Below are 57,671 nucleotides of genomic sequence, written 5' to 3'. Positions count from 1 at the left end.
GGCTATATGATGACCGGGGGTCATCTTGGCGCACTCTATCAACCAGCTGAATTTGTCATCATTGGCGGAGCGGGGATCGGGGCCTTTATCGTGGGTAATAACGGTAAGGCTATAAAGGCGACGGTAAAAGCGTTGCCATTACTGTTTCGCCGCTCGAAATACACCAAAAGCATGTATATGGATTTGATGGCGCTGCTTTATCGCTTGATGGCGAAGTCGCGCCAACAAGGGATGTTTTCCCTTGAGCGTGATATCGAAAATCCAAAAGAAAGTGAAATCTTCGCCAGTTACCCGCGTATTTTAGCCGACACCCTGATGCTGGAATTTATTATTGATTACCTGCGCTTAATTATTAGCGGGAATATGAATTCGTTCGAAATTGAAGCGCTGATGGATGAAGAAATTGAAACCCACGAAAGTGAGGCGGAAATACCGGCTAACAGTCTGGCAATAATGGGGGATTCACTTCCGGCATTCGGTATCGTGGCGGCGGTAATGGGCGTGGTCCATGCGCTGGCATCCGCTGACAGACCCGCTGCTGAACTCGGATCTTTAATTGCGCACGCGATGGTCGGCACATTCCTCGGTATTTTGCTGGCATACGGTTTTATTTCCCCGCTGGCGACCGTTTTACGCCAGAAAAGCGCGGAAACCACCAAGATGCTGCAGTGCGTAAAAGTGACGCTGCTCTCGAGTCTTAATGGTTATGCTCCGCCAATTGCCGTCGAATTTGGCCGTAAAACGTTGTATTCCAGCGAACGTCCATCGTTTATCGAACTGGAAGAACATGTTCGCGCTGTTCGCTCGCCAAATGGGCAGCCGCAGCGTGCAACGGAAGAAGAAGTATGAAGAACAACGCGCGCCCCATTGTTGTCGTAAAACGCCGCAAGCATAAGGGCCACGGCGGCGGCGCGCACGGCTCGTGGAAAATTGCTTATGCCGACTTCATGACCGCAATGATGGCCTTTTTTCTGGTGATGTGGCTGATTTCCATCTCCAGCCCTAAAGAATTGGCGCAAATTGCCGACTACTTCCGTACACCGCTTTCCGCCGCGATTACCGGCGGCCAGCGAATTGCGGATAGCTCCAGCCCCATTCCTGGCGGCGGTGATGATGTCACCCAGCAGCAGGGCGAAGTGAAACGACAGCCGAACATTGAAGATCTGAGAAAGAAGATGGAAACCAGTCGTCTTAAACGCCTGGGCGACAAGTTAGATCAGCTCATTGATGCCGATCCTAAACTGCGCGCGCTCCGTCCGCATCTGCAAATCGATCTGGTGCAAGAAGGGCTGCGAATACAAATCATCGACAGCCAGAACCGCCCGATGTTTAAAAACGGCAGCGCTGAAGTGGAACCTTACATGCGCGATATTTTGCGCAGTATTGCGCCGTTACTAAATGATTTTCCGAACAAAATTAGCTTATCAGGCCACACCGACGATTTGCCTTACGCCATGGGTGAGCGCGGATACAGCAACTGGGAACTTTCCGCTGACCGGGCGAATGCCTCGCGGCGCGAATTGATGTCGGGCGGGCTTATCGACGGCAAAGTGCTGCGCGTTGTGGGTATGTCCTCAACGATGCGCCTGACCAATCGCGGGCCGGGTGACGCCATCAACCGTCGTATTAGTTTGCTGGTACTGAACAAACAAGCTGAAGAGGCCATCGTGCACGAAAACGCAGAAAGCGATAACCGGCCTATCAGCATTCTCCAACAACCTGCCGCCGTGGAACCGGCGCAGAACACATTACCGCCACAATCCGGTACGAGGTGATAGCGTGAGTATGGATATCAGCGATTTTTACCAGACATTTTTTGACGAGGCCGACGAGTTGCTGGCCGATATGGAACAGCACCTGCTGAATCTGCTGCCAGAAGCGCCGGACTCAGAACTGCTGAACGCCATTTTTCGCGCCGCGCACTCGATTAAAGGGGGCGCGGGGACGTTTGGCTTCTCCGTTTTGCAGGAAACCACGCATTTAATGGAAAACCTGCTCGACGACGCACGGCGTGGAGAGATGCAACTCAGCACCGATATCATCAACCTGTTTTTGGAAACCAAAGATATTATGCAGGAACAGTTGGACGCGTATAAAAACTCACAGGAACCGGATGCTGAGAGTTTCGATTATATCTGCAAAGCGTTACGCCAACTGGCTCTGGAAGCCAAAGGTGAAACGCCTGCGCCGCCTGCAAAACTGACGGTCGTAGAGAAAGATACTCTTGAAGCGCCGCCTGCAAGTGACGGGAAACTGCGTATTGCCATTACGGGGCTGAAAGCGAGCGAACTCGATTTGCTGCTCGAAGAACTGGGTAATCTTGGCACATTAAGCGATGTGGAGAAGGGTGCGAATTCTGTCACCGCCACTATGGAAACCACCGTCAGTGCTGATGACATCAGCGCGGTGCTCTGCTTTGTTATCGAGCCCGAGCAAATTGAGTTTCTGCCGCTGCCCGCTGCGTCTGCCGTTGAAGAAATGGACGTCATTGAAGAACCGGTGGCGTTAGCCGTTAACGCGCCTCAGCCGGTGGCAATGCCTGCTGCACCTCGTGTTGAACGAGAACCGAAACCTACGCGTGTTAACGAGTCGAGCAGTATTCGTGTGGCGGTTGAAAAGGTTGATCAACTGATAAACCTGGTGGGTGAGCTGGTGATTACCCAGTCGATGTTGGCGCAACGTTCTAACGAACTTGACCCGGTTGAACACGGTGAATTGATTACCAGCATGGGTCAGTTACAACGTAACGCCCGTGATTTGCAAGAGTCGGTGATGTCTATCCGTATGATGCCAATGGAATATGTCTTCAGCCGCTTCCCGCGTCTGGTGCGTGATTTGGCCGGAAAACTGGATAAACAAGTGGAGTTGACCCTGCAAGGCAGCTCCACCGAACTGGATAAAAGTTTAATTGAACGCATTATCGATCCGTTGACTCACCTGGTGCGTAACAGCCTGGATCACGGTATCGAAACGCCTGAAAAACGCCTCGCCGCTGGGAAATCGGCGGTCGGCAATTTGATTCTTTCCGCTGAACACCAGGGCGGGAACATCTGCATTGAAGTGTCCGACGACGGTGCTGGCCTTAACCGCGAACGTATCCTTGCCAAAGCGCTGTCGCAAGGCATGCCGGTGCATGAAAACATGTCTGACGACGAAGTGGGCATGCTGATTTTCGCCCCTGGATTCTCGACGGCAGAGCAGGTGACGGACGTGTCCGGGCGCGGCGTGGGTATGGATGTAGTGAAGCGTAACATCCAGGAAATGGGGGGCCACGTTGAGATCAAATCTCAGGCGAATGTCGGCACCACTATCCGCATTATGCTGCCGCTCACCCTTGCGATCCTCGACGGCATGTCAGTCAAAGTGTGCGACGAAGTGTTCATTTTGCCGCTCAATGCGGTAATGGAATCATTGCAACCGAAAGAAGATGATTTGCACCCATTGGCGGGTGGTGAACGCGTGCTGGAAGTGCGCGGCGAATACCTACCGCTGGTTGAATTGTGGAAAGTGTTCGATGTAAGCGGCGCAAAAACCGAAGCCACGCAGGGCATTGTGGTGATCCTGCAAAGCGCCGGACGCCGTTATGCGCTGCTGGTTGATCAACTCATTGGTCAGCATCAGGTGGTGGTGAAAAACCTTGAGAGCAACTATCGCAAAGTGCCGGGTATTTCTGCCGCAACCATTCTTGGTGATGGCAGCGTGGCGCTGATTGTTGATGTTTCCGCGCTGCAAGGTTTGAATCGTGAACAACGTATGGCAGGCCACGCCGCCTGATCCCGGGTACTGAGGAAGGATAAGAAAATGACTGGATTGACCAATGTAACAAAACTGACCGGGGAAACGGTAGGGCAAGAATTCCTCGTCTTTACGCTCGGCGACGAAGAGTACGGCATCGACATTTTGAAAGTGCAGGAAATTCGTGGTTACGACCAGGTGACTCGCATCGCCAACACGCCTGCGTTTATCAAAGGGGTGACCAACCTGCGCGGTGTGATTGTCCCGATTCTCGACCTGCGCATTAAGTTTGAGCAGGATGGCGTGGAATATAACGATAACACGGTCGTGATTGTGCTGAATTTAGGGCAACGCGTGGTAGGGATCGTCGTGGACGGCGTATCCGACGTGCTGTCTCTGACCGCAGAACAAATCCGCCCGGCACCGGAGTTTGCCGTGACGCTGTCTACGGAATACCTCACCGGCCTTGGCGCGTTGGGCGAGCGAATGCTGATTCTGGTGAATATTGAAAAGCTGCTCAATAGCGAAGAGATGGCGCTGGTGGATAGCGCGGCACGCGTGGCGTAATCGCTTAAACACTCAATAAAAAAAGGCCTGAGCGCCATCTCAGGCCTTTTTTGTTTTTATTAAACACTGGTTGAAAAAGAATCACCCTGTTATCGCAAACTAGAGTACTCTATCTCAATAATTACATAAATTGAGATAGTTTGATGAAGCAACCCCCGGCGTTAATCCCATTCTCCTCGTTGAGTGGGGAACAGATAGAATCCCACCAGCGGTATAACCGAATGCTGGATGACAAAGGTCGCTATCTTCCTTTTGAAGAATTTCGCCATCGCCTAAAACGCGGGGATGACCTCCAGCTTGCCTGGACGCTGACGCGTCGTGCACGTGATGCAGCTATTCAACGTATTGATTACTTTAACGAAGAAGGTGAACAGGCGGGGTTTAATTTCACGCCTTCCATCGTCGAGGTTTGCGCGCTGGTGGATATTTTTGCCAGCCAGGCAGCGATGCAAAAACAGGCCGCGTCTCTACGGGGAGCAGGGGCTGAACTATCGGCGCTGGTACTTGAAGAGCCGATTACCAGCTCGCAACTTGAAGGGGCGAACACCACAACGCTTGTCGCACGTAACCTGTTAGAAAGTGGGCGCAATGCGCGCAACGAAGACGAGCAGATGATCGTCGGTAACGCCCGGTTGATGGCTGAAATCCCGAACCATCTCAGCGAACCTTTGACCCTCGATCTTATTCGGCATTTTCATGCGGTTGGCATGAGCGGTATTGATGACGATAAATATGCCCCAGCGACATTTCGGCAAACCGATGATGTTGTGATTGCCGATTATGACGGAAATATTATTCATCAGCCGCCCCCGGCAAACCTGATACTGGAGCGTCTTCAGGCAGTTTGCGACGTGGTTAATAATACCCGTGGTCGGTATATTCACCCGCTGTTACGCGCCTGCATTCTTCACTTAATGATTGCTCACGAACACCCATTTCGTGACGGCAACGGCCGCACAAGCCGTGCGCTTTTTTACTGGTTCATGCTCAAAAATGGCTACGAGGCATTCAGGTACATTTCCATCAGCGCGTTTCTGCATGCCGCTCCGGTGAAATACGCCCACAGCTATCAATACACGGAAGGGGACGGCATGGATCTGACCTATTTTCTGGATTACCAGGCAAGCCTGCTGGTTCGCGCAGTGCACGAATACCTGGCGCATATCGACGAACTGATAAGTCGCAGGTCAGCGATAGACCGCGTGTTGTTTGAATCCGGGGCATTGGGGCGGCTGACCTCACGCCAGGTCACTGTGCTAAATATTATGACCGCAACTCCTGGAAAGCTGTTTGCTGCCGCTGAGATCGCAGGTTCGTTAGGGATTTCGGACAATACCGCGCGAGCGTCAATCCGGGCGCTGGTGAAAGAAGGGGTTGCGGAGCAAGTGCGGGTTAACGATCAGCAAACGCTGTATCGGGCAAAATTCGAAAGTTGATGGCAAAAATAAAGGGGCTTATCGCCCCTTTACCGTTATCTCGTCGGGCCTACGCCTCGATCTCTTCGCCAACTTCAATCGACTCTTCCATCTCACCTTCATTCTTCGACAGCATCGCCGTCGCAACACCATTCCCCAGCACGTTAATCGCTGAACGACCCATGTCGAGGAAGTGGTCGATACCCATCAGCAGCAAAATACCGGCTACCGGAATATTGAAGCTCGGAATCGTCGCCGCCAGCACCACCAGTGCGGAGCGTGGCACGCCTGCAATCCCTTTAGAGGCCAGCATCAGCGTCAACATCAACACCACAATCTCAGAGAAGGTCAGGTGAATGTTGTAAGCCTGGGCGATAAACATCGAGGCGAAAGAGCAGTACACCATCGAACCGACCAGGTTGAACGAATAACCAATCGGCAGCACGAAAGATGCGATGTTGCGCGAGCAACCAAAGCGGGTCAGCTGGTCGAGCGTTTTAGGGTAAGCCGCTTCAGAACTGCTGGTGGTGAACGCCACCAGAACCGGATCTTTGAGCATGGCAATCAGGCGGAACACATCACGCTTGAGCACCATATAACCGACACCAATCAGCACCATGCAGGTCAGGATAATCGCCAGATAGTAGCCGCCAATAAACGAGGCGTAATTCAGCAAAATACCCAGGCCTTCGGTCGCAACAACCGAAGAGATAGCCGCGAAAATAGCCAGTGGTGCCACATACATCACATAGCCCGTCACTTTCAGCATGATATGGGAAACCACATCCAGCGCGGCAACTAATGGCGTATTGAATTTCTCGCCAAGCGATGCGCCAGCAATACCGAAGAACAGTGAGAACACCACAATTTGCAGAATTTCGTTATTCGACATCGCGCCCGCGATACTGGTGGGAATGGTATGCGAGATAAACGCTTTCAGGTTCATACCGCTCACCGCAAGGCCGGTCTGAACGTCGCCCGCAGGCACTTGCAAGTTCATCCCCGCACCGGGTTGCTGGAGAGTCACGATAAACAAACCCACCAGAATCGACAGGATGGAGGAGGACACAAACCACACCATCGCTTTGCCGCCGACGCGGCCAATGGTCGAGGTTTCGCCCATCTTCATGATACCTACCGTCAGGGTGCTGAACACCAACGGAGCGATAACCATTTTGATCAGACGTAAAAAGATGTCCGTAAACAGCGTGATATTTCCGGCATAGCTTTTGATGTTTTCAGCCGCGGCGTATTCATGGATTGCCGCCCCGGAGAGAATTCCGGCAAACATGAATAGAAGAATAAATAGCGTGAGTTTGTTTGAACTAGACAATTACGTAATAACCCCGTCGATTAGTAACATTTAATTAACTTATTGAGCCATATATAATTTTTATGTTTGCCCAATTTATATTCGGCCCATAAATTGAATGAAAGCGCGGAAGGATTCAACTATTTTTTACTTTTTGTCGCATTTGTTAATGCAGAATCTCTTATGTAACACTGTGACAACAATCACGAAAATAATATTAATATCTCCCTCTCTCTTCCGTGACAACCCCGCCACCTGGCGCTTAACCATCTGATTAAACAGCGTAATATTTTGCAATACGACGACAGGGTGATTTGCCGTTCAGTTTCTGGTCATTTCTCAATACCTAAACTAAATTTCAATAAGTTAGCGTATGCAGCGCCCAGGCAGTCATTGGGGATTGGATGTGCAAAATGAGGGCTTAAAGATGAAAGCACACGCACTCTTAATGCTTTGTGGAAGTGGTTTACTTTGTGGCATAAGCGGGGCGCAAGCGGTGACCAGCAATGGCACAATCAATGCGACACTCACCTTAACCAACGGCTGCCTGATAAACGGGTCGCCTGCTCAAAACGGCATTAACTTCGGTACGCTGGATTTCGGTTCTCACCCGGCAACATTCTCAACCCTGACGACTGAACTGGCTGGCGCTGCGGGCGGCAACAGTTTTGGTATTCAATGCACTAACGGCGCGACTTACACCGTGCAAGTGACCGGCAGCACCAACGGCGCACCGGGCACAACAGTCGGCACGCCAGGCACGCCCGCGCGTTATCTTGTGAATACTACAGATGCAACACAAGGTGTGGCCTACAGCATCTACAGCGACAGTGCCTTCAATAATGTGATCGCCAACAATACGGCTATTCCGAAAGCATCCACCACCGATGGCGTAGATAACTACATTGTTTACGGGCGCATACAGGGCGGGGGAGAAAGCGTTACGGTGAAACCGGGAACGTATACGGATGTTATTAACGTCAGCGTAACGTATTAACTCATCGTTTTTATAAACATAACAGCAGGCGTTTGCCCCTGCTGAGGGCCGCGCTTTGCATAAAATTCACGCCTGGCTTTTGGGAATGATGGTGGCGCTTCCGGCAAGTGCTGTCACCCAACAATCATTCCAGGTGGGCGCGACGATAACCCCGGGCTGTTCGGTTGCCAGCGGCAGTGGCGGTTTATTTGGCACGTTGAATTTCGGCAGCCACAGCGGGGTGGAAAGCGGTACCGCCAGTAACGCGTTTATTCCCAACACCTCGCTGGCACTGGCCTGCACGCCCGGAGTGGCGTTAAGCATGACCATTGATGGCGGCAAACATTACACCTCGGTGCGCAATATGGTGCGCACCGGCGGCAGCGAAGCGGTGCCTTACCGCCTCTACACCAGCGGGGCATTAACCGCCAACACGGAAATTCTGGTGAATCAGGCAGTGGCGATAACCTACAGCAACAGTAACAACATCACGTTGCCGATTTATGGTGCGGCGCAGTTAACGGGTTTTAGCCCGGCAGGAACTTATACCGACCAACTCACCGTGACGCTGTCATGGTAAAAAAGGGAGAAAATAATGACGCCATGGCTCACGCATAAACTGTTATTCGCGGCAGGTTGTCTCGCCAGCGCTCAGGCTCTGGCTGCCGGGAATATCCTGATTTGGCCTATTGATCCCTATTTGGCTCCCGACGCCAAAGCCGCAGAATTATGGATACAAAATCAAAGTAGCGAGGCCACGACCATGCAGGTGCGAGTGGTCGGCTGGCAGCAGCAGGATGGGCATGAAAAATACCAGCCGCAACAAGATGTGGTCGCCAGCCCGCCTATTGTGCAAATTGCGGGCGGGGGCAAACAGCTGATACGCCTGATCAAACAAAATGTTGTGCCACCAAACCAGGAGCAGGCTTACCGCATTGTGGTGGATGAAATTCCCCAGCCGCGGGATAACAACAAACCACAAATGGGTTTGAAATTGCAGATGCGTTATTCCATCCCGCTGTTTGCCTATGGAGCGGGCATGGTCACTGAAGAGGCCGCTGGCAATCACGCCAATACCGAACCGGCGAAGTTGTCGTGGCGTGTGGTTGATGGAAGTGGCAAGCCGACGTTGCAAGTCACCAATCGCGGAAACGTTCATGCCCGACTGAGTAAAGTCACTCTGCGCCAGGGCAGCCAACAACGAGTGTTAGCCGACGGGCTGATGGGCTACGTGCTACCCGGTAGCCAGCGAGAATGGCCGTTACCCGCATCACTTTCGCGGCCTGACCAATTGTCTGCAACGATCAACGCTCGTTCCGAACAATGGCAAACCTCTCCGGTCAATTGAGCCGATTACCGATGGCGATGCTTCTTCTGTCTTTGCCGATATGCAGCCATGCCGCGCAAGAAGACGATGCTTTGCCTCCGCCGCCGGATGCGCAGGCGCTGAACCAGACCGCTCAGTTTCATTTATCACTGGTTTTTAACCAGTGGGACAGCGGCCAGGTGGTGCCTGTGACCCAGCGTGGGGGGCAATTTTTTGTCAGCCGGGCCGATTTACAACGCGCCGGTTTGCCGGGCGATAAATTCCGCGATGACGAAGTGAATGTCTCGGCGCTCAAAGACGTCAAAACTGAGTACGACAGCGCCGGGCAACGGCTGCTGATGCAAGTCCCTAACGAATGGCTCCCTCGCCAGGCGATTACGCTTGGCACAAATGACGCCAGCTTTAAACCGTTGAGCGGCAGCGGGGCGCTGCTCAATTACGATTTCTATACCAGCCATGCCGATAACAGCGGCGGCCAGGCTTCCCTCTGGCATGAGTTACGCCTGTTTAGTGGCAATCTCAGTCTTTCGTCTACCGGCACCGTTCGCGAGGGTTTTTCTGGTTACGACTCAGGGAACGGCGAGGGTTATATCCGTTACGACACCACGCTCACCGGCACTGATGAAGACGACATTATCAGCTGGTCGGCGGGGGATGTGGTCAGCGATTCATTAAGCTGGAGCAACAGCGTGCGCATGGGCGGCGTGTCCATTGGCCGTGATTTCTCGTTGCGCCCGGATCTCATTACCTACCCGTTGCCCGCGTTTTCCGGCGAAGCGGCGGTGCCTTCCACGGTTGATGTGTTTATCAACGGCTATCGCAGCGGCAGTACCGAGCTGCAACCTGGCCCGTTCACCCTGACGAATCTGCCCTACATCAATGGCTCCGGTGATGCAGTTCTGGTGACGACCGATGCGCTTGGCCGTCAGGTTTCGACCACGCTGCCTTTTTATGTTGCCAGTGAATTGCTCAAGCCTGGCCTGAGCGACGGGGCGTTAACCCTCGGCGCCATGCGGCGTGATTACGGCATTGATAACTTTTCCTATGGTCCTGCGGCGGCCAGCGGTTCGTACCGCTATGGTGTCAACGAATACTGGACGCTGGAAAGCCATGCCGAGGGCGCACAATCTCTTGCGCTGGGCGGCGTCGGTTCCTTGTTAAAACTTGGCCGTTTTGGGGTGATCAACGGCGCGTATTCGCGCAGCGAAATGCGTGGCGAAGGCGGGCAGCAAATTAACTGGGGTTATCAGTACAGCACCAACAGTTTTAACATCGGCACCCAGCACAGCCATCGCGATCGTGGTTTTGGTAATCTGGCACTCTATGATTCGCCCGACATGTACGACGAAAATAATCAGCCCATCGCCAGCCTCAGTCGCAGCACCGATCAATACTCGCTCTCTTTTAACCTTGGAAGCTACGGCAACGTCGGCGCGGCGTGGATTGACGTGCGCAGTTTTGACGACGAAAAAACGCAACTGCTCAACGTGTCATGGAGCAAAAACCTCTGGGGAGACAGCAGTTTTTATCTCGCCGCCAGCCACGATCCTGCGCAAAACGGCTGGAGCGTGGCGCTTTCACTCCAGGTGCCGTTCGGCGCGTCAGACTCCGCCGCATTCAGCGTTGAAAGCACGCCGGATGCCGGGAGTTCGCAACGGGTTAACTACAACCACGCGATGCCAGTCAACGGTGGTTTTAGCTGGAATATGGCCTATGCGCACCAAAGTGATAGCGACGATTATCAGCAGGCGACGCTGGGCTGGCGCAATAATAAAGTGGAATTGCAGGGCGGCGTTTACGGGCAGCGCAAAAACTACACCCAGTGGGGAGAAATGTCCGGCTCGCTGGTGATGATGGATAACACGTTTCTGGCGGCCAACCGTATCAACGACGCCTTTATGGTGGTCAGCACCCATGGTTATCGTGATGTCACGGTGAATTTTGAAAACCAGCCGATTGGCACCACCGATGACGACGGTTACTTGTTGATCAGTGGCGTCTCCTCTTATTACCCGGCAAACTACAGCATCAACACGCTGAATCTGCCTGCCGACACGCGTATAAAAGACACCGAACGGCGCGTTGCGTTACGCCGTCACTCCGGTTATTTACTCGATTTCCCTATGGAACAACAGCGTGTGGCCAGCGTTATTCTGCAAGACAGCCAGGGGAAAGTGCTGCCGGTGGCAAGCCAGGTTTATCGCCCATTACAGTCGCCCGTTCCTGTGGGATACGACGGGATTGTGTATCTCGAAAACCTCAGCGATGTGAATCCCCTGACGGTGAGCACGCCGGAGGGCAAGCGTTGTCGCGCCACGCTTAAACTTGAAAGTAACCCCGATCGCAAACTGAAAACCTACGGCCCGCTGGTGTGTGTTGAGGGAGCAAAATGAAATGGTCCGGAGCGTGGCTACTGGCAGCACTGCTGCTGGCGATCGCCATGCCAGCCTGGTCGGCCTGCACTCAAGGCTCACAACCGGCGTCGTTTGGTAGCCAGAGTTCGTTTGTGGTGAATACCACGGTGCAGAATACCAGCGCCACACTGACGCTCGATTGCGACACCGTCCTTAACCTGCTGACTTCCGACTCCATAAAACTCACTTATCTGGGGGCCACGCCTGCGGTGACGGGGATCCGCGGATTGTTACGCCGCACGGATGAACCCGCTAATCCGGATAACGTCCCGGTGGTGGTTTGCGTGCAGTCGGGCTGTGCCGGAAGCAGTGAAGTGCAGGCGGGAGGAACTTACACCTGGAGCGGCAGCACGCTGCTGAATCTGCTGGCCAGCAAGCGCTATACGTTGCCGATTTACCTGCGGACCGTCGCCGGGCAAAACGTCAGCGCCGGGCCGTATCGCGTGGTGCTCAACTTTCGCCTCGACTGGAATATTTGCAGCCTTGGCGTGGCGGTCTGTCTCGCCTACCAGACGGGAAACGGCAGCGCGGATATGACGGTGACGCTCACCGTCACCAACGATTGCAGCACGATTACCGCTCCGGCGGTAAATTTCGACAGCGCGCCGCTGGTGCAAAACTTTAAAAGCGTTTCGCAAAGTATCGCGATTACCTGCACCAAAGGCAGCACTTATACCGTTGGCGTCAGCAATGGTTCAAATGCCAGCGGCAACCTTCGGCGCATGAAAAGCGGCAACAATTACATGAGCTATGAAATCTACAAATCTAACGGCACCGACCGCTGGGGAAGCCTCGGCACAGAACGTTGGGCGAGCGCGGCATCGTCAGGGTTGAGTAGCGACGGTTTACTGCGCAACTTTAACTACGTGGCAAAAGTGCTCACCAGCCAAACAACGCCTCCCGCTGGCGCGTATACCGATACGTTGGTTGTCGATGTGGCGTTTTAAATAACGTGCCAAATGTCGGATGACGCTGCGCTTATCCGACCTACGAAAACCCAATGCCAACGGGGGGTAGGTCGGGCAAGCGCAGCGCCCCCGACACGAAATTGCGCCAAAGTTTCACGTAAAGTTCCGTCACAACATGCCGATAACACCGATAAGAAATCATTAAAAGGGTGTTATATGTTGAACCGTATTCGCGTTGTCACCATGCTAATGATGGTGCTGGTGGTGTTCGCGCTGCTCCAGCTCATCTCTGGCGGAATGTTTTTTAACTCACTTAAACAAAATAACGACAGTTTTAAAGTTTCCAGGGAGTTACGCGTTCAGCAGTCAGAACTGGCAAACACCTGGGAGTTGATGCTGCAAACGCGCATCAACCTGAGCCGCTCTGCGGCCCGCATGATGATGGATGCCAGCAACGGGCAAAGTGCAGCAAAAACGGAATTGCTCAATAACGCCAAAAAATCCCTCGTTGAAGCGCAAAAACATTACGCCGCGTTCAAACAAATTCCCGCCATTAATCCGGAGCTGGAAGCCCTGGTGCAAGGTATTGATGACGACTACAAGAACTACAACCAGGCACTGAGCGAGCTGGTGGGTTATCTGGAAAGCGGCAACATGGACGCCTATTTTGCGCAGTCCACGCAAAGTCTGCAAAACGCTCTCCAGAAAGAATATAGCGACTACATTGCGCTCAATGACCGCATGTACGAGCAATCCTATATTGCCAGCGCTAACGACTATAACTTTGCCAAGTGGCAGATTGCCTGTCTCGCACTGGCGCTGTTCGCAGTAATAGTGCTGGTGTGGTTTGGAATGCGCCGCATTCTGCTGCAACCGCTGGCGGTGGTTATTGGTCATATTCGCGAAATCGCCAACGGCAATCTGACAGCAAATATCGTTTCAACCGGGCGCAACGAAATCAGCGAGCTGACCTCCAGCGTGCGCCACATGCAGCAAGAACTGATTATTACCGTGGGTAGCGTGCGTGACGGCTCGGACGCGATTTACAGCGGTGCCACCGAAATCGCCGCCGGAAACAACGATCTCTCTTCCCGCACCGAACAGCAGGCCGCATCGCTTGAAGAAACGGCCGCCAGCATGGAACAGCTCACCGCCACGGTGAAGCAGAATGCGGAAAACGCCCGTCAGGCTTCGCAGCTGGCCTTAAGCGCCTCCGAAACCGCCCAGCGCGGTGGCAAAGTGGTGGATGGCGTGGTGAAAACCATGCACGACATTGCGGGTTCCTCGAAGAAAATCGCTGATATCACCGGCGTGATTGACGGTATCGCTTTCCAGACCAACATCCTGGCGCTGAACGCTGCGGTAGAAGCCGCTCGTGCAGGTGAACAGGGGCGTGGGTTTGCGGTCGTCGCGGGTGAAGTTCGTAACCTGGCGCAACGCAGCGCGCAAGCCGCCAAAGAGATTAAATCGCTGATTGAAGATTCTGTTTCCCGCGTCGATACCGGTTCAGTGCTGGTAGAAAGCGCCGGGGAAACCATGAGCGATATCGTCAATGCGGTCACGCGCGTGACCGACATCATGGGCGAAATCGCTTCCGCTTCTGACGAGCAAAGCCGGGGTATCGACCAGGTGGCGCTGGCCGTTTCAGAAATGGACCGTGTCACCCAGCAAAACGCCTCACTGGTGGAAGAGTCTGCCTCTGCCGCCGCCGCACTTGAAGAACAAGCCAGCATGTTAAGTCAACTGGTGGCAGCCTTCCGTTTAACCCCGGAATCTGCCGCGACGCCTGTAGTCAATACCCCCTCAACGCCTGCACCGACGCTCAAGCCAACACTGAAGCCGAGCCGTGCAACGACGAACGGGCAAGACGATAACTGGGAAACTTTCTAAGAATCTTTAATGGCCGGCAGACGTGTCGGCAGAGGGGCTGTGATGTTCAACCGTATCCGAATTTCGACCACGCTTTTGTTAATCTTGATCGTCTGCGGCGTTTTGCAGATTGGTAGTAATGGACTGTCCTTCTGGGCATTCAGGGATGATTTTCAGAATCTAAAAATGGTTGAAGTCGGAAACCAACAGCGCGACACCTTGACGCAAAGTCGCGCGGCATTGTTGCAGGCCAGCACCGCTCTAAGCCGGGCTGGAACGCTAACCGCGCTCAGTTATCCGCCAGAAGATATCAAACGTCTGATGGCGAATGCCCGTGGCAGCCTGAAACAAGCGGATATGCTGTTTAACCAGTTTCTGGAAATCCCACCTTTAAATAAAGAAGGTGAGGATATGGTGGCCTCGACGAAGCAGAGTTACGCCGCTTATCGGGATGACTTACAGCATCAGGCGACCTGGCTTGAAAGCAATCAGCTTTCTGATTTCCTCAGTGCGCCGATTCAGAAATCACAGGATATTTTTGACGCCTATTTTAACGCCTGGCAGCAGAGTATTAATGACACCGTGGCGGCATCGAGTGCTGACAGCAAACTGAACTACCAAATCTCGGCGATTATTTTCGCCAGCGTGACGGTGATTGCCATTCTGATGCTAATAGGTTCGATTCTCTGGTCGCGCAGAATGCTGGTACAGCCGCTGGAAATCGTGCGCAGCCACTTTGAGCACATCGCCGCAGGGGATTTAGCCCGTCCGATTAGCGTGTATGGCCGCAACGAAATCTCCGAGATTTTCCGCAGCCTGAAAAACATGCAGCAGGAACTCAAACAGACCGTTGCGCAAGTCCGTCAGGGCAGTGGCGCGATGCACACCGGCATCGCCGAAATTGCCGCGGGCAACAACGATCTGTCTTCGCGCACCGAGCAACAGGCCGCATCGCTTGCTGAAACTGCCGCCAGCATGGAGCAGTTAACCGCAACCGTCAGCCAGAACGCCGACAACGCCCGTCAGGCTGCACAGCTTTCACGCACCGCAGCAGACACCGCGCAGCAGGGTGGACAACAGGCGGCAAACGTCGCCCGCACCATGCACGACATCGCCGGAAGCTCGAAGAAAATCGGCGATATCACCAGCGTGATTGACGGCATCGCTTTCCAGACCAACATCCTGGCGCTGAACGCGGCGGTTGAAGCGGCTCGTGCCGGTGAACAAGGGCGCGGTTTTGCGGTGGTGGCAGGTGAAGTGCGTAACCTGGCTCAACGCAGTGCGCAGGCGGCAAAAGAGATCAAAGTGCTTATCGAAGAGTCGGTAAGTCGCGTGCAGCAAGGCTCGCAACTGGTTGATACCGCGGCTACCACTATGGCGGAAATCGTCCGTTCGGTGACGCAGGTTAACGACATTATGGGTGAAATTGCTTCTGCGTCTGACGAACAGCGTCGTGGTATCGAACAAGTCGCGCAAGCCGTCAGCCAAATGGATCAGGTCACACAACAGAATGCCGCGCTGGTCGAAGAAGCGGCCGCTGCGACGGATGCGTTGGCAAACCAGGCCGAACATCTGAGCGGCGTGGTCGCGGTATTTAATCTGGAAAGTGTCGACAGTGAAGACGTCACCAGAGATTTAGTCACCAATGGGGTGCTGGTCACCTCCTGAAAGTAATTGAGAAGACGCTATGACATCACCGCTGCCCAACGGGCAAACGTCATTAATGTTACAGATGACACAGCGTCTACCGCTGTCCGACACGCATTTTCGTCGGATATGCCAGTTGATTTACCAGCGCGCAGGAATTGTGCTGGCCGATCACAAGCGCGACATGGTTTACAACCGCCTGGTGCGCCGTTTGCGCACGCTAGGACTGGAGGATTTTGGGCATTATCTGAGCATGCTGGAAGCTAACGGCAGCAATGCCGAATGGCAGGCGTTCATTAATTCCCTGACCACTAACCTAACGGCGTTTTTTCGCGAAGGTCACCACTTTCCGATCCTCGCAGAACATGCGCGTAAACGAAGTGGCGAATACAAAGTCTGGAGTGCGGCGGCATCGACCGGGGAAGAGCCGTATTCCATCGCGATCACATTGGCTGATGTGTTAGGCATGGCGCCTGGGCGCTGGAAAGTGTTCGCCAGCGATATCGACACTCAGGTGCTGGAAAAAGCCCAGAGCGGGATTTACCGCCAGGATGAGCTGAAAACGCTGGCACCGCTGCAAATGCAGCGCTATTTCATGCGCGGCACCGGGCCACACGATGGGCTGGTGCGGGTGCGCAGCGATGTGATGAGCCACATGGATTTTGCGCCGATAAATCTGCTGGACAAACAAGCACCGATCCCCGGCCCGTTTGACGCCATATTTTGTCGCAATGTGATGATTTATTTTGATAAAGCGACGCAGCAGCAAATTTTGCAGCGCTTTGTGCCGCTGCTTAAACCGGGTGGACTGCTGTTTGCCGGGCACTCGGAAAACTTCAGTAACCTCAGCCGGGAATTTTTGCTGCGTGGGCAGACCGTGTACGGACTGAGTAAGGAAAGGTCATGACAAAAATAACCGTGCTTTGTGTCGATGATTCCGCCCTGATGCGCCAGATCATGACAGAGATCGTTAACAGTCACGACGACATGGAAATGGTCGCAACCGCGCCTGATCCGCTGGTGGCGCGTGATTTGATTAAGAAATTTAACCCGGATGTGCTGACACTCGACGTAGAAATGCCGCGCATGGACGGGCTGGATTTCCTCGAAAAACTGATGCGCCTGCGCCCGATGCCCGTGGTGATGGTGTCATCGCTCACCGGAAAAGGGTCGGAAGTGACATTACGTGCGCTGGAATTAGGCGCGATTGATTTTGTCACCAAGCCGCAGTTGGGGATCCGCGAAGGGATGCTGGCGTACAGCGAAACCATTGCGGAGAAAGTGCGGACTGCCGCGAAGGCGAAACTGGCGGCGCGTGCACCAGTTGCAGCCCCCATGGCACTGAAAGCCGGGCCACTGCTCAGTTCAGAAAAATTGATAGCTATTGGAGCGTCAACCGGCGGCACCGAGGCGATTCGCCATGTGCTGCAACCGCTGCCGCTTTCAAGCCCGGCGGTGCTCATCACCCAGCATATGCCGCCAGGGTTTACGCGATCGTTTGCCGACAGGCTGAACAAACTTTGCCAGATAGCGGTGAAAGAAGCCGAAGACGGCGAACGCGTCTTGCCAGGGCATGCGTACATCGCACCCGGAGATAAACACATGGAGCTTGCCCGCAGCGGGGCGAACTACCAAATCAAGATTCATGATGGCCCGCCCGTGAACCGGCATCGCCCGGCTGTGGATGTGCTGTTCCATTCCGTCGCGAAATTCGCCGGGCGAAATGCCGTGGGCGTGATTCTCACCGGAATGGGGAATGACGGTGCCGCCGGGATGCTGGCAATGTATAAAGCCGGGGCATGGACTATCGCCCAAAACGAAGCAAGTTGTGTGGTGTTCGGCATGCCGCGCGAGGCCATTAACAGTGGTGGCGTTAGCGAAGTGGTCGATTTAAGTCAGATTAGTCAGCAGATGCTGATGAAGATTAGTGCCGGACAGGCAATACGTATTTAACCGAAGGAACTCTATAAATGGCAGATAAAGAACTCAAATTTTTGGTGGTGGATGATTTCTCTACCATGCGTCGCATTGTCCGTAACCTGCTAAAAGAGCTGGGTTTCAATAACGTTGAAGAGGCTGAAGATGGTGTTGATGCGCTGAACAAACTCAACGGTGGAGGCTTTGGTTTTGTGATTTCCGACTGGAACATGCCGAACATGGATGGCCTGGAATTGCTGAAAACCATTCGTGCCGATGGTGGTATGGCGGCGATGCCAGTGCTGATGGTGACGGCAGAAGCGAAGAAAGAAAACATTATTGCCGCAGCGCAGGCGGGGGCGAGTGGTTATGTCGTTAAACCGTTTACTGCCGCGACCCTGGAAGAGAAATTAAACAAAATCTTCGAAAAGCTCGGCATGTAAGGAGAGGCTCATGCACTCATCGACTAATCCCGCGTCAGAGTTACATTCAACCGGCGATATTATCGTCCGGATAGGCAGCCTGACCCGTATGCTGCGCGACAGCTTGCGTGAGCTGGGCCTGGATCAAGCGATTGCCGAAGCCGCGGAAGCCATCCCCGATGCGCGTGATCGCCTGGATTACGTGGTGCAGATGACCGCGCAGGCCGCCGAGCGTGCGCTCAACTGCGTGGAGCTGGCGCAACCGCACCAGAATAAACTGGAATCAGAAGCCAAAGCGCTGAATGGCCGCTGGGATGCCTGGTTTGAAAATCCCATCGAGCTGGGTGATGCTCGTGAACTGGTGACCGATACGCGCAGCTATTTGTCTGGCGTACCGTCGCACACCAGTTTCACCAACGCCCAGCTTCTGGAAATCATGATGGCGCAGGACTTCCAGGATTTAACCGGCCAGGTCATCAAACGCATGATGGATGTGATTCAGGAAATTGAACGCCAGCTGTTGATGGTGTTGATGGAAAACATGCCGGAACTGGACGCCCGTGCGAAACGCCCGGCCGACAGCCTGCTCAACGGCCCGCAAATGAACGCCAGCGCGGCTGGTGTGGTAGCAAGCCAGGATCAGGTTGACGATTTGCTGGATAGTTTAGGGTTTTAAGTTTCGTATAAAAACGCCCCGGTCATCTTCTTCGCTTGAGGGGGAAGGCTGGGGCGATCGCGCCTTAACGCCACAAACAAACCCACAAATCCCCCCGTTTTCCCGCCATTAGCTTTACCCCTCTCTGGCATGCTGTGTTGGTAATTGCGGCCACGAGATTGTTGCGGTGTCAGAAGAAAGCGACGACGATAAAACAGAAGCCCCCACAGCTCATCGTCTTGAAAAAGCACGAGAAGATGGGCAGATCCCCCGATCCCGCGAATTGACCTCACTGCTGATGTTACTGGTGGGGATAAGCATCATCTGGATGGGCGGCGAACCTCTGGGGCGGCAACTTGCTGCCATGCTTTCTGCCGGTTTGCATTTTGATCACAGCATCATTAACGACCCAAATCTGATTGTTAGCCAAATTAGCCTGCTGATAAAACAGGCGGTCTGGGCGTTGCTGCCGTTGATCATGGGGCTGGTGATTGTGGCGATTGCCGCGCCCATGCTGCTTGGCGGCCTGCTGTTTAGCGGCAAATCCATACAGTTCAAATTCAGCAAACTTAATCCGATTGCGGGATTAGGGCGGATGTTCTCAGCACAGGCCGGTGCCGAGTTACTTAAAGCCTTTCTGAAAGCGATTCTGGTGGGCAGCGTGACCGTCTGGTACTTGCTGCATAAATGGCCGGAAATGATGCGACTGATCAGCGAACCGCCGCTGGCGGCGCTCGGGCATGCGCTGAATATGGTTGCGGTATGCGGGTTATTGATAGTGCTGGGGTTGACGCCAATGGTCGGCTTTGACGTTTTCTTCCAGATATTCAGCAACCTCAAAAAGCTGCGCATGAGCCGCCAGGATATTCGCGACGAATTTAAGCAACAAGAAGGCGACCCGCACGTTAAAGGCCGTATTCGCCAGCAACAACGTGCCGCCGCCCGCCGTCGCATGATGAGCGATGTGCCCAAAGCTGATGTGATTGTCACCAACCCGACGCACTATTCCGTGGCGTTGCAATATGACGAAAACAAAATGAATGCGCCGAAGGTTGTGGCGAAAGGCGCGGGGCTGGTGGCGCTGCGAATTCGTGAGATTGGCAACGAACATCGTATTCCAATGCTGGAAGCGCCACCGCTGGCGCGTGCGTTATATCGTCATGCTGAAATTGGTCAGCAAATTCCTGGGCAACTTTATTCCGCGGTGGCCGAAGTGCTGGCGTGGGTCTGGCAACTGCGCCGCTGGCGAGTGGCTGGCGGCCTGATTCCGAAAAAACCTGAAAATCTACCAGTGCCAGAAGCGCTGGACTTTGCAAACGAGAAGGACTCCGATGGCTAACCTGTTGGCGCAACTGCGCCTGCCGAGCACCATGAAAGCCGGACAATGGCAGATTCTTGCCGGGCCGGTACTCATCTTGCTTATTTTGTCGATGATGGTGCTACCGCTGCCGGCGTTTGTACTGGATTTGCTGTTCACTTTTAACATTGCGCTGTCGATTATGGTGCTGCTGGTGGCGATGTTCACCCAGCGCACGCTGGAGTTCGCCGCCTTCCCAACCATTTTGCTGTTTACCACCTTGCTGCGCCTGGCGCTGAACGTGGCTTCCACTCGTATTATTTTAATGGAAGGCCATACCGGCGGCGCGGCGGCGGGTAAAGTGGTTGAAGCCTTCGGCCACTTCCTCGTCGGTGGCAACTTCGCCATCGGTATCGTGGTGTTTATCATCCTCGTCATCATCAACTTTATGGTTATCACCAAAGGTGCCGGGCGTATTGCCGAAGTGGGCGCGCGCTTTGTGCTGGACGGGATGCCGGGCAAACAGATGGCGATTGATGCGGATCTTAACGCCGGGTTGATTGGTGAAGAAGAAGCGAAAAAACGCCGCTCGGAAGTGACGCAGGAAGCGGACTTTTACGGTTCGATGGACGGTGCCAGTAAGTTCGTGCGCGGTGATGCCGTCGCCGGATTAATGATCATGGTGATTAACGTGATCGGCGGGCTGTTAGTCGGTGTGCTCCAGCATGATATGGCCGTGGGGGCGGCGGCTGAAACTTACACGCTGTTGACCATCGGTGATGGTCTGGTCGCGCAGATCCCGGCACTGGTTATTTCCACGGCGGCGGGTGTGATTGTTACCCGCGTGGCAACCGATCAGGACGTCGGCGAGCAGATGGTGACCCAACTGTTCAATAACCCGCGCGTGATGATGCTCAGTGCGGCCGTACTGGGTTTGCTCGGTATGGTGCCGGGAATGCCAAACTTTGTGTTCCTGCTGTTTACTGCTGCATTGCTGGCGCTGGCCTGGTGGATGCGCGGGCGCGAAATGGAGGCTCCGGCTGCTCCGGCGGCACCCGCAAAACCACAGGAAAACCCGCAGGCGGTTGAAGCCACCTGGAATGATGTTCAACTCGAGGACTCGCTCGGCATGGAAGTGGGTTATCGCCTGATTCCGATGGTCGATTTCCAGCAAGACGGCGAGCTACTGGGGCGGATACGCAGTATCCGTAAAAAATTCGCCCAGGATATGGGGTTCTTACCGCCGGTGGTACACATCCGCGACAACATGGATTTACCGCCTGCGCGTTATCGCATTCTGATGAAAGGGGTGGAAATTGGCAGCGGCGACGCCTATCCAGGGCGCTGGCTGGCGATTAACCCAGGCACTGCCGCAGGCACGCTTCCGGGCGAAGCGACCACCGATCCAGCATTTGGTCTGGCCGCGACCTGGATTGAAAGCGCATTAAAAGAACAAGCGCAGATTCAGGGCTTTACAGTGGTTGAAGCCAGTACCGTGGTCGCCACGCATCTTAACCATTTGATTGGTCAGTTTGCCCCGGAACTGTTTGGGCGCCAGGAAGCGCAACAATTGCTTGATCGCGTGACGCAAGAGATGCCGAAGCTGACTGAAGATCTGGTGCCGGGCGTAGTGACGCTGACCACGCTGCACAAAGTGCTGCAAAACCTGCTCGCCGAGAAAGTGCCGATCCGCGATATGCGCACCATTCTCGAAACGCTGGCAGAACATGCGCCGATTCAAAACGATCCTCATGAATTAACCGCCGTGGTCCGTGTCGCGCTGGGGCGCGCCATTACGCAGCAATGGTTCCCTGGCAACGGCGAAGTGCAGGTGATTGGCCTGGATGCGGCGCTTGAACGCCTGCTATTACAGGCATTGCAGGGTGGAGGGGGGCTGGAACCCGGGCTTGCTGACCGCTTGATGGAACAGGCACAGGAAGCACTTAAGCGCCAGGAAATGCTGGGTGCGCCGCCTGTTTTACTGGTTAACCACGCGTTGCGTCCACTTCTGGCTCGTTTCTTACGCCGCAGTTTGCCGCAGTTAATGGTGCTTTCAAGTCTCGAACTCTCTGAAAACCGCAATATCCGTATGACTGCGACCATCGGAGCAAAATGATGAACCGACTGTTGATGCTGATGTTATTGCCTTTTATGGCGCACGCCAGTGGCGAAGGAGCGTGGCAGGCGAGCGGTGTGGGCGCGACGCTCAGTCATCGCGGGGTGGCAGCTTCGTCACGCGCTCTGGCACCGTCTCAGCCCGTCACAGGCGTGATGACGATGGTCGCGTGGCGCTATGAACTGATTGGGCCGACGCCTGCGGGTCTGAATGTCAGGCTTTGCTCGTCAACACGTTGTGTCGAGATAGAAGGGCAGAGCGGGACGACGCGTGGGCTAACGAACGTTGCGGCAAACGAGCCGCTGCGGTTTGTCTGGCAAGTCCCCGGTGGCGGAGCGCTGTTCCCGGCGCTGAAAGTGCAAAGCAATCAGGTCATTGTTAATTACAAATAGCCCTAACAGCCGCATGACTGATGCGGCTTTTTTCCTTCCAGATCTCATTTTCAATCCCTGCTTTTGATAAAAACAAACCCTTGTTTTATAAATCAGTGACACCCGTACCGGGACTCTTTGTAATTTTGCCAACATTCGCCCGTCCGTGGCAAAAATGGAAAGGTAACATCAGCCCCGTCCTTCTACCTTAACGTTGTAAGGTTCCTCGCAGGCCCGATACGCACGGGACGTGCAGTCTCCAATAACAAAAGCAACGGGGTTTGACGGCAATGAAAACACGTAAGATTGGACTGGCAAATTATCTTGCCTATGGCTCAGGTGATTTCCTCGGAGCGGGAACCACGGCATTAACTGCCGCCTGGCTACTCTATTTTTATACCACCTTCTGTGGACTCACACCGATTGAAGCGACCTTCATTTTTGCCATGGCAAGGGTGCTGGATGCTGTCGTTAGCCCGTTGATGGGCTTCCTCACTGATAACTTCGGTTCAACCTGGCTTGGCAAGCGCTTTGGCCGCCGTAAGTTCTTTATTCTGCTCGGTATTCCGTTGGTCTTCAGCTACAGCTTTATGTGGGTTGGAGAGATGAGTTACTGGTACTACCTGGTGACGTACCTGATCTTTGACGTGGTTTACACCATGATTCTGGTGCCATACGAAACGCTGGTTCCAGAAATGACCGATGACTTCAAACAGAAAACCAAGTTCTCGGGTGCGCGTATTTCTATGGCGCAACTCTCGGCGATTCTCGCCGCATTCCTGCCGGGCATTTTGTTAAATCACTTCGGTAAAGACAACGCGGTTTCTTTCTTCTATTCAAGCCTGGTGTTCGCCACGTTATGCGCCATCGTGCTGACCTTTGTCTGGTTCTTTACCTGGGAGCGTCCGCGTTCCGAATGGACTGAAGCGGCATTGCGTGCAGAAGAAGAGAAGAAAACGCTGACCTTCGCACAAAGCATGAAACGCCTGAACGTTGAGCTGACTTCAACACTCCGCGTGAAGATTTTCCGCCAGCATCTGGGTATGTATCTGGGGGGCTATATTGCGCAGGACGTGTTCAACGCCGTGTTTACCTATTATGTGGTGTTTGTTCTGATGCAAAGCGCGAGCATGGCATCGAGCCTGCTTGGCACCATGGCGATTCTGCAATTTATTGCGGTGATCGGCATGATTCCACTGTGTATTAAATACGGCCCGGCACCATCTTATCGTATGGTCGTTGTACTGTTTGGTCTCAGTTCGGTCTCCTACGCGGTGCTTTATTACGCGGGCTTAAGCGATGTGTTCTCGCTGCTGATGCTGGTTTCAGCCGTCGCGGGTCTGGGTCGTGGGGGCATCAACTATGTGCCGTGGAATACCTACACCTATATTGCCGACGTGGATGAAGTGATTACCGGGCAGCGCCGCGAAGGTATCTTTGCCGGGATCATGACGCTGACACGTAAAGCGTCGCAGGCGGGAGCGGTGATGCTAGTCGGTATCGTGATGCAGCTTTCTGGTTTCGTTTCCGGCCAGACCACGCAACCGCCAGCGGTCAGCCACACCATTTTGATGATTTTAAGTTTCGGTACGGTTGCGGTGCTGGCCTGCGGTTTCCTGGTTTCCCTGCGCTTTAAACTCAATTTGCAAACGCACAGTGTCTTGCGTGAAGAGACCGCGAAGATGCGCGAGGCAGGGCGTCCTGTTCCTGAAGCGACCACGCCTGAAGCTCGCGCGACGGTCGAAATGCTCGCGGGTATGCCGTACGACACACTGTGGGGCAACAACAATATTGGTTATCTCAATCGTAATAAGCCAGTCGCCCCGTCGTTAAAAGAGGCTGCTGCAATGAATTCGAATACATCACAGAGGTTAAGCTAATGATTATTTATCCCGTCAAACACAGCCCTTTACTGTGCCAGCCGGAGCATTTTATTGCCCGGGATGAACTGAAATCCCTGATCCACAAGGTGACGGACAACCTGATTAATATTAAGGATGAAACGGGCCAATTTTTGCTGCGACTGGATGACGGGCGAGTCATTGATACCAAAGGTTGGGCGGGCTGGGAGTGGACGCACGGCGTCGGTTTGTACGGTATGTATCAGTATTATCGCCAGACCGGCGATAAGAAAATGTGTGAGATTATTGATAGCTGGTTTGCCGATCGTTTTGCCGAAGGGGCAACCACCAAAAACGTGAATACCATGGCACCGTTCCTGACGCTGGCTTATCGTTTTGAGGAAACGCGCGACCCATCGTATTTGCCTTGGCTTGAAAGCTGGGCGGAGTGGGCGATGTACGAAATGCCACGCACCGAACACGGTGGCATGCAGCATGTGACGCTTGCCGAAGAAAATCATCAGCAAATGTGGGATGACACGTTGATGATGACGGTGTTGCCGCTGGCGAAAATCGGCAAACTATTGAATCGCCGGGAATATGTAGAGGAAGCAACTTATCAGTTCCTGCTGCATGTACAAAACCTGATGGACAGAGAAACCGGGCTGTGGTTCCACGGCTGGAATTATGAAGGCAATCATAACTTTGCGCAGGCGCGTTGGGCGCGTGGTAACAGCTGGTTGACGATCGTTATTCCTGATTTCCTTGAGCTGGTGGATTTACCCGAAAACAATGCGGTGCGCCGTTACCTGGTCCAGGTGCTGGAAAGCCAGGTCGCTGCGCTGGCGAAATGTCAGGATGACAGCGGTTTGTGGCACACTTTGCTGGACGATCCCCATTCTTATCTCGAAGCGTCGGCCACCGCCGGTTTTGCTTACGGGATACTGAAAGGCATTCGTAAACGCTATATCGGCAAGCAATACGCTGAAGTGGCTGAGAAGGCGATGAAAGGGATAGTGAAAAATATTTCGCCTGAGGGCGAGCTGCTGCAAGTTTCGTTTGGGACTGGAATGGGCAGTAATCTCGACTTCTATCGCCAGATCCCGCTGACGTCGATGCCGTACGGTCAGGCGATGGCAATTCTGTGCCTGGGTGAGTATTTACGTATTTATCTCTAAGCACATTTTCATCACAAAAGGCCTGTCTAATCAGACAGGCCTCTTTTTTCTGAATGGTTCCCCAAAAATAAGAAATTAAATAAGGAGTATTCAGCGGCACAATTCATTATGCTCCGCGCTGTTGCTTGTCCCCCACCAGGATCACCTTTTGTCCATTTCTCCTTTTGCTCGTATTGCCGCCAATAGTTTGGTGGAAGCGGGAGCCGTTATTGGTGCCAATGTCACCATTGGCCCATTTTGTGTTATTTCCGCAGGTGTCGTGATAGGCGAGGGGACGATTATTGGCTCTCACTCAGTGATCACCGGCCTGACAACCCTGGGTTGTGACAATAATTTTGGTTCGTATTCATCTATTGGTGAAGTGAATCAGGATCTTAAATATGCCGGTGAACCGACGACATTAGTCATTGGCGATCGCAACCATTTCGGCCACCACGCTACGGTTCATCGCGGCACGATTCAGGGTTCCGGCGTGACTCTGATGGGTAACGACAACCGGATTAGTAATGGCGTGCATATTGGACACGATTGCGTCGTGGGAGATCACACGCAGATTGGCGATAACAGCGGCCTGGCCGGGCACGTGGAGCTGGATGATGATGCGCAAATTGGTTATATGTGCGCGATTCATCAGTTTTGCATGCTGGGGAATGGGGTGAAGATCCTCGACCAATCCGGAGTCGTTCAGGATGTGCCACCGTTTGTGATGGCGGGTGGGAACCACGCGCAGCCGCTGGGCGTGAACGTGGAATCCCGGGCGTTTCTGGCACTCAATCAGGAACAGCAGGATTTGGTTCATACGCTTTATGAGCGTTTTTACCATCAGGCGCTGTCGATCGATGAAGTGAAAAGGTCTTTAAAAGTGATGGAAAGCGATTTTCCGGTGATTGGCTTTTTTGACCGCTTTTTTGCGCGGTCGGCACGGGGCATCGTACGTTAAACAAATTAAAAAAGGCTCGCCATTTACGGCGAGCCTTTTGTTCATGAAAGCCAAAAATTACATACGTTCTACGGTTTCAATCCCCAGCGTATCCAGACCCAGTTTCAGCGTTTTCGCCGTTAACAGAGCCAGTTTCAGGCGGCTGTTACGCGCTTCAGTGCTGTCAGCGGCCAGAATCGGGCAATGCTCGTAGAAGCCTGAGAACAGACCCGCTACGTCGTACAGATAAGTACACATCACATGTGGCGTACCGTCACGCGCAACTACGTTCAGCGTTTCTTCAAATTGCAGCAGGCGAGCCGCGAGCTGCGCTTCGCGATCTTCGGTAATCACCACAGGCGCTTTCAGCAACTCGGCTTCATCAATATTGGCTTTACGGAACACTGACAGCACACGGGTATAAGCATATTGCATATACGGTGCCGTGTTGCCTTCGAAGGCCAGCATGTTGTCCCAGTCGAAGATGTAGTCAGTGGTACGGTTCTTGGACAGGTCCGCGTATTTCACCGCGCCAATACCGACGGCGTTTGCCAGCGCTTCTAACTCATCAGCAGGCATGTCTGGGTTCTTCTCTGTAACCAGACGACGAGCGCGTTCAAGGGCTTCATCCAGCAGGTCAGTCAGTTTTACGGTTCCGCCAGAACGGGTTTTGAATGGCTTACCGTCTTTGCCCAACATCATGCCGAACATGTGGTGCTCTAATGGCACAGAATCTGGCACATAACCGGCTTTACGCACGATAGTCCAGGCTTGCATCAGATGCTGGTGCTGGCGGGAGTCGATGAAGTACAGCACGCGGTCAGCATGCAGGGTTTCAAAGCGATATTTCGCACAAGCGATATCGGTGGTGGTGTACAGGTAGCCGCCATCCTTTTTCTGGATGATAACGCCCATCGGCTCACCGTCTTTATTCTTGTATTCGTCGAGGAATACTACCGTAGCGCCTTCGCTTTCAACCGCCAGACCTTTTGCTTTCAGGTCAGCCACAATACCCGGAAGCATTGGGTTATAGAGGCTTTCACCCATCACGTCGTCACGTGTTAATGTGACGTTCAGACGCTTATAAGTGATTTGGTTTTGCGTCATGGTCACATCGACCAGTTTGCGCCACATGTTGCGGCAGTATTCGTCGCCGCCTTGCAGTTTCACCACGTATGCGCGAGCACGCTCGGCAAATTCTGCATCTTCGTCGTAATGTTTCTTCGCCGCGCGGTAGAACTCTTCGAGGTCAGCCAGCGCCATTTCACCTGCATTTTCCTGCTGCTGTTTTTCAAGATACGCAATCAGCATCCCGAACTGCGTGCCCCAGTCACCGACGTGGTTGGCGCGGATAACTTTATGGCCAAGGAATTCGAGGGTGCGAACAGCGGCATCACCAATGATGGTGGAGCGCACATGCCCGACGTGCATTTCTTTCGCAACGTTTGGCGCGGAGTAATCCACTACCACTGTTTTCGGTTCGGAAACGGTGACACCGACGCGATCGGAGGCGACAGCTTCATCGACACTCTTCGCCAGAAACGCCGCGTCGAGGAAAATGTTGATAAAACCAGGACCGGCGATTTCGACTTTGCTGGCAATTCCGGTCAAATCCAGATTAGCAATCACCAACTCGGCGACTTGTCGTGGTGGCTTGCCCAGTGATTTCGCAACTGACATCACGCCATTGGCCTGATAGTCGCCGAACTGAACTTTTGCTGACTGGCGAACCTGTGGTTCGCAATCCGCAGGAGCACCTGCGGCAATCAGTGCCTGACTGACTTTATCTGAGAGAAGTGCCTGAATATTCACCGGGATACCTTACATTTTGCTTAAGACTGCTGTGACTGATACAGCAGCCGTATCGTTGGGGATAAAATTAGGGCGTAAGTATAACTGTTTTTAATCTCCGGAGTCAGCAAAAGCCGTGGTCGAGCGGCCCTGTACTAACCTTAACGGTATAGTGATTAACCATTCAGAGCGTTCGCGGCTCCATGGGTGTTGGTGATGCTGGCCGAAAAAGGTAGATTACGCGCATTCGTGATTTCGAGGATAAGGTGATGGCCAACTGGCAGACAATTGCAGAACTGAGTGATATTTCAGAGGATCTCCCGCGTTTTATACAAGCGTTAACCCAACTGGCTGCACGTCTGGGTCTCGAGATTGCCCCGCTCGACGCCGATCATATTTCCCTGCGCTGCCACCAGAATACGACGGCTGAACGCTGGCGTGCGGGTTTAGAAAAGTGCGGTACGTTGCTTTCAGAAAATATTATTAACGATCGCCCCATCTGCCTGTTCAAACTCGACGAACCGGTACGCGTTGCGCACTGGGAATTTAGCGTGGTGGAACTGCCGTGGCCGGGTGAAAAACGTTACCCGCACGAAGGCTGGGAGCATGTAGAAATTGTCTTGCCTGGTGAGACTGAAACGCTGAACGCGCGGGCTCTGGACTTAATGTCTGACGCGGGATTGCGCCAGACGGGAATTTCAGTGAAAACCAGTTCGCCAAAAGGCGAACGTGAGCGCCTGCCAAATCCAACGCTCGCCGTCACCGACGGCAAAGTAACGATCAAATTCCATCCCTGGAGTATTGAAGAGATTGTCGCCAGCGAGTTAGCCGATTGATTTTACAGCGCTGTTCATCCGTTTAATCGCTTCTTCAAGCGTTGCGGATGTGCAGCCAAAGTTAATCCGCACGAATTTTTTCTCGCCAAAATCTGCCCCTGGCGAGAAGCCCAGGCCCGCTTTCTGGAAGAACAGAGTCGGGTTTTCTACGGGCAAAGCGGTGGCATCGACCCAGCCCAGATACGTCGCTTGCGGCGAAACCGTCGTCAGGCCAGGCATCTCGTTCACCGCGCTGACCAGACGGTCGCGATTGCGGCGCAAATACGGCAGTAACTCTTGCAGCCACGGCTCGCCGTCACGCCAGGCCGCGGTGGCCGCCGTCAGGGCGAGCACATCGACGCTCGGCACAATTCCATCACGCACTGTGTTAAAACGTTTGCGCAATTCCGGGTCGGGAATAATCGCCAGTGAGGCGCCAAGCCCGGCGATGTTAAACGTTTTAGACGGTGAAAGCAGGGTGACGGATCGTTGCTCGGCATCGGCGCTGAGAGTGGCGAAGGGAATATGTTTCGCGCCCGGATCGAGCAGTAAATCGCAGTGGATTTCATCTGAACAAACAATCAGGTCATGGCGTTGCGCGAAAGCCAACTGTTGCTCTAATTCTTCCCGGGAGTAAATCGTGCCGCCAGGATTTTGCGGATTGCAGAGCATCAGTAATTTTTCTTTGCCGGTGCACTGAGATTCAAGGGCGTCTAAATCCATTACCCAGCGGCTTTTCTCAAGGCGCAGAGGGGCATTGAGTTGCGGGCGTTGGGCAAAAGCGGATGATTTTCGGAAAGGGGGATAAATAGGGCTGGGAGCAATCGTGGTTTCATCGGCTGCGGTAAATGCGCGAACGCTTAAATTCAACCCGGCGACAACACCTGGTAAAAAGACAATCCATTCAGGTTTGATTTGCCACTGGTAACGGCTGGCCATTCGCTCAACGACAACATCGACTAACTCCTGGGGCCGGGCACCGTAGCCAAAAACGCCGTGTTCGACACGCTGATGAAGGGCATCGAGAATACAAGGCGGGGAGCGAAAATCCATATCGGCGACCCACATTGGCAAAACATCATGACCAAATTTATTCCACTTCGAACTGTCGCTGTGACGGCGGTCGATGCCATCATCAAAATTGAATGCCATCATTGATTACCTTTTTTGTGACTGTCGTTTGAGATTATCATTCTGGACCGTTGGCACAACCGCCAGGCTAAAGATTTTTAAGGAGTAATCAATGCCTTTGCTTGAGATATGTTGTTATGGAATAGACTGTGCAGTTACTGCGCAACAAGCCGGAGCGGATAGAATCGAATTATGTGCAGCGCCGAAAGAGGGCGGATTAACCCCTTCAGCGGGCGTACTGCGTAAAGTTAAAGAGCGGGTTTCGATTCCTGTGCATCCGATTATTCGCCCGCGCGGCGGTGATTTTTGTTACACCGATGCTGAATTCGACACCATGCTGGAAGATATCGCTTTCGTGCGTGAACTCGGATATCCGGGTCTGGTCATCGGCATGTTAGATGGCGAAGGTCATATCGATATGCCGCGTATGAAACGGGTGATGGAGCAGGCGCAGGGAATGGCGGTAACGTTCCATCGGGCGTTCGATATGTGTCACAACCCGCATCAGGGGCTGGAGCAATTAACCGATTTAGGCGTGGCGCGTATCCTGACTTCGGGGCAACAACAGAATGCAGAGACAGGACTTTCATTACTTAGGGAACTAAAACAACATTCCCGTGCTCCAATCATTATGGCGGGTGCAGGAGTCAGGCTGAGCAACTTGAAAAAGTTCGTCGAAGCGGGTATTGACGAGATGCACAGCTCCGCAGGGCAGTCAGTGCCTTCACCGATGCGATACCGCAAGGCTGGCGTGTCAATGAGTGCGGATGCCGAAGCCGATGAGTTTAACCGTTACTGCGTTGATGGCGATGTAGTAGCAGCAATGAAAACGGTGTTAGTTGCCAGCCACTGAGCAACCTGACACTTAGATTTTTGCCCGCGCATCATGTCGCCCATGTGATGCTGCTCGTACCAGGCCCCGATGTTTTATCGGGGCTTTTTTTATTCAATTTTGGTGCAAATTAATATCACTTCTATGTACTGAATTTAGTACTGAATTTACTCTTTCGGCAATCAAAGATATTAAGTAATAATCTTGTGTGATATTTGTTATTAAATTGTCTTGTTCGCTCTGTGAACGGCATTATTGCTGCGATGTACATTGCGTTACATACGGATACTAATCACTTAAGGAATAGAACCCTCTGCTCCTTTATGATTAAAATCCGTTTAAAAATATGCTGATAGAATCGGTTTCTATTTTTTATTTTTAATTAGTCGCATGTGATTTAGTGTTAATTATGAAGATAAATAAAAATCTCTGTTTGCATATTTCGATGGCCGTGCTTGCCGCTCTGGTTTTGTCTCTACCACCTTTTATCGATAGCCAGAAGTTTGAATTAAAATTTCAGCCGTTAATTAAAACCATGGAAGGGACACGCAAGGTTCAGGCTGAAAAAATAGCGACTATTTCGCACGCCCTGAACGGCAATGCACTGTTTTTCCTTGGCGCCTCTGAAGTCGCGACCTCTGAAGATGAGCATTTTGCCGTCTACAATTTCTTTAATACTCAACTGCATCAGCCGACGGTTGCCTATGGTGATAGCTACGTCGATAACATGACGCAGCTTGCTTTGCTGACTCGCTTTAAACAAGATCTTTCGCCTAAAACGAAACTGGTCTTGCTGCTGGCACCAGATAGTTTTTACTTCGATGGTATCCCACCGACTATTTTTGCCGACCATTTTCCAGACGCAATCTTTAAGCCACTGATGTCGGATAAAACATTACGTCCGATATTGTCAAATTACCTTAAGCACATTGATGCGCAAGATGTTGACCATCTGACATTCAGCCAGATGCGTATTTTTGGATGGCATTACGATATTGTCTGGCGTGAAATAAACTATCAGTTTTCTTCATTCTGCGAATTGATCAGAGATTATTTCCTGACGCTGTTCCATATCCGTCATTCCAGCTCGCATCCCTGGCCGTTAATAAACAAAACGTGGCTAAATATTGACTGGGATGCGCAGCTTCAGCAGGCAGAAAGACTTAACCACGCCCGACATGAAAGCCCAGCCACGTTATGGATGGATAAAGACGTCTTTGCGGATGATAAAACGGCGGAAGAATGGTATCCGGCACCACCGTCGTTGCAGGAAGAGCAGGCATTTGAGGACATGATAAAGCTCTTACATGGGCGCCAGGTCAATGTAGTGGTCATTATCGATCCGTTAAATCCGTGGGCATTAAAGCACACAGAAAAATTCAAAAATACCGACCGTTATATCCAGTCCGTATTACAAAAGTACAACACGCCATACTTCGATATGTATAGCCAGAAATACCAGAATGGCTGGAATTGGGATCGTATTCATCCTACCGAGCTGGCTTGGGTCGCCATGGATCGTTATATCGCAGAGGCGTTTAAAAAATGAAGAAAGCTATTCGACTCTTTTTCCTCCACCTCTTTTTGCTGGCAACCGTAGTCGCATGGTCATCCATCGACAACAGTATGAATTTAAAGCTGCATTTTGAATATCAGCAGTTTTAAAGGATAAGAAAATGTATACAAGCGCACCTTTTTTTGCAGTTTTATTTGCCAGTTCACTGCTATTGGCTGGGATAAATCGTTTACTGGGTAATCGGTTAAGCTACCTGTCGCTATTTTCGACTTTTGCACTGTTTGCGGTATGGGAATACATCTTTAAAAACCAGATACTGATTCCGATTCTGATGTTCGGCTATTTGTATGGCATCGCCACTTGCAAAGATAAATCATGGATAAAAACCTGGCAGTCAGTGATTTTGAGTTTACTGCCGCTCATTCTGGTGAAATTACATCTGAATAACCACTGGGGAATGATAGGGCTTTCTTTTATGACTTTCCGTGCGGTGGATGTTTTGCTCTATCGTAATAAAAAGGATTCCCGCAGTTTCTTGCAATATTTTAGTTATCTCTTTTCCCCCTTTATTATGCTGGCGGGGCCGATGTATCGCTGGCGAACCTGGGTGCAGGATATAACGCAAACTTCATTTCGCTTAACGACAGACGTTTTCCTGCAATCTATGGAACAGATTTTCTATGGCATTGTGCAGAAATTCCTGTTTGCCATGCTCATTGATAACCTGGTGATTAGCCACTGGAGCCATCGCCCGTTCACCTTGACGGTGGGCGTTGTGATGTCGCTGGCTTACAGTTTTTATCTTTACTTTGACTTTGCGGGTTACAGCAATATGGCGATTGGAGCAGGGCGGCTATTTGGTTTGAATATCCCGGCCAATTTTAATTTGCCTATTTTAGCCAAAAATCCGCAGGATTTCTGGCGCAGATTTCATATTAGTTTGTCAGAGTGGCTGCGTGACGTTGTTTTCATGCCTGTTTATATGAACCTGATGAAAATAACGTTCTTCAGGAATCATAAAGCCACCGCTCAGAATGTCGGTATTTTTTGCACCTTGTTTTGCATGGGAGCATGGAATGGTCTGGAGCTGAATTATGTCGTCAGCGGCGCACTGTTCGGAGGGATTTCAGTTATCCATAATATGATTCTTTGGCTCGCAAAGCGCAGCCCCGTTATCACTATCTGGTTAAATAAACCCGTGATGATGTGGGTGGGGCGTATTTTAACCCTGGCAAGTGCTGCGGTATCTCTTTATATCTTTAGCGGAATGTCCCCTGTATGACTAATGACTCTGAATTACAACAGCTAAATGAATATCTGCGGGCGGTTTTGCTTGATCCGCAAAATGCTCAACAACCCGCTATCAGTGGAAGTGATAATACCCTGAGCTGGCAGCAATTAAGTACGGCGGTCATTGACTGGAAGGCTCGTTTTTCTGCACTTAATTTGGAATCTAACGTTCCTGTTGTGCTCTATGGCCACCAGCAGGCAGAATTCGCCTGTGCGATTTACAGCTGCTTATTACACAACATTCCTTATATCCCGGTAGATAATATTTACCCGGCAGAGCGCCTGAAAGAGATCTGCGAACTAGCCAGTGCTCCTTATTATTATGACGTTGAACAACGTTCATTTAAGGCGACCGGTGTACCAGCCCAGAATCTGGAACAGCAAGATTTGGCCTACATCATGTTTACCTCTGGCAGTACCGGTAAGCCAAAAGGGGTGCAAATTGGCCGTGAAAGCGTGTGGAATTTCATGCAGTGGGTACGCGATGATTTTTCCCTGCCAGCCAATCCCGTATTAATGAACCATGCGGTATTCAGTTTTGATTTATCGTTAATCCCACTGCTCGGAAACCTTGCTACCTGCGGGCATATTGTTCTGAATGCCAAGGAAGATATTGCTGCCGAGAATTGGTTGGCAAAACTAAAACAGCAAAAAGTGTCCGTATGGGTTTCAACACCGTCTTTTGCCTACCAGAAATTATTGCATCCGGAGTTTCGCGCAGAATTCTTAACCGATTTGAAAGTGTTTGTCTTTATCGGTGAAGTTCTCAGTAAAGCATTGGTAAAACACCTGCGCCGCCTTTTCCCGGACGCGAAAATACTCAACTCCTATGGCCCAACCGAAGCAACTATTGCGACTACAGTGGTCGAAATTAGCGATGAAATACTGAAGTCAGATTGCGAGTTGTTGCCTATTGGTCAGATGATGCCGCATTCAGAAATGGAAATTACTGCTGATAATGAACTGATTATCTGGGGTAAAAATGTGATGCGCGGCTACCTTGGTTTGCCAAAGGAAAATGCTGAAAAACTTTTATGGAATGAAGCGAAGCATTGGCGCGGGTATAAAACTGGCGATCTGGGGAATATGAGTAAAGGAAATTTATACTGCCAGGGGCGCAACGACAGCCAAATAAAAATGAACGGTTATCGTATTGAAATTCACGAAATCGAAAACCGTCTGTTAGCCCTTTCAGGGGTTAGTGAAGCGGTGGTCTTGCCGCTGACTAAAAAAGATGGCGCGGTGTTGCGACTTGCTGCTTTTTGCTCATCAAAACTTTCAGAGAAAGAAATTAAAGCGAATCTCACCCAAATTCTACCGTCTTATATGGTGCCATCGCAGATTGTCATCATGGACGCATTACCTCTCAATACTAACGGGAAAATTGACCGTAAGTTACTCGATGCGCACGCTCGTACTTGTTAATCCTGAGGATCAAAAATGGAACAGAAAATTTTAGCGTTATTTGAAAATGTATTGTCGCGCAAAGTTGAATTTAACGATGAGCTGATTGAATCAGGTATTCTCGACTCGATCACGGCCGTTGATATTGTACTGGACGTCCAGGCGGAGTTTGGTTGTGCTATTCCGCCAACAGAAGTGGCAAATATTTTAAAAACGCCAGCAATCCTGGCGGCGTGGATTGAAGAAAACGCCTGAAGATCATGTTCAAAACTTGATAGCCCTGGCGTTTTGCCTGGGCTTATTAAGTTAATGATTTAAACGTGTTAGTCTGCCGTCTCAACGACGGAGAATAATATGAATATCACCGACAAAGAACTTTACGATGAGATGTGCAGGGTTGTTGGAAAGGTTGTGCTTGAAATGCGTGACCTGGGCCAGGAACCGAAACACGTTGTGATTGCAGGTGTGGTCAGAGCAATGTCTGCCAATAGCAAAATTCAACGTTCACCGCTGACAAATGCGGCGATGAGCGAAGTGATTCGCGCACTCGGGTTTGCTTCAAAATAAATAAGGCCACATTTTGTGGCCTTTCAGGTTCTTACGGCTTACGTGCAACCAACACCGCACGTAGCGGGGCAGGGTAGCCTTCGACGGTTTTGCGTGGATCATTCGGGTCGAGGAAATCGGCCAATGATTCCGTCGTCAACCAGCTTGTGCGGCGCTGCTCTTCGCTTGTGGTATAGCAATGATCCACAATTCTCACATCAACGAAGCCGCACTTTTCCAGCCAGTTTTTCAACGCTAACGCCGACGGAATGTAATACACATTACGCATTTGCGCATAACGGTCACCCGGCACCAGCACAGTATTTTCGTCGCCTTCGACAACCAACGTTTCCAGTACCAGTTCGCCATCTTTCACCAGTTGGTTTTTCAGCTGATAAAGATGATCAAGCGGAGAACGGCGGTGGTAGAGCACGCCCATCGAGAACACCGTATCAAAGATATTCAGCTCAGGAAGTTGCTCAATACCCAGCGGCAAAACATGCGCACGTTGGTCATTACCCAGCAATTTACGCACGGCTTCAAACTGGCAAACGAACAACTGCATCGGGTCGATACCCACCGCCAGATGCGCACCCGCGCCAATCATGCGCCACAGGTGATAACCGCTACCGCAGCCAACATCCAGAATAGTGCGCCCGGCGAGCGGGGAAATGTGCGGCAGAACGCGGTCCCATTTCAGGTCAGAACGCCATTCCGTGTCGATATCTACACCGTAGAGCGAATACGGCCCTTTACGCCACGGCATCAGGTTGCGCAGCAGTTTTTCGATGCCCAGGCGTTGACCTTCGCTCAGTGGGGCTTCTGATTCCGCCGTCACGCTATGCAATAAATCCAGACGATACGGCGCAAGTTCAGGCAGGTATTCAACGGTGTTGTACCAATGTTTGAACTGTCCGTGCAGATTCTCGCGCTGCCAGGTGGCAATTTGCGCAGGCAACGTTTCTAGCCACGGAGCCAGCGGGCTTTTCGCGATAAGCTGATAAAAATTACCAAAGTCGATCATGCAGATGTTCCTGATTTCAGTGCAACCAAAGAGCCAAAGTTAAAGCACTGGAACCATAATTCTGCGTGGTCAAATCCGGCTTGTTTGAGGCGTTGTTTATGAGTTTCGACGGAGTCGGTGAGCATGACGTTTTCCAGCATGCTGCGTTTTTGGCTGATTTCCAGCTCGCTATAACCGTTCGCGCGTTTAAAATCGTGGTGCATATTGAACAGCAGATCACCGACTTCACCATCTTCAAAGCTGAATTTCTCAGACAGCACCAGCGCGCCACCCGGATTCAGGCCTTGATAGATTTTTTCCAGCAGCAGTTTACGGTCGTCTGGTTCAAGGAATTGCAGGGTGAAGTTCAGCACTACCATTGACGCATTTTCGATAACGATATCGCGGATATCACCTTCGATAACGTCCACCGGCGTTTGCGCTTTAAACGCGTCGAGATGACGACGGCAGCGTTCAACCATAGCCGGTGAGTTGTCTACCGCGATAATTTTGCAGTTGTCATGATGAATGTTGCGACGCACCGACAAGGTTGCCGCGCCAAGGGAACAGCCGAGATCATAGACCTGGCTACCCGGTGCCACAAAGCGCTCCGCCAGCATGCCAATCATCGAAATAATGTTGGAATAGCCGGGCACCGAACGTTGAATCATATCGGGGAAAACTTCTGCTACACGTTCATCAAAAGTCCAGTCACCTAATTTGGCGATGGGGGCGGAAAACAGCGTATCGCGGTCAGACATAATGTTAAATCCGGAAATTCGAAATTTCGAAAGGGGCATATTTTGCGTTAATGCAGCGAGAAAACCAACTCCCATGGCATATACCACAGGTTAGCCAGCACCATCAGCAGCAAAGAACACCAGGTGGCACTCATGCCAGAACGACGCCAGGCTATTAAACGATGATGAAAACCATAAGCATGCATCAGGCGCCCGGCAATCAGCATAAGCCCGCAAATATGCACCATCCAGGTTTCGGCACCGTTCATTTCCATCAGCAATAAAAGTAGCAATGCCACCGGGATATATTCCACGGCATTACCATGAATTCGAATCGCGCTCTGAAGTTCGCTAAAACCGCCATCGCCATATGAGACGCGGTACTGCAAACGCATACGAACAACATCAAACGAGAACTTAATCAGCAACAAAGCACCCAAAACGGCATAGAGCGCGCTTACCATACTCACATCCTATAGAGATAGTTCCAGCACGCCTATGATAGCAGCGCGAACCATATGCTGTCGCTACCCCTAAAATAGGGAGTTTTGTTTTGGAATTGCCGGTTCGTTACCCAGTTCAGAGAAGGCGAGTTGCAGCCCTGGCCATAATGTATGAACCAGGTCCTGCACCAGCCCGATATCTGGCGTGTGTAAAAAGAGGTATGGCGTGGTGGTCTGTTCCCACTTTGGCAAGGTTTTAATCCAGGCGTTAAAGAACGTCAGATTCTGCTCCATATCGTCGCTGCCGATGAATCGCACCATGGGATTTTTGGCCGTCACGAGTGCGTGAACCGGAACTATAGGCTTTTTGCGTTGCGCTTCACGAATGGCTTCATTGTGAGGCTTTGCACTGTGAACCGGGCGACTATCAAGAATGACTCGGTTTACACCACGTTCATGCAGGCCACGATTAAGTGCTTGCTCATCAGCACTTTTATCGAAGAAAGAAGGGTGGCGAACTTCAACGCCATAGGTGAAATCTTTTGGCAACGAATCGAGGAAATTCCACAACGCGGGTAAGTCAGAAGGCCCAAAGGTAGCCGGAAGCTGCAACCAGTATTGCCCGATGCGGTTTGCCAGTGGCGACATGCGCTCGAGAAATTCCGCCGTTAAATCTCCACACTGGCGTAAGGCTGCATTGTGGGAAATCGTCGCCGGAAATTTAAAGCAGAAGCGGAAATCATCGGAGGTCATCTCGCGCCAGCGCGACACAATCTCCGCTTTAGGTAGTGCATAAAGCGTGGTGTTGCCTTCCACACAATTAAAATGGCGAGCGTAATCTTCAAGAGAAGTTATGCCAAGGCGCACCCAATGCGGATGCGACCATTGTGGAAGGCCAACGTAGATCACAGCGCTGCAATGACCTCTTCGGTGCTACGAACGCGACCAATACGCGGGAAGATATTCGTCATGCTGCCCTGATGTTGTTCGCTGCTGGCGGCGCTACACGCATCTTCGGCAATGACCAGGTTAAAGCCCAGTTCCCACGCGTTACGCGCGGTGGACTCCACACCGATGTTAGTCGAAATCCCACATAGCACGATGGTGTCGATACCACGGCGGCGCAGTTGAAGCTCGAGGTCGGTGCCGTAAAACGCGCCCCACTGGCGTTTAGTCACTTCAATATCACTGTCTTTTTTACCTAAAGCCTGCGGATAAACCCACCAGTTGTCAGGCAAAGAATGTGCGCCAGCCTGCGCATCAACCGGCTGCTTGAGCGCTTCGGCAAAATCTTTAGACCAGCCCACGCGTACCATAATCACCGGCGCACCATTTGCGCGGAATTTCTCTGCCAGTTTGGCTGAACGAGCCACCACGTCCTGTGCACTGTGCGGACCGCCCGCAAATGGCAGGATGCCTTCCTGCAAATCAATAACGACGAGTGCGGTTTTGGAAGTATTCAGTTCTAACATGAGGTGACTCCGGGTCAAAATAAGGTTATCGCGTAATACCTTACGACGGAACAGGAGCGCGATAGTTTACAAATTTTGTTAATTTTTGTGAGAATAAGCTAAACGAGGCGCATTGAAACGATGCTGACCCATGTATCGGGCTTATCGTGGAGCATTATTTCCAGTATAATAGCCCCCTTTTTTCAACTATATCTGACTGACAAAAAATAGTGGCCACCGATAAAAAAGTGAGCGGCTAATTTAAGGGATATCTCATGCGTACAGTATATTGCGGGCAGCTCAATCAATCCCATGTGGGACAACAAGTAACACTGTGTGGTTGGGTCAATCGTCGTCGTGACCTCGGTAGCCTTATCTTTATTGATATGCGCGATCGCGAAGGCATCGTGCAGGTGTTTTTCGACCCGGATCGTCAGGATGCGTTCCAGCTTGCTTCCGAACTGCGTAATGAGTTCTGCATCCAAATCACCGGTACCGTTCGCCCGCGTGATGAAAAAAACATCAATAAAGATATGGCAACGGGTGCGGTAGAAGTCTTCGCCACCGATTTGACCATCATCAACCGTTCCGAAGCGCTGCCGCTGGACTCTAACCACGTCAACACTGAAGAAGCGCGGTTGAAATTCCGTTACCTGGATCTGCGTCGCCCTGAAATGGCGAACCGCCTGAAGACCCGTGCGAAAATCACCAGCTTCGTGCGCCGCTTTATGGATGACCACGGTTTCCTGGATATCGAAACCCCAATGCTGACCAAAGCCACGCCGGAAGGTGCGCGTGACTACCTGGTGCCGAGCCGTGTGCATAAAGGTAAATTCTACGCGTTGCCGCAATCCCCTCAGCTGTTCAAACAGCTGCTGATGATGTCCGGTTTTGACCGTTACTATCAGATTGTTAAGTGCTTCCGCGATGAAGACTTACGTGCTGACCGTCAGCCTGAGTTTACTCAAATCGACGTCGAAACATCCTTCATGACCGCGCCACAAGTGCGTGAAGTGATGGAAAAACTGGTGCGCGATCTGTGGCTGGATGTGAAAAACGTCGATCTGGGCGATTTCCCAATCATGACTTTCGCAGAAGCGGAGCGTCGTTACGGTTCAGACAAACCCGATTTGCGTAACCCAATGGAGCTGGTGGACGTTGCTGACCTGCTCAAAGACGTTGAGTTTAAAGTCTTCGCGGGCCCGGCAAATGATGCTAAAGGCCGCGTTGCAGCGCTGCGAGTGCCAGGTGGCGCACAGTTAAGCCGTAAACAGATTGACGACTACGGCAAGTTCATTGAAATTTACGGCGCGAAAGGGCTGGCTTACATCAAAGTGAACGAGCGTGCGAAAGGCATCGAAGGCATCACTAGCCCTGTGGCTAAGTTCCTGAATGCTGAAATCGTTGAAGCTATTCTGGAGCGTACTGGTGCGCAAGATGGCGACATGATCTTCTTTGGCGCAGACAACAAAAAAGTAGTTGCCGATGCACTTGGCGCATTACGCCTGAAAATCGGTAAAGATCTGAGCATCACCGATGAAAAAGCATGGGCACCACTGTGGGTTATCGACTTCCCTATGTTTGAAGACAACGGCGAAGGCGGCCTGACCGCAATGCACCACCCGTTCACTGCCCCGAAAGATATGTCCCCGGAAGAACTGGCGGCAGATCCAGAAGCGGCTGTGGCAAACGCCTACGATATGGTTATCAACGGTTACGAAGTTGGCGGCGGTTCCGTGCGTATCCACAACGGCCAGATGCAACAGACTGTGTTCGGCATTCTGGGTATCACGGAAGAAGACCAGCGCGAAAAGTTTGGCTTCCTGCTTGATGCCCTGAAATACGGTACACCGCCACACGCGGGCCTGGCGTTTGGTCTGGATCGTCTGACTATGCTGTTGACCGGCACCGACAACATCCGTGATGTTATCGCGTTCCCTAAAACTACCGCAGCAGCGTGTCTGATGACCGAAGCACCAAGCTTCGCCAACCCAACAGCGCTGGCTGAACTGGGTGTGGCAGTGATTAAAAAGGCTGAGAAAGAATAAATGGCCTTTAAGCCTCCCGTTTCGGTGTTAGTGGTCATTTATGCTCAAGACACCGGACGGGTGCTCATGTTACAGCGGCGCGACGATCCTGAATTCTGGCAGTCGGTTACCGGCAGCATAGAAGAGGGTGAAACCGCGCTGTATGCCGCGCAGCGTGAAGTAAAGGAAGAGGTCGATATCGACGTTGAGTCAGAGCATCTGACCTTGAATGACTGCCAACGCTGCGTGGAATTCGAGATTTTTACACATTTGCGTCATCGCTATGCGCCGGGCATTACGCGCAACACAGAATATTGGTTCTGTCTTGCGCTGCCAAACGAACGCCAGATAACCATTTCGGAACATCTGGCCTGGGAATGGACTGACGCACCAGCTGCGGCGGCTATGACTAAGTCGTGGAGCAACCGGCAGGCGATTGAAGAGTTTGTAATTAATGCTGCCGCCAGGTAGCCATTTTGGAGATATTTTTATGGCAGGTCATAGTAAGTGGGCCAACACAAAGCACCGCAAAGCTGCGCAGGATTCCAAACGCGGTAAAATTTTCACCAAAATTATCCGTGAGCTGGTAACAGCAGCCCGTCTGGGCGGTGGTGATCCGGGTTCTAACCCGCGTCTGCGTGCAGCGATTGATAAAGCGTTATCCAACAACATGACGCGTGACACCTTAAACCGTGCGATCGCACGTGGTGTGGGTGGCGATGAAGATACCAACATGGAAACCATCATCTATGAAGGTTACGGTCCGGGTGGTTCTGCGGTCATGGTTGAATGTCTGAGTGACAACCGTAACCGTACCGTGGCGGAAGTGCGCCATGCGTTCAATAAATGTGGCGGCAACCTGGGAACTGACGGTTCTGTGGCTTATCTGTTCACCAAAAAAGGCGTTATCTCTTATGCCCCAGGCAAAGATGAAGACACCGTGATGGAAGCGGCGCTGGAAGCGGGTGCTGAAGATGTTGTCTCTTATGACGACGGCGCAATTGACGTGTTCACCGCGTGGGAAGAAATGGGTGCGGTACGTGACGCGCTTGAAGCCGCAGGCCTGAAAGCCGACGAAGCAGAAATTTCTATGATCCCATCTACCAAAGCGGATATGGATGCAGAAACTGCACCGAAACTGATGCGCCTTATCGACATGTTGGAAGACTGTGATGACGTGCAAGAGGTTTATCACAACGGCGAGATCTCTGACGAGGTTGCGGCAACTCTGTAATGGCGATCATTCTCGGTATTGACCCGGGATCGCGCGTCACCGGTTATGGCGTTATTCGCCAGACCGGGCGGCAGCTAACCTATTTGGGTAGCGGCTGTATCCGTACTCAGGTGACCGACTTACCCTCGCGTTTGAAGCTTATCTACGCGGGGGTGAGCGAAATTATTACCCAGTTCCAGCCCGAGTATTTCGCCATCGAATCGGTATTTATGGCGAAAAATGCAGATTCTGCTTTGAAACTCGGTCAGGCTCGTGGGGCCGCGATTGTCGCCGCCGTAAACCATGATTTGCCGGTGTTTGAGTATGCCGCCCGTCAGGTAAAACAGACGGTGGTGGGCATCGGTAGTGCGGAGAAAAGCCAGGTGCAACATATGGTGCGCACCTTGCTAAAACTCTCCGCCAACCCGCAAGCGGATGCCGCCGATGCGCTGGCAATTGCTATCACGCATTGCCACGTGACGCAGAACTCGATGCAGATGAGCGATACGCGGCTTAATTTGTCGCGGGGACGATTAAAATAAATATGGCTGGATATTCATCCAGCCTTTTTTATATGATAAGCAAAATTTTTGGCATAACCGCTAAACGCAGGAGCATATTGTGATTGGTCGACTCAGAGGCATCATCCTTGAAAAACAGCCGCCGCTGGTACTTATGGAAGTCGGTGGCGTGGGGTACGAAGTCCATATGCCGATGACCTGTTTCTATGAACTCCCGGAAATCGGTAAAGAAGCGGTGGTGTTTACCCAGTTTGTGGTGCGTGAAGACGCGCAGTTGCTCTACGGTTTCAATAACAAACAAGAACGCACGCTGTTCCGCGAGCTGATTAAAGTCAATGGCGTCGGCCCGAAACTGGCACTCGCTATTCTTTCTGGTATGTCGGCACAACAGTTTGTGAACGCCGTCGAGCGTGAAGAGATTGGCTCGCTGGTTAAGCTGCCTGGTGTGGGTAAGAAGACCGCCGAGCGCTTAATTGTTGAGATGAAAGACCGCTTCAAAGGCATGCATGGCGATCTGTTTACCCCGGCATCAGATCTGGTATTGACTGCGCCGGAAAGTGGAGTTACTGACGACGCTGAACAGGAAGCAGTTGCCGCACTGGTATCGCTGGGCTATAAACCACAAGAAGCGAGTCGTATGGTGAGCAAAGTAGGCAAAGCGGGTGCCGATTGTGAAACCCTGATCCGCGAAGCGCTCCGTGCCGCACTTTGAAGCCCCTGAGGTAGATGAAGGATGATTGAAGCAGACCGTCTGGTATCGCCAGACACCATCACCCCTGATGAGTTAATTGACCGCGCAATTCGCCCGCGTTTCCTGGCGGATTATGTCGGCCAGTCGCAGGTCACATCGCAAATGGAGATTTTCATCCAGGCGGCGAAATTGCGTGGGGATGCGCTCGATCATCTGTTAATTTTCGGCCCGCCAGGGTTGGGTAAAACCACGCTGGCGAATATTGTCGCCAACGAAATGGGTGTGAATCTGCGCACCACTTCCGGCCCGGTGCTGGAAAAAGCAGGGGATTTGGCAGCCATGCTGACCAATCTTGAACCCCATGACGTTCTCTTTATCGATGAAATCCACCGTTTATCGCCCGTTGTTGAAGAAGTGCTGTATCCAGCAATGGAAGATTATCAGCTCGATATCATGATTGGTGAAGGCCCAGCGGCACGTTCTATTAAAATTGATTTGCCGCCCTTTACCCTGATTGGCGCAACGACGCGCGCTGGTTCTCTGACTTCGCCACTGCGTGACCGTTTCGGCATTGTGCAGCGTCTGGAGTTTTACCAGGTCGCTGATTTGCAGCACATTGTAGGCCGCAGCGCGAGTGTACTGGGGCTTGAGATGAGCGAAGAGGGCGCATTCGAAGTGGCGAAACGAGCGCGTGGTACACCGCGTATTGCTAACCGCTTATTGCGCCGCGTACGTGATTTTTCGGAAGTCAGACACGATGGCACCATTAATGGTGAGATTGCTTCACAAGCGTTAGATATGCTGAACGTGGATACCGAAGGGTTTGACTATATGGACCGCAAGTTATTGCTGGCGGTAATAGACAAGTTCCTCGGTGGCCCGGTTGGGCTGGATAACCTTGCGGCGGCAATTGGGGAAGAACGGGAAACCATCGAAGATGTGCTGGAGCCATTTTTGATTCAGCAGGGCTTTCTGCAACGCACTCCTCGTGGCCGAATGGCAACACCAAGAGCATGGACTCACTTCGGGATTGTACCGCCCGCGTTACCATGAATCCCCATCTCCTTCTCCCTCAGGGAGAAGGTTGGGATGAGGGTTGTTTTAAGCCGCTTGCTTCTTCGCCATACTCAACACAAACAACACCGCCGAACTCAGCACGACTGAAGGCCCGGCGGGCGTGTCATAAAATGCTGAAAACGTCAGTCCGCCCGTGACTGAGAGCATACCGATAATCACGGCAAAACCCGCCATTTGCTCTGGTGTACGCGCAAAGCGGCGTGCGGTTGCCGCCGGAATAATCAGCAGGGAAGTGATGATCAGCGCACCGACAAATTTCATCGCCACACCGATAGTTAGCGCCGTTACCAGCATCAACAGCATCTTCACGCGTTGCAGATTAACCCCATCAACATGGGCCAGATCCGGGCTGATGGTCATCGACAATAGATTACGCCACTGCCAGAGAAGCACGCCAACGACCACGGCGACGCCCAAAGCAATAGAAATAATATCGGGCATTGTCACGGAGAGCAGATCGCCAAACAGATACGCCATCAAATCGACGCGTACGTTTGACATTAAGCTGACAACCACCAGGCCAAGAGAAAGCGCACTGTGCGCCATAATGCCCAGCAACGTATCCAGTGCCAGATGCGGGCGCTTCTCAAGCCACACCAAACCCAGAGCCAACATTAAGGTCACGGCAATTACCGCATAAAACGGATTGATATTGAGTAGCAGACCAAATGCCACGCCTAACAACGAAGCGTGGGCGAGGGTATCGCCAAAGTAGGACATCCTGCGCCAGACAACAAACGAGCCTAATGGCCCCGCGGCACACGCCAGCAAAATCCCGGCAAGCCAGCCGGGCAACAACAATTCAATCATGGCTGGCCATTTCCTCTGCGCAAAACAATACGTCCTGTAAGATCGTGACGGTGATTGTGGTGGTGACGGTAAATCCCTAATTGCTCAGCACCGCGCGCACCAAACATCGAAATAAATTCTGGATGCATCGACACCACTTCCGGAGTGCCAGAGCAGCAAATGTGGTGGTTGAGACACAACACATCATCCGTTTTTGCCATTACTAAATGCAGGTCGTGGGAAACCATCATCACTGCGCAATTCAGCTCCTGACGCAGCTGATCAATCAGGTTGTACAGTGCCAGTTGGCCGTTAACATCAACACCCTGGGTGGGTTCATCCAGCACCAGTAACTGCGGCTGATTTAACAATGCACGGGCCAGCAGAACGCGTTGGTTCTCACCACCGGAAAGCTTTTGCATTGGGGCTTCAATCAGGTGAGCTGCCTGAACGCGTTTAAGCGCGGGCAAAATATCTGCATTTTTTACGCCAGGGCGTAAACGCATAAATCGACTCACCGTTAGCGGCAGCGTGGTATCGAGATGCAGTTTTTGCGGCACATAACCAATTCGCAAATCGCGGTCTCGCTTGATAACACCTTCATCAGGTGCTACCAGACCCAGCACCACGCGAACCAGCGTTGATTTTCCTGCACCATTTGGCCCCAGCAGCGTTAAAATTCTGCCAGGTTTGAGATCGAGCGAAATATCAGACAGCACGCGGCGTTGTCCGAATGAAACAGAGATATTTTCCAGTGATACCAGATTTGTCATGACAATTTCAGGGGTTGCAGAAGTTAGCGGATGTTATAATATCACACATCTCACATTCATAACGATGAAAAGTCGCATTATGTTACATAAAAACTCATTTCTTTGCGCAGCTTTAACAACTGCATTTTTGGGTGCCGCAGCCGTCCCGGCGCAGGCCGCTGTTGTTGCCTCTATCAAGCCATTAGGATTTATTGCTGCGGCAATCGCAGATGGCGTCACGCCAACTGAAGTTTTGCTGCCAGACGGTGCTTCTGAGCATGATTATGCACTTCGTCCATCTGATGTAAAACGCTTACAAAGCGCGGACTTAGTGGTGTGGGTCGGCCCAGAAATGGAAGCCTTCATGCAGAAGTCAGTCAGCCAATTAGCTGAACAAAAACAAGTGCAACTGGCGGCTTTGCCAGGCGTGAAACCGTTGCTCATGAAAGGCGACGACGATGATGACCACGGCCATGAAGGCCATGACCATTCAGCCGAAAATAGTGACGAAGATCACCATCACGGTGAATACAACATGCATATTTGGCTTTCCCCAGAGGTAGCGCGGCTGTCGGCGGTTGCAATCCACGATAAATTAGTGGAACTTATGCCCCAAAATAGAGCCAAACTAGACGCCAACTTGCAGACTTTCGAGCTAGGATTAGCCAACATCGATAAGCAAGTTGGTAGCGTGCTCGCACCGCTCAAAGGAAAAGGGTATTTCGTTTTTCACGACGCTTATGGCTACTTTGAAAAACATTACGGTCTAACGCCGCTTGGCCATTTTACCGTAAACCCTGAAATTCAGCCCGGTGCGCAGCGTTTACATGACATCAGAACACAGTTGGTTGAGCAAAAAGCCGTATGCGTTTTTGCTGAACCGCAATTCAGGCCAGCCGTCATCAATGCCGTTGCCCGTGGCACTAACGTTCGTTCCGGAACGCTGGACCCGCTGGGGATTGAGGTTAAGCTCGGCAAAGACAGCTATATGCAGTTTTTGAACGGGCTTGCGAATCAGTATGCGAGCTGCCTGAAAGGAGAATAGTGAGGAAGTGAATACGTGCAACAGATAGCCCGCTCTGTCGCCCTGGCATTCGACAATTTGTCCCGGCCCCATCGCGTTATGCTGGGGTCTCTTACAGTTCTTACACTTGCGGTCGCTGTCTGGCGACCGTACGTCTATCACCCTGAAGCCAGCCCCGTTATCAAAACCATTGAGCTTGAGAAAAACGAGATTCGTTCGTTACTTCCTGAAGCCAGTGAACCGCTTGATCAGTCCCCGGACGCCGAAGATGACACCATCCCTCAAGATGAACTCGATGATAAAACAGCGGGTGAAACCGGTGTTCATGAGTATGTCGTCTCCACAGGGGATACGCTCAGCAGCATTCTAAACCAGTACGGCATTGATATGGGCGATATCGGCCAGCTTGCCGCAGTGGATAAAGACCTGCGTAATCTGAAAATTGGCCAACAAATTTCCTGGACGCTTAACGATAACGGCGAATTACAGCGCATGACGTGGGAAATGTCGCGTCGTGAAACCCGTACTTACGACCGTTCAGGCAGCACTTTCAAACTCAGCAGCGAAATGCAGCAAGGCGAGTGGGTTAACAATGTGCTCAAAGGCACGGTTGGCGGCAGTTTTGTCAGCAGTGCGAAAAACGCCGGTTTAACCAGTGCTGAAATCAGCGCGGTTATCAAAGCTATGCAATGGCAGATGGATTTCCGCAAACTGAAAAAAGGCGATGAATTCTCTGTCCTCATGTCACGTGAAATGCTTGATGGAAAGCGTGAGCAAAGCCAACTGGTTGGTGTGCGTTTGCGTAGCAGTGGTAAAGATTATTACGCCATTCGTGCGGAAGACGGTAAATTCTACGACCGTAATGGTTCCGGACTGGCCAAAGGCTTTATGCGTTTCCCAACGGCCAAGCAGTTCCGTATCTCGTCAAACTTTAACCCGCGTCGCCTCAACCCGGTAACGGGCCGTGTGGCTCCGCACAAGGGTGTCGATTTTGCGATGCCTCAGGGTACGCCAGTGCTGTCAGTGGGTGATGGCGAAGTGGTGATGGCAAAACGCAGCGGCGCTGCCGGTTATTTTGTTGCTATCCGTCACGGTCGCACTTATACCACGCGTTACATGCACCTGAAGAAACTGCTGGTTCAGCCTGGTCAGAAAGTTAAACGTGGTGATCGTATCGCGCTTTCGGGGAATACCGGGCGTTCAACCGGGCCACATTTGCACTACGAAGTGTGGGTTAACCAGCAGGCAGTCAATCCATTAACCGCGAAACTACCACGTACCGAAGGGCTAACCGGTTCAGATCGTAGTGATTACCTGGCGCAGGTTCGTGAAGTTACACCGCAGCTTAGATTCAATTAATTAAGCTGTGTGAAAAAAGCCGGTACTCAGTGACCGGCTTTTTCTTTGTCTGATGGGCATTACCCCGCTAATATACTTACAAATTCATGTCATCAATGATTTGATGCTGTACTGAGAATATGCATGGAAAAAGCAAAAAAAAGTCACAGTGAGTTCATTCCAGAATTTCAAAAAGCCTTCTTGCATCCGAAATTTTGGGGCGCCTGGTTAGGCGTTGGCGCGTTCGCTGGACTGGCAATGTTACCGCCTTCGTTACGCGATCCTCTGCTGGGTAAAGTAGGGCGTCTTGCCGGACGCTTCGGGAAAAGTGCCCGCCGTCGCGCGCAAATTAATTTATTGTATTGCTTCCCTGATATGCCTGAAGCAGAGCGTGAAGCGGTCATCGACGAGATGTTTGCCACCGCCCCGCAGGCGATGGTGATGATGGCGGAGCTGGCGATTAAAGGCCCGCAAAAAATCATGACGCGTGTTGACTGGCACGGTTTAGAGATTATCGAAGAGATAAAACAGCGGGAAGAAAACGTTATTTTCCTCGTTCCGCATGGTTGGGCCGTAGACATCCCCGCGATGTTATTGGCGTCCCAGGGCCAAAAAATGGCGGCGATGTTCCATAACCAGGGCAACCCGCTTTTTGACTATATGTGGAATACCGTGCGCCGCCGTTTTGGTGGACGTTTGCACGCGCGTAACGATGGGATTAAGCCGTTTATTAGCTCGGTGCGCCAGGGATACTGGGGTTATTATCTCCCCGATCAGGATCATGGCGCGGAGCACAGCGAATTTGTGGATTTCTTCGGGACATACAAAGCAACACTGCCAGCAATTGGCCGCTTAATGAAAGTCTCGCGCGCGCGGGTTGTGCCACTTTTCCCGGTATACAACGGGAAAACGCATCGTCTGGATATTTATATTCGCCCGCCGATGGACGATTTACTTGAAGCCGATGACAACACCATTGCCCGGCGCATGAACGAAGAAGTCGAAATTTTAGTGGGGCCAAATCTTGAGCAGTACACCTGGATTTTAAAGCTGCTTAAAACGCGCAAAGAGGGGGAGACCGAACCCTACCAGCGTAAAGAGTTGTATCCTAAGAAATAAAGAATAAGAAATGATAAAGGGGCCAATCGGCCCCTTTTACTTTTATGCTGTGGATGAATTACTCAACACACAGAATACGCGTGGTGTTGGTGGTACCAATGGTACTCATCACATCACCCTGGGTAACGATAACCAGATCGCCAGAAACCAGGTAGCCTTTGTCGCGCAGCAGATTCACCGCATCGGTTGCGGCAATAACGCCGTCGCTGGTGCTGTCGAAATACACAGGCGTAACGCCGCGGTACAAAGAGGTGAGGTTCAGTGTGCGCTCATGGCGAGACATAGCGAAGATTGGCAAACCGGAGCTGATACGTGAAGTCATCAATGCGGTGCGGCCAGACTCGGTCATGGTGATGATGGCAGTCACACCTTTCAGGTGGTTTGCTGCATACATTGCAGACATCGCAATGGCTTCTTCTGTATTGTCGAACTGAACGTCCAGGCGGTGCTTAGAAACGTTGATGCTTGGGATTTTCTCAGCGCCCAGGCAAACACGCGCCATCGCAGCAACGGTTTCAGCCGGATATTGACCTGCCGCCGTTTCAGCAGACAGCATTACCGCATCTGTACCATCCAGAACGGCGTTCGCTACGTCCATAACTTCTGCACGAGTTGGCATTGGGTTGGTAATCATCGACTCCATCATTTGAGTCGCAGTGATAACCGCACGGTTCAGCTTACGCGCGCGGCGAATCAGGGTCTTTTGAATACCGACCAGCTCAGGATCACCGATTTCAACACCCAGGTCGCCACGAGCAACCATGACTACGTCGGAGGCCAGGATAACATCGTCCATCGCGGCTTCGCTGCAAACGGCTTCTGCACGTTCGACTTTAGCAACAATCTTCGCGTCACAACCTGCATCACGCGCCAGACGGCGAGCGTAGTTAATGTCTTCACCACAGCGAGGGAAAGAAACCGCCAGATAATCAACGCCGATTTTTGCCGCAGTCAGAATGTCTGCTTTGTCTTTGTCGGTCAGCGCTTCAGCGGACAGGCCGCCACCCAGCTTGTTGATACCTTTATTGTTCGACAGCGGGCCACCCACGGTGACTTCTGTGAACACTTTCATACCCTGAACTTCAAGGACTTTTAACTGAACGCGACCATCATCAAGCAGCAGGATATCGCCGGTCACGACGTCAGCAGGCAAACCTTTGTAGTCGATACCGACTTTTTCTTTGTCGCCTTCGCCTTTGCCCAGGTTGGCATCAAGCAGGAATTTATCACCAATATTAAGGAAGACTTTGCCTTCTTTAAAAGTGGATACACGAATTTTTGGTCCTTGCAAATCGCCCAGAATAGCGACATGACGACCCAGTTTCGCGGCAATTTCACGAACTTTATCAGCACGGATCTGATGATCTTCTGCGGTGCCATGTGAAAAGTTCATACGCACCACGTTTGCGCCAGCAGCGATAATCTTTTCCAGATTATTGTCGCGGTCGGTAGCTGGGCCTAAAGTGGTAACGATTTTGGTTCTACGTAGCCGTCTGGACATGTATTACTCCGTTGACTGAAACAACTTTGGTGTTGCGTTAACAAAAAATTCGGTGAGTCAGGGTGCTTGAAAATTTCAAAACAACAACTTAACCGAATGACCTAAAAAGTTACAGCTTTGTTATAAAAACTTAGGTGTTTTCGCCAGAGACGAACATACCCTTATCAAAACGCGATTCCTTGAGCGCTTCTTTGACTCGCTTCAAGTTATCTCTGAATTTTGCGCCACGACGTAATGTAAAACCGGTTGCCAGCACATCTATCACGGTTAGCTGCGCCAGTCGTGACACCATTGGCATATAAATATCGGTATCTTCAGGAACGTCGAGTAATAAAGAGAGCGTGGCCTCGCGAGCCAGTGGCGAACCTTCGGACGTTATCGCCAGTACAATGGCGTCGTTTTCCCGCGCCAGTTGTGCAAGTTCAACCAGGTTTTTTGTCCGACCGGTGTGCGAGATAAGGACAACGACATCTTCTTCGCTGCAATTCATGCAGCTCATGCGCTGCAAAACAACATCGTCGGAATAGATGACGGGGACATTGAAACGGAAAAATTTGTTCATGGCGTCATGTGCCACGGCGGCAGAGGAACCCAAACCAAAAAAGGCGATTTTCTTTGCCTGGGTGAGTAAATCTACAGCGCGATTGACCGCTGCCATATCCAATGATTGCCTGACCTGGTCAAGACTCGCCATGGCAGATTCGAATATTTTGCCGGTATAGGCTTCAACGCTATCGTCTTCGTCAACATTCCGGTTTACATAAGGTGTGCCATTCGCCAGACTTTGGGCTAAATGTAATTTAAAATCCGGGAAGCCCTTAGTTTCCAGACGGCGGCAGAAGCGGTTGACGGTCGGTTCACTGACTTCAGCACTGCGGGCGAGGGTGGCAATGCTTGAGTGAATGGCATCTTGTGGTGCGGTAAGAATCACTTCTGCGACTTTACGTTCTGATTTGCTAAGGTGTTCCAGTTGGGACTGGATTTTGTCCAGCATATTCATAGGCGTCCGGCACTCATGGATTTTGTCGATTTCACCAATTGGAGAAATCGCAGCACGATTTAGCAAGAATATACTCTTGCCACTCCGTGAAGGGGCAAGTTAATCAGGGTAATGATGTTGTTTTTTTTCATTACATGATCAGTGTCTAACTTTAGGCACGATAGATATCGACAACAAGTCGTCAGAAAATTCACGATACATCGCCGTGAAATGGCACTGGTGGCCAAATCTTGCTCATGAATGCGATCAAATAATGCCTGAAGACTTACCTGGATTCATCAAAAGCAGTACATTGTTCTGTAATAAAATTACAAGAGCGACTCGGTACTAGATACCTGAAACGAGGAGAATAGACATGGCGGTAACGCAGACAGCTCAGGCATGTGACCTGGTGATTTTCGGTGCAAAAGGCGACCTTGCGCGTCGGAAACTGCTGCCATCCCTGTATCAGCTAGAAAAAGCGGGGCAAATCCACCCGGATACACGCATCCTGGGTGTGGGCCGCGCTGAGTGGGATAAAGAGGCTTATACCAAAGTTGTGCGCGAAGCGATTGAAACCTTCATGAAGGAAAAGATCGACGAAAGCCTGTGGGACAAGTTGAGCAGCCGTCTGGATTTTTGCAATCTGGATGTCAACGACACTGCCGCTTTTACCAAACTCGGTAAGATGCTCGATCAGCAAAATCGCGTCACCATTAACTACTTTGCGATGCCACCGAACACCTTTGGCGCAATCTGTAAAGGTCTGGGCAAGGCGAAGCTGAATGCTAAACCTGCGCGTGTCGTGATGGAAAAACCACTTGGTACCTCACTTGCGACTTCTCAGGAAATCAACAACCAGGTTGGTGAGTATTTTGAGGAATGCCAGGTTTACCGTATCGACCATTACTTAGGTAAAGAAACGGTTCTCAACCTGTTGGCGCTGCGTTTTGCTAACTCCTTGTTTGCGAATAACTGGGATAACAAAACTATCGATCACGTGGAAATCACTGTGGCCGAAGAAGTGGGGATTGAAGGGCGCTGGGGTTACTTTGATCAAGCCGGGCAGATGCGCGACATGATTCAAAACCACCTGCTGCAAATTCTGTGCATGATTGCCATGTCTCCGCCGTCAGATCTGACTGCTGACCACATCCGCGATGAGAAAGTAAAAGTCCTGCAATCTCTGCGTCGTATCGATCGCAGTAATGTGCGTGAGAAAACCGTACGCGGCCAATACTCCGCAGGTTTTGCGCAAGGTAAAAAAGTCCCGGGTTATCTGGAAGAAGAAGGGGCGAACAAAAGCAGCAGCACTGAAACTTTTGTCGCTATCCGCGTAGATATCGACAACTGGCGTTGGGCTGGCGTGCCATTCTACCTGCGTACCGGTAAGCGTTTGCCGACTAAATGTTCTGAAGTCGTGGTCTATTTCAAAAGCCCATCTTTAAACCTGTTTAAAGATTCCTGGCAGGATCTGCCGCAGAACAAGCTCACTATTCGTCTGCAACCGGATGAAGGCGTGGATATTCAGGTGCTTAACAAGGTTCCAGGGCTTGAGCACAAGCACAACCTGCAAACCACTAAGCTTGATTTGAGCTACTCCGAAACCTTCAACGAATCACATCTGGCAGATGCTTACGAGCGCCTGTTGCTGGAAACCATGCGTGGGATTCAGGCACTGTTCGTGCGTCGTGATGAAGTAGAAGAAGCGTGGAAATGGGTCGACTCCATCACTGAAGCATGGGCTGCCGATAACGATGCACCGAAGCCGTACCAGGCCGGTACCTGGGGGCCAGTTGCCTCAGTTGCGATGATCACCCGTGACGGGCGTTCGTGGAACGAGTTCGAATAAATCTCCGTCATCCTTCGAGTTGCCTCTTCGTTGGCTTTCCTCGCTCACCCCAGTCACTTACTTGTGTAAGCTCCTGGGGATTCGCTGCGTCGCCGCCTCAATGCAACTCGAATGATTTAGGAGATTAAACTCCTCGGATTTTGCAAAAATCGTGTAACAACTGATTCATATTTTACCGGTAACATGATCTAACACCAAAGTGGTGCAAATTTTTTAATTTAAAAGCCCTGACTGGATTCACCAGCAGGGCTTTTTTATTTACACTAGCTGAAGCGATTTTGCCCTGATGGTACGGATTGCCGCCTCACGAGAAGAAAACAGAGCCGGTAACGTCGACCACCTGCCCACAGCGACGGCAGCCACTTTTTGAGGACCTGTTATGAATCCTAATTTGTTACGCGTAACAAAACGCATCGTTGAACGCTCTCGCGAGACGCGTGAAACTTATCTGGCAAGAATTGAAAAAGCGAAGAGTAAAACCGTACATCGCTCAGAGCTTGCCTGCGGAAATTTAGCCCACGGCTTTGCGGCCTGTCAGCCAGAAGATAAAGCTGCGCTGAAAAGTATGCTGCGTAACAACATTGCGATCATCACGTCCTATAACGACATGCTTTCCGCGCACCAGCCGTATGAATCCTATCCCGATCAAATTCGTAAAGCGCTGCATTCTGTTGGCGCTGTAGGGCAAGTTGCAGGCGGGGTTCCTGCCATGTGCGACGGCGTGACACAAGGTCAGGATGGCATGGAGCTGTCACTGCTGAGTCGTGAAATTATCGCGATGTCTACGGCAATCGGCCTGTCCCATAATATGTTCGATGGCGCGTTGTACCTCGGCGTTTGCGATAAAATCGTCCCAGGTTTAACCATGGCGGCATTGTCATTTGGCCATCTTCCTGCGGTATTTGTGCCATCAGGCCCAATGGCCAGTGGTTTACCCAATAAAGAAAAAGTGCGTATTCGCCAGCTGTATGCCGAAGGCAAAGTTGACCGCCTCGCATTGCTGGAATCAGAAGCGGCGTCTTATCACGCGCCTGGCACCTGTACATTTTATGGCACCGCCAATACCAACCAGATGGTGGTTGAGTTTATGGGGATGCAACTGCCTGGTTCTTCATTTGTTCACCCGGATGCGCCACTGCGCCATGAATTAACCGCCGCCGCTGCACGCCAGGTCACTCGGCTGACCGGAAACGGCAACGAGTGGATGCCCATCGGCAAAATGATTGATGAGAAAGTCGTGGTCAACGGCATTGTTGCGTTGCTGGCGACAGGCGGCTCAACCAACCACACCATGCACCTGGTGGCGATGGCGCGTGCAGCGGGCATTATCATCAACTGGGATGATTTCTCCGACCTTTCAGATGTGGTGCCGTTGCTGGCGAAGTTGTATCCAAATGGCCCGGCTGATATTAACCATTTCCAGGCTGCGGGTGGTGTTCCTGTGCTGATGCGCGAATTGCTCAAAGGCGGTTTGTTGCACGAAGACGTGAACACTGTCGCGGGCTTCGGTCTGCATCATTACACCATGGAGCCATGGCTGGATAACGGCCAACTGGCCTGGCGTGAAGGCGCAACTACCGCACTCGATACTGATGTTATCGCCACCTTCGATAAGCCTTTCTCAAAACATGGTGGTACAAAAGTACTTAGCGGCAACCTGGGTCGAGCCGTGATGAAAACTTCTGCTGTACCTGTAGAAAACCAGGTTATCGAAGCTCCAGCGGTGATTTTTGAAAGCCAGCATGATGTATTACCGGCCTTCGAAGCAGGCCTACTTGACCGTGATTGCGTGGTAGTTGTCCGTCATCAAGGGCCAAAAGCGAACGGCATGCCAGAATTACATAAACTTATGCCGCCACTTGGGGTATTATTGGACCGCTGTTTCAAAATAGCGTTAGTCACTGATGGAAGGCTGTCGGGTGCTTCAGGTAAGGTGCCCTCTGCAATCCATGTTACCCCAGAAGCGTATGATGGTGGGCTGCTGGCAAAAGTCCGTGATGGCGATATGATTCGCGTCAACGGTCAAACGGGTGAACTGACATTGCTGGTCGATGATGCCGAGCTTGAAAAACGCACTGCATATCACCCGGATCTCAGCGCGGATCGTGTTGGTACCGGCCGTGAACTATTTAGCGCGTTACGCGAACAGTTATCTGGCGCGGAACAGGGCGCGACCTGCATTAAATTTTAAGGACCGGATGTAGCATTTGCTGCGCTGGAAACGAATTATAAAGTTGGTTGAAGAGGCTTGAGATGAAAAACTGGAAAACTACTGCGGAACAGATCCTGAAAACAGGACCGGTTGTCCCGGTTATCGTAATTAACAAACTGGAACACGCAGTACCGATGGCTAAAGCATTAGTTGCTGGCGGCGTGCGCGTTCTGGAAGTGACTCTGCGTACTCCATGTGCAATGGACGCAATTCGCGCTATTGCTAAAGAAGTACCAGAAGCGATTATTGGTGCGGGTACCGTTCTGAACCCAGAGCAACTGGCAGAAGTGACCGAAGCTGGCGCGCAGTTCGCCATCAGCCCAGGTCTGACCGAGCCATTGCTGAAAGCAGCCACCGAAGGTTCCATTCCATTGATCCCGGGTATCAGCACTGTTTCTGAACTGATGCTGGGCCTGGACTACGGCTTGAAAGAATTCAAATTCTTCCCGGCTGAAGCAAATGGCGGCACCAAAGCGCTGCAAGCTATCGCAGGCCCATTCTCTCAGGTTCGTTTCTGCCCAACTGGCGGGATCACACCGGCAAACTACCGTGACTACCTGGCGCTGAAAAGCGTTCTGTGTATCGGTGGTTCTTGGTTGGTTCCAGCTGACGCGCTGGAAGCTGGCGATTACGATCGCATTACTACTCTGGCTCGTGAAGCTGTCGAAGGCGCGAAATAACACGTCATCCTTCGAGCCGTAGATGCGTTGGCTACGTTCACTCACCCC

The 57,671-nt window shown here is 51.8% G+C and carries 53 protein-coding genes (1 of these 53 cut by a window edge); 41 read left to right on the top strand and 12 right to left on the bottom strand.

The window, feature by feature from the left end:
- From motA to GBAG_RS11590, 5 genes are all read left to right on the top strand, one after another.
- Positions 1-849, top strand: partial view of a flagellar motor stator protein MotA gene (gene motA, locus GBAG_RS11610; protein ID WP_034496080.1) — the 3' portion only. The gene continues 48 nt to the left of window position 1, outside the view; 849 of the gene's 897 nt are visible here — the last part of the coding sequence; its start codon lies beyond the left edge, outside the window; it ends in the stop codon at positions 847-849.
- The gene (gene motB / locus GBAG_RS11605) at positions 846-1,775 is read left to right on the top strand and encodes a flagellar motor protein MotB (protein WP_034496079.1); all 930 of its coding nucleotides are present in this window, start codon (positions 846-848) and stop codon (positions 1,773-1,775) included. The genes motA and motB overlap by 4 nt, the downstream gene beginning before the upstream one ends.
- 10 nt (positions 1,776-1,785) lie before the next feature.
- Positions 1,786-3,774 carry a chemotaxis protein CheA gene (cheA, locus tag GBAG_RS11600; protein ID WP_034496078.1) on the top strand — a complete coding sequence of 663 codons (1,989 nt, stop codon included), beginning with the start codon at positions 1,786-1,788 and terminating at the stop codon, positions 3,772-3,774.
- A 27-nt stretch (positions 3,775-3,801) separates the two neighbouring features.
- Positions 3,802-4,302 (top strand): chemotaxis protein CheW, encoded by a 501-nt coding sequence (gene cheW / locus GBAG_RS11595; protein WP_034496076.1) that lies wholly within the window; start codon positions 3,802-3,804, stop codon positions 4,300-4,302.
- 143 nt (positions 4,303-4,445) lie between these two features.
- A complete protein-coding gene (locus GBAG_RS11590; protein ID WP_034496074.1) occupies positions 4,446-5,738 on the top strand; it encodes a Fic family protein in 1,293 nt (430 codons plus the stop codon).
- A gap of 49 nt (positions 5,739-5,787) precedes the next feature.
- Here the strand turns inward: GBAG_RS11590 and GBAG_RS11585 are convergent, their stop codons facing one another.
- A complete protein-coding gene (locus GBAG_RS11585; RefSeq protein ID WP_034496072.1) occupies positions 5,788-7,050 on the bottom strand; it encodes a dicarboxylate/amino acid:cation symporter in 1,263 nt (420 codons plus the stop codon).
- Positions 7,051-7,477: 427 nt separating this feature from the next.
- On the opposite strand from GBAG_RS11585, the gene GBAG_RS11580 reads away from it, so the two are divergent.
- The 17 genes from GBAG_RS11580 (at position 7,478) to lpxA (ending at position 26,907) form a co-directional block, all read left to right on the top strand.
- Entirely contained in the window at positions 7,478-8,026 is a 549-nt protein-coding gene (locus GBAG_RS11580) for a Csu type fimbrial protein (protein WP_232062593.1), read from the top strand.
- An 85-nt stretch (positions 8,027-8,111) separates the two neighbouring features.
- Entirely contained in the window at positions 8,112-8,585 is a 474-nt protein-coding gene (locus GBAG_RS11575) for a Csu type fimbrial protein (protein ID WP_051873700.1), read from the top strand.
- A 15-nt stretch (positions 8,586-8,600) separates the two neighbouring features.
- On the top strand, positions 8,601-9,353 hold the full coding sequence (locus GBAG_RS11570) for a fimbrial biogenesis chaperone (RefSeq protein WP_034496070.1): 753 nt from the start codon (positions 8,601-8,603) through the stop codon (positions 9,351-9,353).
- A gap of 11 nt (positions 9,354-9,364) precedes the next feature.
- Positions 9,365-11,725, top strand: coding sequence for a fimbria/pilus outer membrane usher protein (locus GBAG_RS11565; protein ID WP_425591298.1), 2,361 nt, complete (start codon positions 9,365-9,367; stop codon positions 11,723-11,725).
- Positions 11,722-12,693, top strand: a complete 972-nt coding sequence (locus tag GBAG_RS11560) for a Csu type fimbrial protein (RefSeq protein ID WP_034496067.1) — start codon at positions 11,722-11,724, stop codon at positions 12,691-12,693. Before GBAG_RS11565 ends, GBAG_RS11560 begins: the two co-directional genes overlap by 4 nt.
- Before the next feature lie 177 nt (positions 12,694-12,870).
- On the top strand, positions 12,871-14,544 hold the full coding sequence (gene tar, locus GBAG_RS11555; RefSeq protein WP_034496065.1) for a methyl-accepting chemotaxis protein II: 1,674 nt from the start codon (positions 12,871-12,873) through the stop codon (positions 14,542-14,544).
- A 42-nt stretch (positions 14,545-14,586) separates the two neighbouring features.
- Positions 14,587-16,191: a methyl-accepting chemotaxis protein gene (locus tag GBAG_RS11550; RefSeq protein WP_034496063.1), complete on the top strand. Its 1,605-nt coding sequence runs from the start codon at positions 14,587-14,589 to the stop codon at positions 16,189-16,191.
- Positions 16,192-16,210: 19 nt separating this feature from the next.
- Positions 16,211-17,077, top strand: a complete 867-nt coding sequence (gene cheR, locus GBAG_RS11545; protein WP_034496061.1) for a protein-glutamate O-methyltransferase CheR — start codon at positions 16,211-16,213, stop codon at positions 17,075-17,077.
- Positions 17,074-18,123 (top strand): protein-glutamate methylesterase/protein-glutamine glutaminase, encoded by a 1,050-nt coding sequence (locus GBAG_RS11540; protein WP_034496059.1) that lies wholly within the window; start codon positions 17,074-17,076, stop codon positions 18,121-18,123. The genes cheR and GBAG_RS11540 overlap by 4 nt, the downstream gene beginning before the upstream one ends.
- Before the next feature lie 17 nt (positions 18,124-18,140).
- A complete protein-coding gene (cheY, locus tag GBAG_RS11535) occupies positions 18,141-18,530 on the top strand; it encodes a chemotaxis response regulator CheY (RefSeq protein ID WP_034496057.1) in 390 nt (129 codons plus the stop codon).
- A 10-nt stretch (positions 18,531-18,540) separates the two neighbouring features.
- Positions 18,541-19,185: a protein phosphatase CheZ gene (cheZ, locus tag GBAG_RS11530; RefSeq protein ID WP_034496055.1), complete on the top strand. Its 645-nt coding sequence runs from the start codon at positions 18,541-18,543 to the stop codon at positions 19,183-19,185.
- 166 nt (positions 19,186-19,351) lie between these two features.
- Positions 19,352-20,503, top strand: a complete 1,152-nt coding sequence (flhB, locus tag GBAG_RS11525; RefSeq protein WP_034496053.1) for a flagellar biosynthesis protein FlhB — start codon at positions 19,352-19,354, stop codon at positions 20,501-20,503.
- Positions 20,496-22,577: a flagellar biosynthesis protein FlhA gene (gene flhA, locus GBAG_RS11520; RefSeq protein ID WP_034496051.1), complete on the top strand. Its 2,082-nt coding sequence runs from the start codon at positions 20,496-20,498 to the stop codon at positions 22,575-22,577. The genes flhB and flhA overlap by 8 nt, the downstream gene beginning before the upstream one ends.
- A complete protein-coding gene (flhE, locus tag GBAG_RS11515) occupies positions 22,577-22,969 on the top strand; it encodes a flagellar protein FlhE (protein ID WP_034496049.1) in 393 nt (130 codons plus the stop codon). The genes flhA and flhE overlap by 1 nt, the downstream gene beginning before the upstream one ends.
- Positions 22,970-23,238: 269 nt before the next feature.
- Complete coding sequence (locus GBAG_RS11510; RefSeq protein WP_034496046.1) at positions 23,239-24,828, top strand: MFS transporter; 1,590 nt, start codon at positions 23,239-23,241, stop codon at positions 24,826-24,828.
- Positions 24,828-25,967, top strand: a complete 1,140-nt coding sequence (bglB, locus tag GBAG_RS11505) for a beta-galactosidase BglB (RefSeq protein ID WP_034496044.1) — start codon at positions 24,828-24,830, stop codon at positions 25,965-25,967. The genes GBAG_RS11510 and bglB overlap by 1 nt, the downstream gene beginning before the upstream one ends.
- Before the next feature lie 148 nt (positions 25,968-26,115).
- The gene (lpxA, locus tag GBAG_RS11500; protein ID WP_034496039.1) at positions 26,116-26,907 is read left to right on the top strand and encodes an acyl-ACP--UDP-N-acetylglucosamine O-acyltransferase; all 792 of its coding nucleotides are present in this window, start codon (positions 26,116-26,118) and stop codon (positions 26,905-26,907) included.
- 57 nt (positions 26,908-26,964) lie between these two features.
- On the opposite strand, the gene argS is transcribed toward lpxA, so the two are convergent.
- The gene (gene argS, locus GBAG_RS11495; protein WP_034496038.1) at positions 26,965-28,698 is read right to left on the bottom strand and encodes an arginine--tRNA ligase; all 1,734 of its coding nucleotides are present in this window, start codon (positions 28,696-28,698) and stop codon (positions 26,965-26,967) included.
- Positions 28,699-28,946: 248 nt separating this feature from the next.
- Between argS and GBAG_RS11490 the strand changes: the two genes are divergently transcribed.
- Positions 28,947-29,513: a VOC family protein gene (locus GBAG_RS11490; RefSeq protein WP_034496036.1), complete on the top strand. Its 567-nt coding sequence runs from the start codon at positions 28,947-28,949 to the stop codon at positions 29,511-29,513.
- Here GBAG_RS11490 and GBAG_RS11485 read toward each other — a convergent pair.
- On the bottom strand, positions 29,502-30,644 hold the full coding sequence (locus GBAG_RS11485) for a MalY/PatB family protein (RefSeq protein ID WP_034496034.1): 1,143 nt from the start codon (positions 30,642-30,644) through the stop codon (positions 29,502-29,504). The genes GBAG_RS11490 and GBAG_RS11485 overlap by 12 nt on opposite strands.
- 91 nt (positions 30,645-30,735) lie before the next feature.
- Between GBAG_RS11485 and cutC the strand changes: the two genes are divergently transcribed.
- From cutC to fumD, 6 genes are all read left to right on the top strand, one after another.
- Entirely contained in the window at positions 30,736-31,476 is a 741-nt protein-coding gene (cutC, locus tag GBAG_RS11480; RefSeq protein ID WP_034496033.1) for a copper homeostasis protein CutC, read from the top strand.
- Positions 31,477-31,864: 388 nt separating this feature from the next.
- Positions 31,865-33,004: a D-alanyl-lipoteichoic acid biosynthesis protein DltD gene (locus GBAG_RS11475; protein ID WP_034496312.1), complete on the top strand. Its 1,140-nt coding sequence runs from the start codon at positions 31,865-31,867 to the stop codon at positions 33,002-33,004.
- A 127-nt stretch (positions 33,005-33,131) separates the two neighbouring features.
- Positions 33,132-34,253 carry an MBOAT family O-acyltransferase gene (locus GBAG_RS11470; protein ID WP_034496031.1) on the top strand — a complete coding sequence of 374 codons (1,122 nt, stop codon included), beginning with the start codon at positions 33,132-33,134 and terminating at the stop codon, positions 34,251-34,253.
- Complete coding sequence (locus tag GBAG_RS11465; protein WP_034496028.1) at positions 34,250-35,686, top strand: AMP-binding protein; 1,437 nt, start codon at positions 34,250-34,252, stop codon at positions 35,684-35,686. Before GBAG_RS11470 ends, GBAG_RS11465 begins: the two co-directional genes overlap by 4 nt.
- 15 nt (positions 35,687-35,701) lie before the next feature.
- Positions 35,702-35,920, top strand: a complete 219-nt coding sequence (locus tag GBAG_RS11460) for an acyl carrier protein (RefSeq protein WP_034496026.1) — start codon at positions 35,702-35,704, stop codon at positions 35,918-35,920.
- A gap of 99 nt (positions 35,921-36,019) precedes the next feature.
- On the top strand, positions 36,020-36,232 hold the full coding sequence (fumD, locus tag GBAG_RS11455; protein WP_034496024.1) for a fumarate hydratase FumD: 213 nt from the start codon (positions 36,020-36,022) through the stop codon (positions 36,230-36,232).
- Positions 36,233-36,263: 31 nt separating this feature from the next.
- Here fumD and cmoB read toward each other — a convergent pair whose 3' ends face one another.
- From cmoB to GBAG_RS11430, 5 genes are all read right to left on the bottom strand, one after another.
- Positions 36,264-37,235, bottom strand: coding sequence for a tRNA 5-methoxyuridine(34)/uridine 5-oxyacetic acid(34) synthase CmoB (gene cmoB, locus GBAG_RS11450; RefSeq protein ID WP_034496023.1), 972 nt, complete (start codon positions 37,233-37,235; stop codon positions 36,264-36,266).
- Complete coding sequence (cmoA, locus tag GBAG_RS11445) at positions 37,232-37,975, bottom strand: carboxy-S-adenosyl-L-methionine synthase CmoA (RefSeq protein WP_034496021.1); 744 nt, start codon at positions 37,973-37,975, stop codon at positions 37,232-37,234. Before cmoA ends, cmoB begins: the two co-directional genes overlap by 4 nt.
- A gap of 47 nt (positions 37,976-38,022) precedes the next feature.
- Positions 38,023-38,418 carry an MAPEG family protein gene (locus tag GBAG_RS11440; protein ID WP_034496020.1) on the bottom strand — a complete coding sequence of 132 codons (396 nt, stop codon included), beginning with the start codon at positions 38,416-38,418 and terminating at the stop codon, positions 38,023-38,025.
- A gap of 69 nt (positions 38,419-38,487) precedes the next feature.
- Entirely contained in the window at positions 38,488-39,306 is an 819-nt protein-coding gene (locus GBAG_RS11435; RefSeq protein ID WP_034496019.1) for a DUF72 domain-containing protein, read from the bottom strand.
- Positions 39,303-39,869, bottom strand: coding sequence for a hydrolase (locus tag GBAG_RS11430; protein WP_034496017.1), 567 nt, complete (start codon positions 39,867-39,869; stop codon positions 39,303-39,305). The genes GBAG_RS11435 and GBAG_RS11430 overlap by 4 nt, the downstream gene beginning before the upstream one ends.
- Before the next feature lie 254 nt (positions 39,870-40,123).
- On the opposite strand from GBAG_RS11430, the gene aspS reads away from it, so the two are divergent.
- The 6 genes from aspS to ruvB all read left to right on the top strand — a co-directional run bounded on the left by aspS (position 40,124) and on the right by ruvB (position 45,353).
- Positions 40,124-41,896 (top strand): aspartate--tRNA ligase, encoded by a 1,773-nt coding sequence (gene aspS / locus GBAG_RS11425; RefSeq protein WP_034496015.1) that lies wholly within the window; start codon positions 40,124-40,126, stop codon positions 41,894-41,896.
- The gene (nudB, locus tag GBAG_RS11420; protein WP_034496013.1) at positions 41,897-42,346 is read left to right on the top strand and encodes a dihydroneopterin triphosphate diphosphatase; all 450 of its coding nucleotides are present in this window, start codon (positions 41,897-41,899) and stop codon (positions 42,344-42,346) included.
- 19 nt (positions 42,347-42,365) lie between these two features.
- Positions 42,366-43,109 (top strand): YebC/PmpR family DNA-binding transcriptional regulator, encoded by a 744-nt coding sequence (locus tag GBAG_RS11415; RefSeq protein ID WP_034496310.1) that lies wholly within the window; start codon positions 42,366-42,368, stop codon positions 43,107-43,109.
- On the top strand, positions 43,109-43,630 hold the full coding sequence (gene ruvC, locus GBAG_RS11410) for a crossover junction endodeoxyribonuclease RuvC (protein ID WP_034496011.1): 522 nt from the start codon (positions 43,109-43,111) through the stop codon (positions 43,628-43,630). Before GBAG_RS11415 ends, ruvC begins: the two co-directional genes overlap by 1 nt.
- Before the next feature lie 79 nt (positions 43,631-43,709).
- A complete protein-coding gene (ruvA, locus tag GBAG_RS11405; RefSeq protein ID WP_034496009.1) occupies positions 43,710-44,321 on the top strand; it encodes a Holliday junction branch migration protein RuvA in 612 nt (203 codons plus the stop codon).
- 21 nt (positions 44,322-44,342) lie between these two features.
- A complete protein-coding gene (ruvB, locus tag GBAG_RS11400) occupies positions 44,343-45,353 on the top strand; it encodes a Holliday junction branch migration DNA helicase RuvB (protein ID WP_034496006.1) in 1,011 nt (336 codons plus the stop codon).
- Between the two features lie 48 nt (positions 45,354-45,401).
- Here ruvB and znuB read toward each other — a convergent pair whose 3' ends face one another.
- Both znuB and znuC read right to left on the bottom strand, forming a co-directional pair.
- Positions 45,402-46,187, bottom strand: a complete 786-nt coding sequence (gene znuB / locus GBAG_RS11395) for a zinc ABC transporter permease subunit ZnuB (protein ID WP_034496005.1) — start codon at positions 46,185-46,187, stop codon at positions 45,402-45,404.
- Complete coding sequence (znuC, locus tag GBAG_RS11390; protein WP_034496003.1) at positions 46,184-46,939, bottom strand: zinc ABC transporter ATP-binding protein ZnuC; 756 nt, start codon at positions 46,937-46,939, stop codon at positions 46,184-46,186. Before znuC ends, znuB begins: the two co-directional genes overlap by 4 nt.
- Before the next feature lie 79 nt (positions 46,940-47,018).
- Between znuC and znuA the strand changes: the two genes are divergently transcribed.
- The 3 genes from znuA (at position 47,019) to lpxM (ending at position 50,399) form a co-directional block, all read left to right on the top strand.
- A complete protein-coding gene (gene znuA / locus GBAG_RS11385) occupies positions 47,019-47,963 on the top strand; it encodes a zinc ABC transporter substrate-binding protein ZnuA (protein WP_034496307.1) in 945 nt (314 codons plus the stop codon).
- 15 nt (positions 47,964-47,978) lie between these two features.
- The gene (gene mepM / locus GBAG_RS11380; protein ID WP_072011171.1) at positions 47,979-49,301 is read left to right on the top strand and encodes a murein DD-endopeptidase MepM; all 1,323 of its coding nucleotides are present in this window, start codon (positions 47,979-47,981) and stop codon (positions 49,299-49,301) included.
- A 123-nt stretch (positions 49,302-49,424) separates the two neighbouring features.
- A complete protein-coding gene (gene lpxM, locus GBAG_RS11375; protein WP_034496001.1) occupies positions 49,425-50,399 on the top strand; it encodes a lauroyl-Kdo(2)-lipid IV(A) myristoyltransferase in 975 nt (324 codons plus the stop codon).
- Positions 50,400-50,457: 58 nt separating this feature from the next.
- Here the strand turns inward: lpxM and pyk are convergent, their stop codons facing one another.
- A complete protein-coding gene (gene pyk / locus GBAG_RS11370) occupies positions 50,458-51,900 on the bottom strand; it encodes a pyruvate kinase (protein WP_034496000.1) in 1,443 nt (480 codons plus the stop codon).
- 130 nt (positions 51,901-52,030) lie between these two features.
- Complete coding sequence (locus GBAG_RS11365; RefSeq protein ID WP_034495998.1) at positions 52,031-52,900, bottom strand: MurR/RpiR family transcriptional regulator; 870 nt, start codon at positions 52,898-52,900, stop codon at positions 52,031-52,033.
- Positions 52,901-53,255: 355 nt separating this feature from the next.
- Here GBAG_RS11365 and zwf point away from each other — a divergent pair, with 355 nt between their 5' ends.
- The 3 genes from zwf (at position 53,256) to GBAG_RS11350 (ending at position 57,623) form a co-directional block, all read left to right on the top strand.
- Complete coding sequence (zwf, locus tag GBAG_RS11360; RefSeq protein WP_034495997.1) at positions 53,256-54,731, top strand: glucose-6-phosphate dehydrogenase; 1,476 nt, start codon at positions 53,256-53,258, stop codon at positions 54,729-54,731.
- A gap of 379 nt (positions 54,732-55,110) precedes the next feature.
- Positions 55,111-56,922 (top strand): phosphogluconate dehydratase, encoded by a 1,812-nt coding sequence (edd, locus tag GBAG_RS11355; protein ID WP_034495995.1) that lies wholly within the window; start codon positions 55,111-55,113, stop codon positions 56,920-56,922.
- A gap of 62 nt (positions 56,923-56,984) precedes the next feature.
- Positions 56,985-57,623: a bifunctional 4-hydroxy-2-oxoglutarate aldolase/2-dehydro-3-deoxy-phosphogluconate aldolase gene (locus tag GBAG_RS11350; RefSeq protein WP_034455128.1), complete on the top strand. Its 639-nt coding sequence runs from the start codon at positions 56,985-56,987 to the stop codon at positions 57,621-57,623.
- Positions 57,624-57,671: the final 48 nt, after the last annotated feature.

Source organism: Buttiauxella agrestis ATCC 33320, from assembly GCF_000735355.1.
Classification (GTDB): Bacteria; Pseudomonadota; Gammaproteobacteria; order Enterobacterales; family Enterobacteriaceae; genus Buttiauxella; species Buttiauxella agrestis.
Note: the sequence above shows the minus strand (reverse complement) of the source record. Positions and strands in the feature narration are given on the sequence as shown.

What these genes read in the sequence shown, in the direction of transcription:
- motB (WP_034496079.1), top strand. Translation starts at nt 846, where the DNA reads ATGAAGAACAACGCGCGCCCCATTGTTGTCGTAAAACGCCGCAAGCAT.
- cheA (WP_034496078.1), top strand. Translation starts at nt 1,786, where the DNA reads ATGGATATCAGCGATTTTTACCAGACATTTTTTGACGAGGCCGACGAG.
- cheW (WP_034496076.1), top strand. Translation starts at nt 3,802, where the DNA reads ATGACTGGATTGACCAATGTAACAAAACTGACCGGGGAAACGGTAGGG.
- GBAG_RS11590 (WP_034496074.1), top strand. Translation starts at nt 4,446, where the DNA reads ATGAAGCAACCCCCGGCGTTAATCCCATTCTCCTCGTTGAGTGGGGAA.
- GBAG_RS11580 (WP_232062593.1), top strand. Translation starts at nt 7,478, where the DNA reads ATGCTTTGTGGAAGTGGTTTACTTTGTGGCATAAGCGGGGCGCAAGCG.
- GBAG_RS11575 (WP_051873700.1), top strand. Translation starts at nt 8,112, where the DNA reads ATGATGGTGGCGCTTCCGGCAAGTGCTGTCACCCAACAATCATTCCAG.
- GBAG_RS11570 (WP_034496070.1), top strand. Translation starts at nt 8,601, where the DNA reads ATGACGCCATGGCTCACGCATAAACTGTTATTCGCGGCAGGTTGTCTC.
- GBAG_RS11565 (WP_425591298.1), top strand. Translation starts at nt 9,365, where the DNA reads ATGGCGATGCTTCTTCTGTCTTTGCCGATATGCAGCCATGCCGCGCAA.
- GBAG_RS11560 (WP_034496067.1), top strand. Translation starts at nt 11,722, where the DNA reads ATGAAATGGTCCGGAGCGTGGCTACTGGCAGCACTGCTGCTGGCGATC.
- tar (WP_034496065.1), top strand. Translation starts at nt 12,871, where the DNA reads ATGTTGAACCGTATTCGCGTTGTCACCATGCTAATGATGGTGCTGGTG.
- GBAG_RS11550 (WP_034496063.1), top strand. Translation starts at nt 14,587, where the DNA reads ATGTTCAACCGTATCCGAATTTCGACCACGCTTTTGTTAATCTTGATC.
- cheR (WP_034496061.1), top strand. Translation starts at nt 16,211, where the DNA reads ATGACATCACCGCTGCCCAACGGGCAAACGTCATTAATGTTACAGATG.
- GBAG_RS11540 (WP_034496059.1), top strand. Translation starts at nt 17,074, where the DNA reads ATGACAAAAATAACCGTGCTTTGTGTCGATGATTCCGCCCTGATGCGC.
- cheY (WP_034496057.1), top strand. Translation starts at nt 18,141, where the DNA reads ATGGCAGATAAAGAACTCAAATTTTTGGTGGTGGATGATTTCTCTACC.
- cheZ (WP_034496055.1), top strand. Translation starts at nt 18,541, where the DNA reads ATGCACTCATCGACTAATCCCGCGTCAGAGTTACATTCAACCGGCGAT.
- flhA (WP_034496051.1), top strand. Translation starts at nt 20,496, where the DNA reads ATGGCTAACCTGTTGGCGCAACTGCGCCTGCCGAGCACCATGAAAGCC.
- flhE (WP_034496049.1), top strand. Translation starts at nt 22,577, where the DNA reads ATGAACCGACTGTTGATGCTGATGTTATTGCCTTTTATGGCGCACGCC.
- GBAG_RS11510 (WP_034496046.1), top strand. Translation starts at nt 23,239, where the DNA reads ATGAAAACACGTAAGATTGGACTGGCAAATTATCTTGCCTATGGCTCA.
- bglB (WP_034496044.1), top strand. Translation starts at nt 24,828, where the DNA reads ATGATTATTTATCCCGTCAAACACAGCCCTTTACTGTGCCAGCCGGAG.
- GBAG_RS11490 (WP_034496036.1), top strand. Translation starts at nt 28,947, where the DNA reads ATGGCCAACTGGCAGACAATTGCAGAACTGAGTGATATTTCAGAGGAT.
- GBAG_RS11485 (WP_034496034.1), bottom strand. Translation starts at nt 30,644, where the DNA reads ATGGCATTCAATTTTGATGATGGCATCGACCGCCGTCACAGCGACAGT.
- cutC (WP_034496033.1), top strand. Translation starts at nt 30,736, where the DNA reads ATGCCTTTGCTTGAGATATGTTGTTATGGAATAGACTGTGCAGTTACT.
- GBAG_RS11475 (WP_034496312.1), top strand. Translation starts at nt 31,865, where the DNA reads ATGAAGATAAATAAAAATCTCTGTTTGCATATTTCGATGGCCGTGCTT.
- GBAG_RS11470 (WP_034496031.1), top strand. Translation starts at nt 33,132, where the DNA reads ATGTATACAAGCGCACCTTTTTTTGCAGTTTTATTTGCCAGTTCACTG.
- GBAG_RS11465 (WP_034496028.1), top strand. Translation starts at nt 34,250, where the DNA reads ATGACTAATGACTCTGAATTACAACAGCTAAATGAATATCTGCGGGCG.
- GBAG_RS11460 (WP_034496026.1), top strand. Translation starts at nt 35,702, where the DNA reads ATGGAACAGAAAATTTTAGCGTTATTTGAAAATGTATTGTCGCGCAAA.
- fumD (WP_034496024.1), top strand. Translation starts at nt 36,020, where the DNA reads ATGAATATCACCGACAAAGAACTTTACGATGAGATGTGCAGGGTTGTT.
- cmoB (WP_034496023.1), bottom strand. Translation starts at nt 37,235, where the DNA reads ATGATCGACTTTGGTAATTTTTATCAGCTTATCGCGAAAAGCCCGCTG.
- cmoA (WP_034496021.1), bottom strand. Translation starts at nt 37,975, where the DNA reads ATGTCTGACCGCGATACGCTGTTTTCCGCCCCCATCGCCAAATTAGGT.
- GBAG_RS11440 (WP_034496020.1), bottom strand. Translation starts at nt 38,418, where the DNA reads ATGGTAAGCGCGCTCTATGCCGTTTTGGGTGCTTTGTTGCTGATTAAG.
- GBAG_RS11430 (WP_034496017.1), bottom strand. Translation starts at nt 39,869, where the DNA reads ATGTTAGAACTGAATACTTCCAAAACCGCACTCGTCGTTATTGATTTG.
- aspS (WP_034496015.1), top strand. Translation starts at nt 40,124, where the DNA reads ATGCGTACAGTATATTGCGGGCAGCTCAATCAATCCCATGTGGGACAA.
- nudB (WP_034496013.1), top strand. Translation starts at nt 41,897, where the DNA reads ATGGCCTTTAAGCCTCCCGTTTCGGTGTTAGTGGTCATTTATGCTCAA.
- GBAG_RS11415 (WP_034496310.1), top strand. Translation starts at nt 42,366, where the DNA reads ATGGCAGGTCATAGTAAGTGGGCCAACACAAAGCACCGCAAAGCTGCG.
- ruvC (WP_034496011.1), top strand. Translation starts at nt 43,109, where the DNA reads ATGGCGATCATTCTCGGTATTGACCCGGGATCGCGCGTCACCGGTTAT.
- ruvB (WP_034496006.1), top strand. Translation starts at nt 44,343, where the DNA reads ATGATTGAAGCAGACCGTCTGGTATCGCCAGACACCATCACCCCTGAT.
- znuB (WP_034496005.1), bottom strand. Translation starts at nt 46,187, where the DNA reads ATGATTGAATTGTTGTTGCCCGGCTGGCTTGCCGGGATTTTGCTGGCG.
- znuC (WP_034496003.1), bottom strand. Translation starts at nt 46,939, where the DNA reads ATGACAAATCTGGTATCACTGGAAAATATCTCTGTTTCATTCGGACAA.
- znuA (WP_034496307.1), top strand. Translation starts at nt 47,019, where the DNA reads ATGTTACATAAAAACTCATTTCTTTGCGCAGCTTTAACAACTGCATTT.
- lpxM (WP_034496001.1), top strand. Translation starts at nt 49,425, where the DNA reads ATGGAAAAAGCAAAAAAAAGTCACAGTGAGTTCATTCCAGAATTTCAA.
- pyk (WP_034496000.1), bottom strand. Translation starts at nt 51,900, where the DNA reads ATGTCCAGACGGCTACGTAGAACCAAAATCGTTACCACTTTAGGCCCA.
- GBAG_RS11365 (WP_034495998.1), bottom strand. Translation starts at nt 52,900, where the DNA reads ATGAATATGCTGGACAAAATCCAGTCCCAACTGGAACACCTTAGCAAA.
- zwf (WP_034495997.1), top strand. Translation starts at nt 53,256, where the DNA reads ATGGCGGTAACGCAGACAGCTCAGGCATGTGACCTGGTGATTTTCGGT.
- edd (WP_034495995.1), top strand. Translation starts at nt 55,111, where the DNA reads ATGAATCCTAATTTGTTACGCGTAACAAAACGCATCGTTGAACGCTCT.
- GBAG_RS11350 (WP_034455128.1), top strand. Translation starts at nt 56,985, where the DNA reads ATGAAAAACTGGAAAACTACTGCGGAACAGATCCTGAAAACAGGACCG.